Source organism: Dysgonomonas sp. 216 (assembly GCF_010501065.1).
GTDB lineage: Bacteria > Bacteroidota > Bacteroidia > Bacteroidales > Dysgonomonadaceae > QVMM01.
Window position 1 is genome coordinate 1 of the sequence record NZ_QVMM01000015.1, and the last position, 57,671, is coordinate 57,671.

Annotated in this window: 40 protein-coding genes and 2 pseudogenes (1 of these 42 running past the window's edge); 6 read left to right on the forward strand and 36 right to left on the reverse strand. The window is 37.9% G+C overall.

Annotation, left to right across the window (positions count from 1 at the left end):
- The first annotated feature begins 127 nt into the window (after positions 1–127).
- The 3 genes from D0T53_RS09445 (at position 128) to D0T53_RS09455 (ending at position 3,400) form a co-directional block, all read left to right on the forward strand.
- Positions 128–1,963 carry a phage tail tape measure protein gene (locus tag D0T53_RS09445; protein ID WP_163267215.1) on the forward strand — a complete coding sequence of 612 codons (1,836 nt, stop codon included), beginning with the start codon at positions 128–130 and terminating at the stop codon, positions 1,961–1,963.
- A gap of 22 nt (positions 1,964–1,985) precedes the next feature.
- Entirely contained in the window at positions 1,986–2,510 is a 525-nt protein-coding gene (locus D0T53_RS09450; RefSeq protein ID WP_163267217.1) for a phage virion morphogenesis protein, read from the forward strand.
- A gap of 158 nt (positions 2,511–2,668) precedes the next feature.
- Entirely contained in the window at positions 2,669–3,400 is a 732-nt protein-coding gene (locus D0T53_RS09455) for a hypothetical protein (RefSeq protein WP_163267219.1), read from the forward strand.
- 417 nt (positions 3,401–3,817) lie between these two features.
- On the opposite strand, the gene D0T53_RS09460 is transcribed toward D0T53_RS09455, so the two are convergent.
- From D0T53_RS09460 to D0T53_RS09480, 5 genes are all read right to left on the reverse strand, one after another.
- Positions 3,818–4,864, reverse strand: coding sequence for a hypothetical protein (locus D0T53_RS09460; RefSeq protein ID WP_163267221.1), 1,047 nt, complete (start codon positions 4,862–4,864; stop codon positions 3,818–3,820).
- The gene (locus D0T53_RS09465; RefSeq protein ID WP_163267223.1) at positions 4,861–5,346 is read right to left on the reverse strand and encodes a T9SS type A sorting domain-containing protein; all 486 of its coding nucleotides are present in this window, start codon (positions 5,344–5,346) and stop codon (positions 4,861–4,863) included. The genes D0T53_RS09460 and D0T53_RS09465 overlap by 4 nt, the downstream gene beginning before the upstream one ends.
- Before the next feature lie 149 nt (positions 5,347–5,495).
- Complete coding sequence (locus D0T53_RS09470; protein WP_163267225.1) at positions 5,496–7,577, reverse strand: DUF6055 domain-containing protein; 2,082 nt, start codon at positions 7,575–7,577, stop codon at positions 5,496–5,498.
- Between the two features lie 100 nt (positions 7,578–7,677).
- A complete protein-coding gene (locus tag D0T53_RS09475) occupies positions 7,678–10,164 on the reverse strand; it encodes a sugar-binding domain-containing protein (RefSeq protein ID WP_163267227.1) in 2,487 nt (828 codons plus the stop codon).
- 126 nt (positions 10,165–10,290) lie between these two features.
- A complete protein-coding gene (locus tag D0T53_RS09480; RefSeq protein WP_163267229.1) occupies positions 10,291–11,418 on the reverse strand; it encodes a glycoside hydrolase family 88 protein in 1,128 nt (375 codons plus the stop codon).
- A 259-nt stretch (positions 11,419–11,677) separates the two neighbouring features.
- On the opposite strand from D0T53_RS09480, the gene D0T53_RS09485 reads away from it, so the two are divergent.
- Positions 11,678–15,844, forward strand: coding sequence for a BNR-4 repeat-containing protein (locus D0T53_RS09485; RefSeq protein ID WP_163267231.1), 4,167 nt, complete (start codon positions 11,678–11,680; stop codon positions 15,842–15,844).
- Between the two features lie 52 nt (positions 15,845–15,896).
- Here the strand turns inward: D0T53_RS09485 and D0T53_RS09490 are convergent, their stop codons facing one another.
- The gene (locus D0T53_RS09490) at positions 15,897–19,988 is read right to left on the reverse strand and encodes a hybrid sensor histidine kinase/response regulator transcription factor (protein WP_163267233.1); all 4,092 of its coding nucleotides are present in this window, start codon (positions 19,986–19,988) and stop codon (positions 15,897–15,899) included.
- Positions 19,989–20,656: 668 nt separating this feature from the next.
- Between D0T53_RS09490 and rlmH the strand changes: the two genes are divergently transcribed.
- On the forward strand, positions 20,657–21,130 hold the full coding sequence (gene rlmH / locus D0T53_RS09495) for a 23S rRNA (pseudouridine(1915)-N(3))-methyltransferase RlmH (protein WP_163267235.1): 474 nt from the start codon (positions 20,657–20,659) through the stop codon (positions 21,128–21,130).
- 5 nt (positions 21,131–21,135) lie between these two features.
- Here rlmH and D0T53_RS09500 read toward each other — a convergent pair whose 3' ends face one another.
- The 22 genes and pseudogenes from D0T53_RS09500 to D0T53_RS09605 all read right to left on the reverse strand — a co-directional run bounded on the left by D0T53_RS09500 (position 21,136) and on the right by D0T53_RS09605 (position 43,250).
- Positions 21,136–22,311 (reverse strand): ABC transporter permease, encoded by a 1,176-nt coding sequence (locus D0T53_RS09500; protein ID WP_163267237.1) that lies wholly within the window; start codon positions 22,309–22,311, stop codon positions 21,136–21,138.
- A complete protein-coding gene (locus D0T53_RS09505) occupies positions 22,308–22,952 on the reverse strand; it encodes an ATP-binding cassette domain-containing protein (RefSeq protein WP_163267239.1) in 645 nt (214 codons plus the stop codon). Before D0T53_RS09505 ends, D0T53_RS09500 begins: the two co-directional genes overlap by 4 nt.
- A 10-nt stretch (positions 22,953–22,962) precedes the next feature.
- Positions 22,963–24,588: a DUF4836 family protein gene (locus D0T53_RS09510; protein WP_163267241.1), complete on the reverse strand. Its 1,626-nt coding sequence runs from the start codon at positions 24,586–24,588 to the stop codon at positions 22,963–22,965.
- 104 nt (positions 24,589–24,692) lie between these two features.
- Positions 24,693–25,865 (reverse strand): annotated as a pseudogene (locus D0T53_RS09515) (class I SAM-dependent RNA methyltransferase); the annotation flags it as partial.
- A 139-nt stretch (positions 25,866–26,004) separates the two neighbouring features.
- A complete protein-coding gene (locus D0T53_RS09520; RefSeq protein ID WP_163267245.1) occupies positions 26,005–26,550 on the reverse strand; it encodes a DUF3332 domain-containing protein in 546 nt (181 codons plus the stop codon).
- A gap of 91 nt (positions 26,551–26,641) precedes the next feature.
- Positions 26,642–27,325, reverse strand: a complete 684-nt coding sequence (locus tag D0T53_RS09525; protein ID WP_163267247.1) for a cytidylyltransferase domain-containing protein — start codon at positions 27,323–27,325, stop codon at positions 26,642–26,644.
- A 12-nt stretch (positions 27,326–27,337) separates the two neighbouring features.
- A complete protein-coding gene (locus D0T53_RS09530) occupies positions 27,338–28,897 on the reverse strand; it encodes a hypothetical protein (RefSeq protein ID WP_185152988.1) in 1,560 nt (519 codons plus the stop codon).
- Positions 28,894–30,150 carry a hypothetical protein gene (locus D0T53_RS09535; RefSeq protein ID WP_163267249.1) on the reverse strand — a complete coding sequence of 419 codons (1,257 nt, stop codon included), beginning with the start codon at positions 30,148–30,150 and terminating at the stop codon, positions 28,894–28,896. The genes D0T53_RS09530 and D0T53_RS09535 overlap by 4 nt, the downstream gene beginning before the upstream one ends.
- Before the next feature lie 49 nt (positions 30,151–30,199).
- A complete protein-coding gene (locus tag D0T53_RS09540; protein ID WP_163267251.1) occupies positions 30,200–31,465 on the reverse strand; it encodes a metallophosphoesterase in 1,266 nt (421 codons plus the stop codon).
- 4 nt (positions 31,466–31,469) lie between these two features.
- The gene (locus tag D0T53_RS09545; RefSeq protein ID WP_163267254.1) at positions 31,470–31,706 is read right to left on the reverse strand and encodes a PepSY domain-containing protein; all 237 of its coding nucleotides are present in this window, start codon (positions 31,704–31,706) and stop codon (positions 31,470–31,472) included.
- Positions 31,707–31,861: 155 nt separating this feature from the next.
- On the reverse strand, positions 31,862–32,272 hold the full coding sequence (locus D0T53_RS09550; RefSeq protein ID WP_163267261.1) for a biopolymer transporter ExbD: 411 nt from the start codon (positions 32,270–32,272) through the stop codon (positions 31,862–31,864).
- Between the two features lie 5 nt (positions 32,273–32,277).
- Positions 32,278–32,997: a MotA/TolQ/ExbB proton channel family protein gene (locus tag D0T53_RS09555; RefSeq protein WP_163267263.1), complete on the reverse strand. Its 720-nt coding sequence runs from the start codon at positions 32,995–32,997 to the stop codon at positions 32,278–32,280.
- A gap of 126 nt (positions 32,998–33,123) precedes the next feature.
- Positions 33,124–34,557 carry an NADH-quinone oxidoreductase subunit N gene (locus tag D0T53_RS09560; protein WP_163267265.1) on the reverse strand — a complete coding sequence of 478 codons (1,434 nt, stop codon included), beginning with the start codon at positions 34,555–34,557 and terminating at the stop codon, positions 33,124–33,126.
- Positions 34,558–34,600: 43 nt separating this feature from the next.
- Entirely contained in the window at positions 34,601–36,070 is a 1,470-nt protein-coding gene (locus D0T53_RS09565) for a NuoM family protein (protein WP_163267267.1), read from the reverse strand.
- 32 nt (positions 36,071–36,102) lie between these two features.
- Positions 36,103–38,037 (reverse strand): NADH-quinone oxidoreductase subunit L, encoded by a 1,935-nt coding sequence (gene nuoL / locus D0T53_RS09570; RefSeq protein WP_163267269.1) that lies wholly within the window; start codon positions 38,035–38,037, stop codon positions 36,103–36,105.
- A 27-nt stretch (positions 38,038–38,064) separates the two neighbouring features.
- Positions 38,065–38,382 carry an NADH-quinone oxidoreductase subunit NuoK gene (gene nuoK, locus D0T53_RS09575; protein WP_163267272.1) on the reverse strand — a complete coding sequence of 106 codons (318 nt, stop codon included), beginning with the start codon at positions 38,380–38,382 and terminating at the stop codon, positions 38,065–38,067.
- An 11-nt stretch (positions 38,383–38,393) separates the two neighbouring features.
- Positions 38,394–38,897, reverse strand: a complete 504-nt coding sequence (locus tag D0T53_RS09580) for an NADH-quinone oxidoreductase subunit J (protein ID WP_163267274.1) — start codon at positions 38,895–38,897, stop codon at positions 38,394–38,396.
- A 162-nt stretch (positions 38,898–39,059) separates the two neighbouring features.
- Positions 39,060–39,527, reverse strand: a pseudogene (locus D0T53_RS09585) (4Fe-4S dicluster domain-containing protein); the annotation flags it as partial.
- A gap of 18 nt (positions 39,528–39,545) precedes the next feature.
- Positions 39,546–40,652, reverse strand: a complete 1,107-nt coding sequence (gene nuoH / locus D0T53_RS09590) for an NADH-quinone oxidoreductase subunit NuoH (protein WP_163267278.1) — start codon at positions 40,650–40,652, stop codon at positions 39,546–39,548.
- 35 nt (positions 40,653–40,687) lie between these two features.
- Positions 40,688–42,316: an NADH-quinone oxidoreductase subunit D gene (locus D0T53_RS09595; protein ID WP_163267280.1), complete on the reverse strand. Its 1,629-nt coding sequence runs from the start codon at positions 42,314–42,316 to the stop codon at positions 40,688–40,690.
- Positions 42,317–42,345: 29 nt separating this feature from the next.
- Positions 42,346–42,909, reverse strand: coding sequence for an NADH-quinone oxidoreductase subunit B (locus D0T53_RS09600; protein ID WP_163267282.1), 564 nt, complete (start codon positions 42,907–42,909; stop codon positions 42,346–42,348).
- Positions 42,900–43,250: an NADH-quinone oxidoreductase subunit A gene (locus D0T53_RS09605; protein ID WP_163267284.1), complete on the reverse strand. Its 351-nt coding sequence runs from the start codon at positions 43,248–43,250 to the stop codon at positions 42,900–42,902. Before D0T53_RS09605 ends, D0T53_RS09600 begins: the two co-directional genes overlap by 10 nt.
- Positions 43,251–43,564: 314 nt before the next feature.
- Between D0T53_RS09605 and D0T53_RS09610 the strand changes: the two genes are divergently transcribed.
- Positions 43,565–44,563, forward strand: a complete 999-nt coding sequence (locus tag D0T53_RS09610) for a malate dehydrogenase (protein WP_163267286.1) — start codon at positions 43,565–43,567, stop codon at positions 44,561–44,563.
- A 75-nt stretch (positions 44,564–44,638) separates the two neighbouring features.
- Here the strand turns inward: D0T53_RS09610 and D0T53_RS09615 are convergent, their stop codons facing one another.
- The 8 genes from D0T53_RS09615 to D0T53_RS09650 form a co-directional block, all read right to left on the reverse strand.
- A complete protein-coding gene (locus D0T53_RS09615; RefSeq protein WP_163267288.1) occupies positions 44,639–45,607 on the reverse strand; it encodes a polysaccharide deacetylase family protein in 969 nt (322 codons plus the stop codon).
- A gap of 27 nt (positions 45,608–45,634) precedes the next feature.
- Positions 45,635–47,374 carry an alpha-L-rhamnosidase C-terminal domain-containing protein gene (locus D0T53_RS09620; RefSeq protein WP_370457814.1) on the reverse strand — a complete coding sequence of 580 codons (1,740 nt, stop codon included), beginning with the start codon at positions 47,372–47,374 and terminating at the stop codon, positions 45,635–45,637.
- 50 nt (positions 47,375–47,424) lie between these two features.
- A complete protein-coding gene (locus D0T53_RS09625; protein WP_163267292.1) occupies positions 47,425–49,839 on the reverse strand; it encodes a glycoside hydrolase family 2 TIM barrel-domain containing protein in 2,415 nt (804 codons plus the stop codon).
- 12 nt (positions 49,840–49,851) lie between these two features.
- Positions 49,852–52,035, reverse strand: a complete 2,184-nt coding sequence (locus D0T53_RS09630; protein WP_221411521.1) for a trehalase family glycosidase — start codon at positions 52,033–52,035, stop codon at positions 49,852–49,854.
- A 13-nt stretch (positions 52,036–52,048) separates the two neighbouring features.
- Positions 52,049–53,635, reverse strand: a complete 1,587-nt coding sequence (locus D0T53_RS09635; RefSeq protein ID WP_163267294.1) for a glycoside hydrolase family 31 protein — start codon at positions 53,633–53,635, stop codon at positions 52,049–52,051.
- Positions 53,636–53,797: 162 nt separating this feature from the next.
- Positions 53,798–55,846 carry an HD family phosphohydrolase gene (locus tag D0T53_RS09640; RefSeq protein WP_163267296.1) on the reverse strand — a complete coding sequence of 683 codons (2,049 nt, stop codon included), beginning with the start codon at positions 55,844–55,846 and terminating at the stop codon, positions 53,798–53,800.
- A gap of 63 nt (positions 55,847–55,909) precedes the next feature.
- A complete protein-coding gene (locus tag D0T53_RS09645; RefSeq protein WP_163267315.1) occupies positions 55,910–57,388 on the reverse strand; it encodes an O-antigen translocase in 1,479 nt (492 codons plus the stop codon).
- Between the two features lie 15 nt (positions 57,389–57,403).
- Positions 57,404–57,671, reverse strand: partial view of a glycosyltransferase gene (locus tag D0T53_RS09650; RefSeq protein ID WP_163267317.1) — the end only. 908 nt of this gene lie beyond the right edge of the window; 268 of the gene's 1,176 nt are visible here — the last part of the coding sequence; its start codon lies beyond the right edge, outside the window; it ends in the stop codon at positions 57,404–57,406.

Here is a 57,671-nt window from a genome sequence, read left to right on the forward strand (position 1 = left end):
GTAACACCGAAAGTTTTGTACCCGATGGTACAAATTGTGCCGAATTTGATACACAGGATGAATTAGAGGCGCATATCATCAAAAATAATCTGACTGAATGAAAACAAAGTAGTTCTAATTAGAGTTTATGGCTATCGGAAAAAGTAAAATAGAGCTAGTTCTCGAAATAAAGAACCGCATAAAATCGGGGCTTTCGTCGGCAAAAAAACAAATACGTTCCGATGTCGGCGAAATGCGTGCACGTATCGCGGAATTTAAAGCATCGGCAAAAAAAGATTTCAAAGAAATTGCCGGCAGTATTCCTGTAATTGGTGGTAATTTAAAATCATTGACGGGTGGCATCGGCTTGGTTCTTGCGGGGATAGGTTTGTTATCGGCGGGCATGATAAAAGCGACCGACCGAGCCGCCGAATTTAACGCGGAATTTCGAGGGCTTGCAAACCTGAATTTAACAAAAACGCAAAAAGAGATAAACGATTTGCGGACGTTGGTTTTAGATACGGCTTGGAAAAAAGGGTTCGATTCTATAAAAACAAGCGATGCATATAACGAAGTCCAATCGACCGTCGGTTTGTACGGTAACGACGCGCGGGCAATAGTTGAAAAACAGGGCGAATTTGCCAATATTATGCAAGCGGATATGACAAAGTGGGTTGCGGGTACATCTAAGGCAATGGCAAACTGGCGGTTTGGTATTGACCGCCTCGACGATTTCAATAAATCAGCCTATGCAGCCATGCAAGTCGGTGTTGTGTCGTTCGAACAATTGGCAAATGTTCAATCGGTGTATGCGGGGGCGGCGGCTTCTGTTAAACAGGATTTTGACACGGCAAATAAATTGTTCTCGCTGTTTACTATTAAAACTAAATCGCCGGAAGTTGCCGCAACATTAACAAAATCGTTATTTAACGACCTTACAAAGAAATCGACGGTTGATGCATTTAAAAAAATAGGCATTAATTTTTACGATACCAATAAGCAGTTAAAGCAAGCCGACGTTATCATGCTTGAATTAAATAAAAAATTCATGCAGATGAAAGACGATAAGTCGATAATAACCCTCAAAAACCAATTTGCAGGCTCGGAGGGGCTTATTGCAATGATTCAGGCAGCGACCGACAAATCAGGCGAATTAAAAAAGACTTTCGACGAGTTCACCGAATCGAAGTTCAATTTTGATTCAGCTAAAACGATGGCAGAAAATGATATTTTATACCGTCAGGAACAATTATCAAACCGTATAGATAATCTCATTATCCGTATGGGTCAAGTATTGTTACCCATTAAAGAAAAGCTTGTAGGGTTTGCGGAGGGTATTGTTACCGGTATTGATTGGATGGCGAAAGATCAGAAAGGAAAACGGCAAACAATAATTGACGATGAAGCAAACCATACCCGTCAACAAAATGCCGATTTGCTAAATATCGAAAACCTCACACAGGAACAATTCGATAAGCGCATGGCGTATTTCAACGATTTATCGAAGCAGTTCAAAACGAGGTACGATAATAAAACAAACGAATATGCTAATCCAAGCGGCGCATTTTATAACTATAATCCTTTCTATCTGGCAAAAAGTACTAAAGGACGGCTAGAGTATCGCGACGAACAAAATAACTATTTAAGGCATCGCGATTTTGCACGATGGAAAACATATAGCGGTTTGGCTGATGAACTCGACAAGAAATGGTACAACCGTAATACGATTCAGGATTCCAGCACCTCGACAACCGGTTCAACCGGCGAAACTATAACCGACGACGGTTCGGGCGGTAAGTCGGTTAACGGCATTGTAGGTTCGGCAAAACAGATTCGAAATATAACAGTGAATATTGAAGCGTTTAACAAGGGCGGTATAAATATCCAAAGTACAACCCTTCAAAATATGGATGCTTCACAAATTGAAAATTGGTTTATAGATACTTGCTTGCGCGCCGTTCGTCAATTAGAAACATCTTATTAAAGGGTATTTAAACGCTGTTTAAATGAATGAAGATTATAGCAAGATATTTGACCGGATAAGTACGGCGGTTAATAATATACCGACAAAGGTTGCTACCGTCGCCGTTAATTTCAGCAAAGAACGTTTCGTCGAAAAAAACTGGATAAATAAAAGGAAAATATCTTGGAAAAAGACGAAAAAGAAACGAGGGTCAACGCTTGTTGCTTCGGGGCGGCTGAAACGGAGTATTCGAAAAATAACTGTCACGCCTCAATATGTTTCTATCGGCACGGACGTACCATACGCCCGCGCGCACAATGAGGGTTTAGAGATTAGCGGAACGGAAAGCGTAAAGCAACATACCCGCAAACAACATCGCCGACGTTCGTATATTCGTAAGGATAAGCGAATCAAAGCGCAAATAGTGAAATCTCACACGGTTAAGCAACATTCGCGAAAGTATAAACGAAAGTTTGTAAAACGGCAATTTATCGGACAATCGCAGGAACTTGAAGATAGGATAACAAAACTTATCAACTCGGAAATAAGTAAGGCGATAAAGGGTTAAAAAAAGCCCCTGCCTTATAAAAGCGGCTCTCACCCCGCTAATATACAAAGATGCGTACACATCACGACAGAGGCTAAATGCCTTTGTGGGTTTGATGTGTACGCATCTGTTTTAAATGTGAGAGATAACAAAATTACTAATAATAATTATATAAGAAAATGGAAGTAAGAAAAGAAACAAAGAATTTAGGAACTGTTATTATTAAACCGGTTGACAGAAATACGGCAAAGGAATTGATAATCAAAAACCATTATTCGCATAAATGGAATAGTGCGAGTTTTGGCAAATATAACTTTGGCATATTTAAGGAAGAAAGCCCCGATTTATGTTTGGGCGTTGCCTCTTATGGCTATATGAAAAATTGTAAGGCAAAAATATTTTCACACCCAAATCCCGATGCATGGATGTGTGAATTGAACCGCATGTGGATTGATGATTGTTTCGGGCACAATGCCGAAACGTTGTTGATTGGTGCGTCGCTTCGTTTATTACGGAAATCAGACCCGAATATCGTTGCGGTGCAATCGTTCGCCGATGGTCGGTTAGGCTGTGGAACTATTTATAAAGCGGCAAATTTCAAGTATTACGGCTATCACTACACGCGCTTTGTGGAAAACACAAGAACCGGCGAGATTATCCACGAACAAATATTGACAAATACCACCTCAACAAGCGGTTATTTACGTGCGAACATAGCCTATTTAATAGGTGATACAAAGACATTCGAAGTAAAGACCTATCGTTATATATACCCATTCTGCAAGCATTTTAAGTTCAAAACACCCGAAAAGCCATATCCGGAATATGACAAAGGATTGAAGCCTGTCGAATGGGTGAGAGATTGCACCAAGATAAAAGAGAACATAGTATATCTGTTATCAAAAGTGTAGATTAACCCTAAGTTAACAGCAAAGATTAAAAGAAAGGGCGCAACTACCAAAAAAGGTTTTGCGCCCGAATTATGAAATTTACACGATTTGATTTATTTTTATGCACGATTTAAAAAAACGATTATATGTGGTTTTGAATCCTTCCTGATGACGTGCAGTAATAAAGCCTGATATGAACCAAAGCACAAGGCTTGCTACAAAAAGGATTAAACTAATATATAATATAACTAAACTCGAAGTCATAGCAACAGATACATTTACTATTAAACAAACTTATCTTATATCTTGTTTATTTTTTGATTGTAAAATGGAGTATAATGTGAAAAGTAAAGGGGCTTGCCCGATTTTCTGGACAGCCCCTTCAAGGAACACTTAAACAAATTTACGTTGTCAATTTTTATTATCTGGAATTAATTATTATTGTCGACGCCAACCACAGTCGATACGCATTGCTTCAACTATTTTAGCATGAATAATTAATGCTTCTTTTTGCTTTTGAGCGCTTCCAAGATTTGTGATTTCCGATCGCTGGTTGATTCCATAAGGCCAAAAATGCTGGCTATCCCCTTTCAAGGTTTCACCTGTGAGTTCTTTTAATAGTGTTGAGGCTGTTGTTCCTGTAAAAACACCATCAACAAACATATTTCTGTATTCGTTGGTAGTTCCCGATCCAAAATAGTGTGCCATCTCGTGCATGGCTGTTCCTACCCACATATACCATTCGTTAGCGCCAAAGCCTATGGAACCTCTGAATGATGCTTGTGCAGTAGGAATACCCTCGCTATAGTAAACCCAAACGTTACCTTCGAACGAAGTGTATCTGTTGTAATAATAACAGGCACTATCCATAGCTGTTTTAATAAGTTGGTACACTCTGGGTCTGTCTGTTTGATTTATCTCCCCCGACAGAGTGTAAGTAACATTACCCTTCATTGTTGTTACTTTTTGAGGTAAACTATAGGCTGTTCCCGAACTATTGGTTGAATATGAACGAATATAGTAATCGGTATTAAGCTCGAAATCCTCAATAGCTAATATAAAAATTCCCTTTTTTGCTTGGGCGTGAGCTAGTTTATTATCGTTAATTGTTGGATTAGGATTTGTTGACCAACAGACTCCTCTTTCTATAATATCGCTGTCTCCTATGTCGGCAACTTTACACGAACAGCTTATTTTTTGTGTTGCACGTTGAAAAGAAGCCGAGCTCATTTCCACTGTGGGAAGGATAAGTTCCGTTTCGGTGAAATTTAGGCTATCAATATCCGAAAGTAATATATCTGTTTTATCTTCAGGTTGATATATTTCGAGTATAGTTTGGTTAGCTCCTATCTTTAAACTATCAATATTTGATGTTGAGATGCTCAAAACTGAGAAATCTTTTTTGTGAACATTAAATGCTTTCTGGGCAAATGTCGAAGCAGAGACAAGAATGATGGCTAGTATGATAGAGTAATATTTTTTCATTGTTTAGTAAATTTATAGACTTCGTTATTTGCTTTTAGTATATACATTCCGTTTTGCAACTGACTTACATCAATTGTTTGTCCTTTGCTTTGAATGCTTGTTCTTGTTATGTGAACTCCACTTACAGTGTAAATGTCTATAATGCATTTTCCTTCCGGAATGTTTTTCAGAATTAAATAGTCTGTAGCCGGATTAGGATAAACACCAATATCGTTTTTTATAGTGTGTATATTCTCCAATCCTGTTCCCGATTGATTAAATAATATTGACCGCACTGAAGATAGTCCGATATTTTCTATCTGATTTGCAGTGTAGTGTAGTACCATGTCATCGCCCGAGAATGTTATCTTCGAGATGGAACTTAGCATGACCGATTTATTATCGTTTGTCCATGTTTTTATAACCATCGACGGACTTTGTGCATAAATCCAACCAGTTCCCAGAATAAGAGAGAATAGAATGGGCAGATAAATTTTTTTCATTATAATTATTGGTTAATTAAGACGGTATTAGCTTCTATAAACAAATTTAGATTAAAAGATAAAACTATAAGATTAAAATTGAATCAGAATAGTGGGTTAAAGAAACCAGAAACGTAGTGTGCAAACTTGTAGCAATAGTTTTCTTTATTCTAATTTATAATTATTTTTTTTTGCGTTATATCGTTCTTATTTTTTACAGTAACAATATATATGCCCTGGGGTAGCGTTGTATTAAATGTACTGCTTTTTATAGGTTCGTTTACAAAGCTAAGGCCTACTATATTATGAACATATATGTACCCGTCTGCCGGGAGCTGATCTATACATAACATATTGTTTGAACTGTAAATTTTTGTCGAATTATTAACAAATTCATTTTCAATGCCTGTAAAAGAGCTAATTGTAATATTGAAAACAAAAGTGATTCTAGCAGCCTCATTTACATCTGTTTTGTAAGTAAGAGCCTGACGTATAGTTATTTTATCTCCTTCTTTACATAGACCGGGATATTGCCCAATGTTGAATGTCAGACTATTGGTTTGTAATTCTGAGAATATATAGGAGCTGTTTCCCCAATTTGTAACATAACCGCTTTTACTAAACCAATGTCCCGGTGCATTTGCTGTGGAAGTTGAATTAAGGGTTCCGTTGGGGTTTATTGCTGCATAAGTTATTTTCCCGGATTTATATGCTTCTCTGATTTCAGACATCTGGAGGCAAAATGCACGGCAAACTTTACCCAAGTCGGGTTGCATAGGAGTACTCGGATATGTAGACGAACTTCCATTATACGGCGCTAATACCAAATCGTAGGTTAACGTATCGTTATATGGTTTGTCGTCAGGTCCGAAATTATACACTCCGTACAAATTAGTATTTTCAAACTTTACTTTATATGGCCATTGTTCGTCGTTCGAATCATCGTCGTCCCATGCATGTAACCAATGGGTGCGGGTTCCGCCACTTACAACAAACCATAGCTTTTCGCAATTTTCGGGAGTGGTAAACGAAACGGTATCTTTCGAATCTTTTGCTACGGCTTTTTGCATAGGAGAGTAAATGCGTTCTCCATTTTTAAGTAAAGCTACAAATCCGTATCGCCATTCTCCGAAGTTATAATTTTTCTTTCTGAATCCATTAGTGTTAACCAATCCTTCAAAATATGCTTCTATGGTTGTTGGCTCTTCCGGTATATTCAGCTTAAGAATGTTGTATCCGTAATTTTCAACACAGTTAGTCGAATCTATAACCCAATAATTGTCGTCAGACAAATTCATGGCTGGTTGAGGGCGTGTGTCTATTTTACTTTCGCCATACGAACGTAGTGCCGGAATATCCCAGCTTGCGAACCGGGCGGCACAATCGTACATCTCGTCACAAAATTCAGATTGGGATATATCTGTTATTCGTTTATATGCGTTGACTGGATCTTCGGGGTAAACCGATTCATTCCATAATCTTCCGATAAAATCCATTCCGTGAAGGAAAGTCCAATAGTCCTGTATGAAATAATTGTCGTAACGTGGAGTTTCGTGCAGAATATGTTTATGCGCGGTATTCATGTAGTTTACGAATCTGCCATCGGTAAATTGTAGTTCGGGATAAATTTTGAATGCTTGCCATTGGGCGCATTGTTCCCACCAACAGTTTCCGCCACTACCGTTTAGCCCGAATCCATACATCCAACCGTTTTTGTTGTTGTTATTATCGCAATGTACCTGATATTGAAAACAATGTCCCACTTCGTGAGCTAAGGTATGTCCTGCGGCTTTTGCCGACCATGCAGTAAGGGTTAGTAAACCAATCATGTCTTCAACTCCCGATCCGGTGGCTTCCCAATCCTGAGTATACCGAAGTTTTATAATCATTTTATAAAGATCGGTTTTGGATGATCCTCTTTTTATAAATTTAAGGGAATCGGCATAAAAATCGAAACTTTTTTCAGCTATATTTAATAGGTTATCTACATCTATTTGATAAGATCCGTTTGATGCCAAATTAGGATTTGTTCCATATCCAGCTTCCCAAAATATAATAAAATTATCCGATTGCTTACTACGCGAATAGCTCCATTGGTTATTGTCGTCATTTACATTGCCAAGAGATGAAGGTACATAGATGCTTTTTCCTGAATCGGTTGTGGCAGCCAGTATATTTGTATTATTAATTGTTATGGAAGATAACAGTAATAACGATATTATTTTGGTATAGATGTATATTTTAGATTTCATGGCGTGTACATTTTTTAAGGGGAAAAAATGATTTTAGTTTGATAAACACAAGAGAATGAAAAAGAAAGAGGTTCTTTCCAAACCTCTTTCTTCTCTAACCTTATTTAACCATAATTGTAGTTTCCAAGCTTTTTAACCATGGTGAAATGAATCGGATTTTGATGTCACCACTTTCGCTTGTCGATTTTATGTAAGCTAACATTTGTCCATGAAAAACACGATGAACATTGTCGGTATAATCACTCATATCTTGATTGTTACTAGCTTCTAGCCCTAATAATCTTCCGGGTCCTGATATCTGGCATGTTATTTCGTTATCCGATAACATGACAGGAATTCCCTTTTCATCTACTATTTGAATAACTACTTGTGCAATTCCGTTTTTGTCGATACTTTGGTCTGTCGATTTTAGAATTATAGCATAAGGCTGTGCAGACGATTGTATTGCATAACGTGAGATTTCGTTGTTTTTATTATCCATTCCGATAACTTCAAGCTTTCCTGTTTCGTAAGGAATATCCCAGTAAATAATGCCTGTATTATCGTCATAATCTTTAGTTTGTCCTACAACTTTTCCGTTTAGTTCGAGTTTTGCTTTAGCAGCATTTGTATAACATACAACCCGTATTAATTGTCCTTCGCTGTAATTCCATATTGGCCAGGCATCCATCGATGGTGTTTTTTCTTCGTAATTTCCTGCATTTTCAGCATCTAATTGCGACCATACATCTTGCATCTGACTTTTGGCCCCTTTACCCGGTGTGGGGTATGTGCCTAAGTATGCCATTGGTTTATCCGACCAAAGCGATTGACGATAATATCCACGAGGTTTAATAAATCCTCCGAAATCGAGTAGTCCCGAGTAAAATCCTCTTGAAGGCCAGCGTCCCGATTCGCCTAGGTAATCTATTCCGGTCCAAAGGAATTGTCCGAATATGTGTTCTTTATCCCTGACCGATTTCCATGCGCTTAGCTCGTGGCGGTTTTCACTACCATATATTACTCGATTTGGATATTTTTGATGATCGGAATCGTAACGATTTTCAGTGTAGTTATATCCGGCAATATCCAGAGCTCCCGGATATTCTGTTTCGTTCGACATCGCCACACCGGCAAGTCCGGCAGTTGTAGGACGAGATTTGTCGTATTGTTTTACAACAGCAACCAAACGTTTAGCTATTGCCCCTAAACGCATGGCATCCGGAGCGTCTTTTTTATATCCTCCAAATATAGGTTGGGTAAAACCGGTTTCGCTTCTTCCATCTAACACGGGGTGCGAATAAGGATCGTTCGGGTAGTCTACTTCATTTCCTATGCTCCATGCAAAAATAGAGGTGTGATTACGGTCGCGGCGTACCATATCGGCTAAATCTTTTTCTCCCCACTCTTCAAAGAAATCGAAAGCCCCCTGAAATCCGGGTGTCCCTACGTTCCATCCTTCTATCCATTTTCTTTTTGCATATTCCCATTCGTCAAAAGCTTCGTCTAGCACTAAAAGCCCTAATTCGTCGCACAGGTCATACAAGTCGGGCGATTGAGGGTTATGGCTTGTGCGTATAGCATTACAGCCGACCTCTTTTAGGGTAAGTAACCTTCTTTTCCAAACTTCTCGGGGAACAGCTGATCCTAAAACCCCTGCATCGTGGTGTAAACATACTCCTTTTACTTTCATCCATTCGCCATTTAAGGCAAATCCTTTGTTCGGATCAAATGTATATGAACGTATACCGGTTTTAGTAGTAGTCTGATCAATTATTTTTCCTCCATCTGTAACGGTTGTTTTCAGTTGGTATAAAAGAGGGGATTCTAAGCTCCAGAGCTGTGGATTGCTTACTTTTATCGAGGCATTTATTTTACCGCTTTCTCCTGCTTTAACAGCAAGCTTCTGTGTTTTTTTGGCTACAACCTTTCCTTCAGGCGAAATAAGTTCGTTATTAATGCTTAGGGTTGAGTTTGCGTTTGATGTGTTAGATATTTCAACTTCAAAATTAACTGTTGCCTGTTTTTTAGTTACATTGTTGGAATAAGCATACACGCCCCATTGCGCAATATGTATAGGATTTGCATATACTACCCAAACGTTACGATATATTCCTGACCCTGTATACCAACGCGAATCGGCGCTTTGACTATGATCAACACGTACAGCTATAACGTTATCTTTTCCATATTCAATATGTGGTGTTGCATCATACATAAACGAAATATATCCGTTGGGGCGTTTACCTAATGATTTTCCATTTACAAAAACTTCACTTTGGTTATATACGCCTTCGAAATATAAATATACTTTTTCTCCTTTTTTTGATTCTGGTATGTTCAGTGTTTTACGATACCAACCTATACCTCCGGGCAGGTATCCAGTACAACTTGCCAATGTTGGGCTAAGTTGCCCTTTTACACTCCAGTCGTGAGGAAGGTTTACTCTTCTCCATCGGTTATCTTTAAAGTCGGGCGATTCAGCATTTTGTTGGTCGTTTAAAGTGAACCTCCAGCCTTGATTTATTAATTCGGGTTGCCCGAATGATACTTGTGCCGATAGCTGTGCAGAGAAAAACAAAAGAGCTATAAGTACTAAATTTTTCATGTGGTATATATCTTTCATTAATAAATTAAATTATTTCACTAGTTAAGGCGATTAAAGGATGCCCATTATCCTAAAGAAGAAACAACGGCTTTTTAGCATCATGCCAAAATGCTTTATTTAATTGCTCTATTGTAAACACTTGGTCATTTCAGCAGCAGCAAGTAAAAATGCTCCAACGCCTACATCGGCAGTCGAGTCGGCATCAATCGTTTGTTTGTCATCAGATTGTTGTACATATCCAATTTTTCCGTCAGGTTGTAATGCCGTTTCTGTTAAATATTTCCAGGCTTTGTTTATAGTTGGTAAAAATATTTCTTCGTCAAGCAGATTATTGTTGATGCCCCAAAGCAATCCGTAAGTAAAAAAGGCCGTACCGCTGGTTTCCGGCCCGGGATTGTCTTTTGGGTCTAAAATGCTACACGTCCAATATCCTTCTTTTTGTTGCTCTTTAGCTAATGTTGTAGCCATTGTTTCATATATCCGGATATATCCTTCCCGTTTGGGATCGTTGATAGGTAGGTCTTCTAATGTTCTGACAATAGCCGCAAAAGCCCATGCATTACTGACTGATTCAAAATCCTTTAGTCCGTTAAGTGTTTTATGTTGCGGAAATTTGCTTTTCCTGTCACTGTAAAATAATCCAGATTCAGAATCGTATAGCAGATTTTTGGCGTAGTCGAAACCCGAATGGAGCCTGTCAAGATATTCTTTGTTTTGAGTTAATATGTACATCTTGGTCATTACCGGCATTGTTATGTACAAATTGCTGGTCGAATTCCAGTAATTGTCGTTTGAAGCATGGATCTGATTGCTAATTGTTTCTTTCATTTCTTCAATCTTCGCATCAAGAGAATCTAATTGGTAAAGCATTAGATAGGCTTGAAAACAAGCTTGCCAATCGTATGGCATGTTTTTATTCAATCCATTTTCTTTTGTTTCGGTTTCATTTTTACCTGCCCAAGTTTCTGTGTATAGGCGATAATCTTCTATTCCGGTTATTTTATAAGCAGCAAGGTTGCCAATGTGATAAACAGCACCATTCCACAATACATTCCCATGCTCGGTATGTGTTTGTTGCCAATGATTGTTTACCTTTTTTACAATTTCAATTATCTCCGAACTTGAAGATTTTGTAATTGTTGTATCATGCTTTTCTGTGCTTTGTTGTTCACTTGTATTCTTAATGCATGCGCTAAAAGAAGAAGTAAATATTAATGTCAGCAGTAGCAGGTATTGTATATTTTTATTTTTCATACTCTTAATCAAAACATCGCATATTATTTCATAATGCAAATATTGTAAAGACTTCCCAAACACAACGGGCTGAAATAATTCAAATAAAGGCGAAATTTGGTTCAGCCCAATTTTATGTGAAGATTTGTAGCTTTGCATGGAGTCGGGTTTCTTGTGAAAAATGAAAGATTTGTCCACTCTTACTGGTGGATTTGTAGCATATCAGATATATAAGAACTCCTATATTTGTGTTTGAATTAATTCTTATTATTAGATATCCATGAAAAAACTATTTATCTCATTATTTACCCTATTCTTAGGGTTTGCGAGTTATGTTTCTGGACAAGGTGTTGTTTCTTCTGTAAAGATTGGTGAGTTGTTTTTACCATCTAGCTCATTTACTATTTCGGGGGAGCAATTAACGGGACAGGCATTTCAGCAAGATGCGCTGATAACTTATAAAAATTATCAGTATACCGTTTATTACAACAGTACTCGTAATGTATGTATTGCACGGCGTAAAATGCCGTTAGGGCAGTGGGAAGAAATAGTTCTTCCGTACCAGAATAGCGAAAATGATGCCCATAATGTGATATCGATGGGTATTTGCGCTAACGATGGCAGTATTCATTTATCATACGATCATCATAATCATCCACTACATTATTGCTATTCTCTTGAGGGTTCGGCTAATGACCCAGAGAATATGCCATGGCAGGCCGGTAATTTCAGTCAGACTACTGATGTAATGGATACTCAGGTTAAAGATGTTACCTATCCGAGGTTTATAAATAAACCTGATGGTAATTTGTTGTTTGAGTGTCGTTACAAACTAAGCGGCGATGGAGATAGCTATCTGCGCGAATATGATGGAAATGCAAAGCAATGGACATATATAGGACGATATGTACAGGGCAGGGATGCCAATCCTGATGTGTGCGCTTATATTAACCGCATCGATTATGATAAAAATGGAAGATTACACGTTTCGTGGTGTTGGAGAGAGTATTATGGCGGCGAAACGAATAAAGACCTGAGTTATGCTTATAGCGATGATGATGGTAGAACGTGGAAAGATATTACAGGAATAAAAGTAGCCGAAAGTGAACCTGATTATGTGCCTGTACCGGGAGAGGACGCTCGTGACCGTGTTACAAGTAAGTGCCTTAGTATAAAAATTCCGTCTCTGAAGATAAAGGATATTCCTAAAAATAAGGGATATATCAATCAGGAGTCTCAAACCAGCGATAGCAAAGGGCGTCCTCATATGATTAACTCATATATGGACGAGGGTACAGATAGCAATTGGAGCACGTCTCGTACAAAAGCCGTTTTGCATCATCATTTTATCGACGAATCAGGGGTTTTACAACATCGTTATGTCAAGAATGGAAATGCAAAAGTAAATTCATACTGCCGTACCCAAATTGTGGCCGATGCTTTTGATAATGTATATGTAATAGCGAACCATGGAGAAGTATATGTAGCCACAGAGGCTGGAGATTATGATGACTGGCAGTTATTGGCTAAGCAAGATCAGGATATCTTTTTATCCGAGCCTCAGGTTGACCGAAAGTTGCTTTTAAAAGAAGGGGTTCTTTCTTTCGTATATCTTCGGTCTGATGCAAAAGTTGTAGTTGTTAATTATTTGTTAGACAACCCCAATACTCCTGCCGGTACAGGTGTTTTAGCTGAATATTTTTCTGATGATAATTTCTCTACTATTATATCCTCTTCTGATAATTCGAATATAAATGGGCAGGCTTTTCCGTTAGGAACTAAAAGCGTACGTTGGTCAGGAACTTTCGAAACACAATATGGCGAAAACTATACGATGTATTTGAGCACATCTGAAGCATCGGCAGTGTATGTTGATGGTAAAAAGGTTCTGCTTACTAAGAAAAGTAGTGTTGCTGAAGAGTATGAGTTTACATTCTCGCCTATAGCATCGCATAAACACAATATTGTTATTGAGTCTCAGGTAGAGTCTTCTAATCCTGTAACATTATCGTGGGCGAGCGGAAAGACTAATAAGGAAGTGATTCCTGTGGATGCATTGTATTCAGAAAAAGCAAACGATGATGATGTTGTTACAACAGAGCCCGATTTGAGGAAGAAAGCAGAGCTTGATAATATATTGTTGTCGGAAAAGAAATCAGTAAACACAACAGGAAAAGAAACGTTTGAAGTAACACCATTCAATCCTCTGAATGCATATAGTCTGGAAGTAAAGGCAAAGATTAATTCTGCTACGGGCAGGGGAATGGATATAGAGGCACGGTCGAAAACGGGCAAAGGTTTCCGTTTCTCTTTAGGCGAAACAAGCATAAGCGAATCGAGCGTATTAAACAATATCACAAAATTTGCGGTTGCCGATAATAGTGTAGAACAATCGTATCGTTTTGCAGTAGTAGATAATAATGTTTATGTATACTGTGGGCAAGAGTATTTGGGAGCAACAACCATTGAAGATATTAAGAATATACAAGCCGATGATACGGAAACTGAACCAACGGCTAGTTACGGAAATGATATTATGCCCGAATGGGCAGGTCCGAATGCTTTAGGATCGGCAAAGCCTACAGAATATGGCTGGAGTGCATCAGCTAGCGATATACCTTGGAATGCAGTTGGAGGAATGGGAGTAAGGTACGAAAATGTAACTCATAACTTGGAAAATGGAGGTAGCTTTACAGGTAGATTGATGACTATTCGTTGGGATGCCACGTCTTATGCATCTGCAACCTATTTTTACCCCGTAACGTTAGAAGCTAATACGGTTTATGAGTTGTCGTTTCTTTATGAATGTTGGGCAAATGCGACTTCGACAGCGTCAATAACAACCGGCATTAGTCAAGCGAAAGATGCAACCGGCATCTATAAGTCTGAAACTCATATAACTCCTACAGCCACACAAACGTTGAGGCGTGGAACTTTTACATTTACTACCAAAGATGCCGGAACTTATTATTTGACATTCAGTGGAGCTTGGGCGATGTATGGTATTGGCGATTTTAGATTGAAAGGTATTTCATACGAGAATCGTTTGTTGATAGGGAAAAACTATAACGAAGGCTCTGCCGATTTCGAGGTGTTTTCTGTAACTTATCAGGACGGTGCATATGCGCCGGGCGAAGGCTCTGGTGATACACCTAATCTTTCGGTAAAAGAAATTTTACCCACACGGTTAGCCGAAAATGTTACTATTACAGCTTTAACAGGATCGAAGAATGTAAAATTGTTAGATTTTAATCCTGCCGATGAATATACATTGGAGATAGCAGCAACAGTTACATCTGCGGATGGCAGGGGTATGGATTTTGAAGCTAGGGATGAAAATGGTTCAGGTTTACGCACATCATTAAGCAGCTCTTCTCTTACATGGATACTACCTTTTGCTCAACCATTAACAATAGCCTCGACAGGGACAACAGAGCAGGTTGTACGTTATGCTGTTCAAAGTGACAAAGTACATGTTTATCGGAATGGAGAATATGAAGAATCTTTCGATAAGGCATCTGTAGGAGATATGAATGCTGATGGAACTACTGAAACAGATATTATAAGTGGTATTAGTATTTACGACGAGTCGAATATTATTGCGAATCCTGATTTTAAAGCGACTGCAAATAATGAAGCTCCATCCGGATGGATTAGCGAAAAGACGTTAGGTGGAGGTACAAATCCGCGTGTACAGGTAAATAATAATGAAATACCGGGAACAGATCCTACAAGGGCAGCTTTTGTTTTCCGATTCGATAACGATAGTGATTACGGTACTTGGTATTCATACGGAGTTCAACTAAAACCATCTACTTGGTATGAGTATGCTTTCGATCTGATTACATGGGGAGAGAATCAGAGTAAAACTTTCAATATTATAGTTTCAACTTCGCAAGATGGAACTACAGGTAGCGTGGTAAACAAATCTGTTACTACACCATCGGTACGTGCAACAGCGGAAAGAAAAGTAGTCCGTTTTAAAACGTCTGAATCGGAGAATCCGACAGATCAATATTATCTTACTTTCTCTAAGTCAGCGGGAATGGGAACAACAGGGGTTACAAACCTTAGTTTGATCGAACACTCGGCTAATCGCATTTTATTCGGAAAGAATTATGCTTCAGGTTCTGCTGATATACAAGTTAATTATATTTCGTACGATCAATCGGGGGCATATGCTCCGGCTGCGTCAGTATCGATAGGAGATGAAGATCAGTTGAAGGATAGCTACGTGAAATTTGTTGTAGCAAACGGAACGGTAACAATCTGTAGCGATTCTAAGATATTGAATGTAGCGATATACGATGTGATGGGACGTTGTTGCCTGAATAGTAAATGCTATGAGAATGTTTACACTGCCGATATGGCACAACAAGGTCTTTATGTTGTGAAAGTAAAAACAATAAGAGGAGAATATGTAAAAAAAGTAGTCGTTAAATATTGATAGTTAGCACATTATGTAAATACAGGCTGCCTCATTAGGCAGCCTGTATTTGTTATAGTGATCTTTGATATTCTCTAGGGGTTACGTCGAACTCGTTTTTAAAACACAATGTAAAGTATTTAGGATCGGAGAATCCGACAGAATAAGCTACTTCTGAAATGGAAACAGATGGATTTCTAAGCATCTGACAAGCATGTTTAAGTCTGATATTCCGGATAAATTCGTTAGGAGATAAACCCGTCATAGTTTTTATTTTGCGATAAAGCGAAGATTTTGACATGTTTAATTCCTGTGCAAACAGGTTCACATCCAGATCTGTATCAGAAAGTTTTCTTTCTATAATAGATATCGCATTATTAAGAAATTGCTCATCGGACGATTGGTAGTCGAGTGTCGATATGTTTATCTCTACATTCGACTTAAATTCTTTCTGTTTGTCTTTTTTATTTACAATAAAATTGTGTATACGTGCCGCTAACACCTTGAGCTCGAACGGTTTAGATATATACGCGTCGGCTCCTGCGTTATAACAGGCTATACGGTCGTCGGCGCTATTTTTGGCCGTTAACAGAATAATCGGGATATGGCTCGTTTCCAGATTACTCTTTAATGTGCGACAGAGTTCCAAACCATCCATTTCGGGCATCATAACATCGCTGATAACAATATCAATACTATTTTCTTTGATAGATGATAATGCCTCAATACCATTAGTTGCTGTGAATATATTGTAACTTTTGATCAATATATTTTTCATCAATGTTAATAGCTCTTCATTATCCTCGACAAGCAATACTGTTGTTTGTTCTTTTTCGGTGTTTTCGGCTTCAGTATTTTCGGTAATAGCTTCAATTTCATCCAGTTTGTTAGTCTTGCCTTCTTCTTCAATAGCAGGCAATTCTTCTTTATCCAAGATAGTTATATTGTCTCCTTTTACAACTTCTGTTACATTGTATGCCTTTTCGTCTATAGGGAGCTCGACAGTAAATGTTGTTCCAACATTAACTTCGCTTTCGACGTTAATTGTTCCGTTATGCAGATCTATAAGATCTTTAGTTAGAGATAAGCCTATTCCATTGCTATCGTTAAACTGCCTGTCGGAACTATTGCTGTAAAACCTGACAAATATTTTATCAAGTTCGCTTTGGGAAATTCCTACTCCTGTGTCGCTTATTTTTATGACAATATAAGCTTGATTATCTTTCTTTGTCTCTTGTTTCAATTCAACCTTTATTTCTCCATCGTTAGGAGTATATTTAAATGCATTTGATAAAAGATTGAATATAACTTTGTCCACTTTGTCGGCATCGAAGTAGGCCTGAATTTGATTATTTTCAGAAACGAAAGAAAAGTTTATGTTCTTTTTCTTTACCAAAGGCATAAAGTGAGTATCGCAAACATCTTTTATAAAAGTGACAATATTGCCGTACGATATTTGTAATTTCATCCTGCCGCTTTCAACTTTTCTGAAATCAAGAACTTGTTGTAGCAAGCGTTTTAGCCGATTTACATTTGAACGCATTATCTCAAATTGCCCTATTTTGCCCTTATAAGTCATTTCTATATCATCTATTAAGCACGAAATGATAGTAAGAGGAGTTAGGAAGTCGTGAGAAATATTGGTAAAATAACGTAACTTGCTCTGAGTCAATTCTTCCGATTTGTCTTTTTCAATCTGTGCTATCTTCAGTTCATTTCGCAATTTTATCCTGTTTATTGCTGTCCGGTATGTAATATATATTAAGATTATTATTATTAGTGTATAAATCATGTAGGCCCACCATGTTTCGTAAAAAGCAGGGCGTTTGTATATCTTTAACAGGGTGATATTATCCGACCATAAACCGTTCTCATCTGTCGATCTGATATAAAACTTATGATTTCCTTTTTCCAGTTGGTTATATATTGCAAATTGTCGGTCGCTTTCGTTGTATACCCAGCCATCGTCAATGCCATCCATTTTGTATGCATACTGAATTTTGGTTGGATATATGTAGTCAAGAGATGAAAAGTTTATTTCTATATTTTTATCTCCGGGCTCCAATACTAGTGTTTGAGATATAACATCGAACCGATGATTATCATTATTTCGGAAAACAGACTTGTTATTAATTTTAACATCAATAACTAATGGTTTTGCATCTTTCGGGTGTTCCGATAGCTTCTCCGAAGCAGTAAATACTGATATGCCTTTGTTCCCTCCGAACAATATTTTTCCGGAAGCTGTTTTCAGATAAGAATTTTCCAAGAACGAATTAACTAAAACCCCATCGGTGCTAGAGTAACTGCGCAAAGCTTTGTTTACGGGGTTGTACTCTATTATACGCTTATTTGTAGATATCCATATGTGCCCGAAATCGTCAGAAATTATGTTAAGAATACCTTCGTTTAATATTTTGAACAAATCTGAATTATCGGTAAATCGTTGTTCCAGAATATCATATGTTATGATATTGCCTTCTTTTGTGCCTATCCAGACTTTGCCGTTTATATCGCCGCAAATGGAGGTAATATTGTTGCTTATAAGATTTCCATTAGTCTCGCTATAGTTTATAATCTTCGATCCGTCAATGTTAATGCTTCCTTGTATCGGAATGTGGTAAATTCCCGAATTTCGGCTGCTAACCCATACCGAACCTTTTGTGTCTTCGGTTATTCCTGTTATCGAATTTAAAGGAAGAGTTATAGCATTGTCTTTGTTGTATGGTAATACTATAAGTTTTGTTGATGTAACTATCCAAATGTTATTTTTTCTGTCTTCAAAAAAGCTCAGCGGCTGTCCGGGATCGTCAACAATATTATACAGATTAGTTTGGCTAAGCAGGGAAATATTGCCATTTTTCTTTTTCATCCGGTAAATCAATCCATCATATTGTGTTCCAACCCATACTTCTTCGGGTCTTGATCTGAAGCTTGAAATACAGTTAACAAGGTTTAAGCCCGGTAAGCTTCTTAGTTCCGGATTGTCTCGGAAAAAGCTTACTTTATTTTTTTGCGGATCAAATAAGCCTAATCCCCATCGGTTTTGAGCAATCCATAAATCGTTATCCTTGTCCTGATATATTGATGTTATATTAGGTGTGATACCTGTCATGTCTTTAATCGCTTGCAACGAATAGTTCTCTATTACAGGCTTGTTAAAACTAACAGTTAATACACCTTCGCTAAAAGTCCCAATCCATAGATTACCATTATGGTCTTTTATAACTTCGCTGAATATATTGTTCGATACGTTGAATAAGCTAGAGGCTTCAACGTCTTGCTCTATATCGCCATTATCGGTGTATTTCATGGCGTGCATACCTGCGGTAGATATAATCCAGATATACTCCTGAATATCGTCCTGCTCAATACTGAACGCATATAATTCAGGTGTGTTACGTCCTAAGGAATAAACCTCTATCGGTTTATACATTGCCTGACCATTTTCGCTTTCGTTCGGGTTGAATAAAAATATACCATCGCCCCATGTACAAATCCATAGCTGTTTTCTACTATCCTGAAATACTTTGAATGGGTTGTTAGAGTTTCCTATGCCCGGAAAATTCTTGAATGTGTCTTTTTCTTTGTCGTATTTATGAAGTCCGTTTCGCCACGTTGTAACCCATATATTGCCATCTAAGTCTTCGTATACCGAATTTATACTGCCTATAGGTAGCGAACTGTCGTATTTTTTACGCAGCGTCATATCGGGGTTAAACCTGAACATCTGTCGGTTTGTTCCAACCCATATACTACTATCCGATGTTGTTGTGATACACCTTATTTCCTGATTTGCTAATTCTTGCCCGTCGAAATGACTTATTTGGTAAGTACTTTTGTCCAAAATGTTCATTCCTTTTTTCGTCCCTATCCATAAGCGGTTGCTAGTGTCTTCACTTAAGCAGGTTATTTCGTTATTTGTAAGTAGTTGCGGACTATTCAGATTAGATCTGAATACAAGAGTTTGGTATCCATCGTAACGGCATAATCCGTCAAGAGTGGCCAGCCACATAAAGCCTTCCTTATCTTGATATAATCTTTGTACCGAATTAGATGGCAGTTGTTCTGTTAAGGTTATAGGTGTGACTGATATGCGACTCGAATATGTATTATTACAGTTTACAATAAATAACAGTAAAAATAAATATATAATCTTTTTCATAAATAAATTAAATGTCTTTTGCTATCCGGCTTCTGTTGAAGCTTTTTTAGCCCTAAAAAATGAGTTGAATAATTCTTATGCCCTAAATGAATGTTTTTTATCTTATTGTTCCATTTTGTGCGAGAACAAAGTCAGCAAGTTCTAAATTACGAATTTATTTTGTATAAACCAAAATAGATAATACTATAATGTTACTCGTTGTAATAAAATAAGGGTCGTTATTCGAATCCTGTTCTTTTTGCAATATTCTATCAGTGTAGAATTAGTGTGACGTTACAATGGTATACAAGCTGTATTTATTCAAAACCTGACAATCCTGACAGTTTTTTGCAAATTATGTTTTTGCTTATTGGGTGCCGCAAGTTGAATTGAGATTGGTAGCTGGTATATAGATAAATTTTAGCTGTCGATTTGCATGAAAAAGAAGAAACTTGCAGGGTTCTTTTTGTTAATAGTGGCTATTCTTTCTTTGTCTTTTTGTACAACATAATATATCTTTGTGTTTAACTATGAAGTGTATAAGAAATATATGGAACAAGATTTTGTCTGATGAAAATGGTAAAAAGAACCGCCATACAGTCGATATCTTCTTGTTTTGTATAGCTTTGGTTGCCTTCATCCTTTTAATTTATAGTTTCAACTGGTAATGATTCTCCCCAAATACTATCATGAAAATAACTTTATTGGTAATAGGTAAAACCGATGCCGGATATTTTAAGGAAGCGATTGAAGAATATCGTAAACGTCTCGAACATTATTTGCCGTTCGACATACAAGTTATTCCCGATATAAGAAATACAAAGAGCTTGAATAGCGAACAGCAAAAAGATAAGGAAGGCGAACTTATTCTCAAAAACTTACAATCGGGAGATTATATGGTTTTACTCGATGAACACGGAAAAGAATACACCTCGATGCAATTTGCAACTTACATTGAGAAGAAAACCCATTCTGTCCCTAAACGATTGGTGTTTGTTATTGGCGGGCCATATGGTTTTTCGAGCAGTGTTTATGATAAAGCTTCGGAAAAAATATCGTTGTCAAAAATGACTTTCTCGCACCAGATGATTCGTTTGGTTTTTGCCGAACAGTTGTACAGGGCAATGACTATATTGAATAACGAGCCTTATCATCACGAATAGGTAGTTTATTTTACTTTCCGACGTATAATGTAAATGTTGAAAGCCGAAAGCAGGCACGAAACAGAAACCCCTATAAGTATTGTAGGAACAATGCTTCGCGATTCGAAATTTGACCAAACTTTTGAAACTATTGCTGTATATTGGAGTTTAATTAATAACATGAAAATTACAGATAGTAATAGTATCGACGCATTCATTATAACAACAAGGCGTTCGTAAGGGGCTGTTACCCGAAGGCGTGCATAACCAAGCAGGCGAAGTTTTTGCAGTTTTTGCATATTTTTTTCGAGTAGCAGATAAATGCTTAATACCAATATGATGAACGATAGTATGCATATTATGGTACCTACTGTGATAACAATTCCAACAAGTATTTTCAAGAAAGAGGACATCCGGCTTATCGCCACATTTTCACCTTCCACTTCGTATCCTTTTTCTTTAAGAAATTCGGCTATGCGTGTATCTGTTATGTTATCTATTTCGAGTATTAGACGCGATGCATTCGCATTTTTTTCGTTTCCGTAATTTTGATTAGCCCATTCCATAAATGTTGATGGCACCAAAATTGTATTTATACGGTTAGACAGGCCTACTATGCGGCCTTTCATTTGTTTTCGTTGTCCTTGCCCGAATATTGTAACATCCAGAGGCACTACACCTATCATCCCCTCTGTTATTTTGGGCATTTCCTGCGATTCGGCAAACCCGAAGTTATATAGATCAAGATAGTTTTTGGGTAATATTATGGGGATAGTGTTATCGACAGGCGAGAAACGCCAATCGTTGCTTTTTACGTCGATAAATTTATCGGGAATCGATTCGAAAAACATTTCTGTTCCAAATCGTACACCTTTCTGGTTGATACCTGCATATACCCCGAATCGGGAAGGTACAAATATCCCCAGATCCTTAACAAATCCCGAATTGCGCAGTTCGTTTATTTCGTCAGGAGTAAAGCCCGATGCTCCCGACGCAAAAGTATTAAGGATACTTACTTTTTTAGTGATAGTAAAAAAATCGCGTTTAAATAAGTCGTCTTTTTGTGTAAATATAGGGTTTATGTCGGAATAAAACTGAATGGCTACCAAAACAATAGTCATTCCTATAAGGTTGGCTGCAAAAAAACCGATAAGTTGTGCTTTGCTTATATTTTCTTTTAATAGTTTCCAAACCAAATTCATAGCGCATAATCTTTATTATAGTTCAACGGAAGGTGTTTTCCTATCGAGGTTACAATTATGGCTGCCTCTTGTAATTTAGCCTCTTGTTCTACAAGTTCGGCAACTATATTTGCGTTTTTATCATCAAGGTGGCTGATAGGTTCGTCAAGTATAATAAAATTGAAAGGCTGGCAGAGGCAACGAATTATAGCAACCCGCTGTTGTTGTCCCCACGACATTTTAACTATCTTTTGGTTTAGTTTGTCTTTGATACCAAGTATACCGAACATTTCGGTAATCTGTTTTGAGGTTTTGTGGTTTGTAAGTGTGTTTTTTAGCAGAACGTTTTCTAGAGCTGTAAGTTCGGGGAATAGCGCTAAATCCTGAAACAGTAAGCTTAAATGATTGGTGCGTATCAAATCCCATTCTTTGCCGGAGATACTGTTCAAATTGCTTTTGTCAAAAAAAATGCTGCCCGAAAAGTCCTTTCTGTAGCCATATATAAAACTACAGAAAGAACTTTTCCCTTTTCCGGAGGCAGCTTCAATAAGATAAGAATTTCCTCTGTCGAAGTTTATGTCTTGTTTCCATATACCCGATTCTAAATTGTCCGTATCGGCAAATACATCAGGTAATACACTTCGGAGCAAAATTCTATCCATAAGTTTTTTATTATCTCATTTTGTCGTTCATTGCTGTAAGCAATTTATCAACATATTGGAATATAACAGCCAAACTGTTTTTGCTGCTGTCTGTTACAGCTAATTTTCCATTAGCATCTTCGTTTGAGCCTGCATATTCGTATTTATCGAATAAGTCGATAAATTCGCCAAGTAAAGTATTAGCTTCCTTGTCCGAAACTTCTTTCAATACAGGAGCTTTCAACGACTTGATGTTTCCGGCAAACATAACAGCTTTACCTTTAGCCAAAGCATCGTAACCTTTTGATATAGTTGAAGATGATTTGATAGCATTATAAGTGGCTTCGCTGTTAGTAAAGTATAACATGTTGTTGGTTAAACCTACATAAGCTGTAGTGCCTTCTATATCGCCGCTGTAAGTGTTTTCGTCAATTTGTTTTAGGTCTTCCGATTCAGCTTTACCGATAGCCATTTTCAACAAATCAAACAAAGACTTTCCATCCTTCATATCCATCATTAAAGAGAACTCAGGGAAAGTAGAATCGTATTCGCCCCATGAACGTTCTTTCTTAATAGAAAGAATATTTGTCAATCCTAAAGTAATATCGCCTTCAATATTGCTTACAATTGATTGAACATTGATGCCATTTTCTTCGTCGTTTACTTCATCTTCAATTTTCTCGATAACGCCAATTCTTTTCAAGAAATCGTATATACCTGCTCCTTTAAGATTTGCAGACATCACGAAAATTGGATTTTCTGCAATGTATTTTAATTGTTCGCCTTTTAGCTCGCCACATATCGAAGCTCCTAACTCTTTATATTTAGCTTCTATTTCGGCAGAATTGTAGAACATATCATTGCTTGCTGCGATCTCTCCTTTTTCAAACGAAATATACATTCCTTGCGAAACTCCGTCTAATTTATCAAGTTCGGCAGAAGCTCCTTCGGGCAACGTTATGCCCGACATAGCGAACATAGATTTGAACATGTCAGGAGAATATGCATAGAACACCGAAATGTCTTTTTTATTTCCTTCGAATTTAGCAAAAGCTTCTTTCGATCTGATACTTTGGTCTTTACCTTGTGTTAATTGTTTTTTAGCCATAGCCAACATGTCAACCGATTCGTTGTTCGAATTTCTGTAGTTATACATATTCATTGAGGCTATTATAAGAAATTTTTCTTTGTTCCAAGCAAAAACTCCATTGTTGCCCATCGATATATAATGTATGCCATCTTCTTCTTTAAGCATTTCCGACTCTTTCATGTTCGGGATGTTCAGAAGAGATTGTTTTAATTTGTCAGCGTTGTTTACTCCCAATATAACACCGAAAGTTTTGTAATCGGTATAGAAGTAAGCTTCATTTTTAAGGTTTAACCCCAAAGAGTTTACATCTTTAGTGAAAGCATCTATCATATCTACTACCGATTGCTCACTTCCGATCATGGCTTTAGCCATATTTATACCTCTTTGTACGGTTACATTTTTGAAAATGTCGTAGTTTGACTTTTCAATCATCGATTGTGTGTTGATATGTACTACATATCCCATGTCTGCAGGAATAGCATCTGCTAAATCCTGTGTCGTTTTTTTACACGAGGAAAAGGCAAAAACTGCAGTTGCTAGAACTAGAAAAAGTTTTGAAATTCTCATAATCAATAATATTTTAGAGTGTGAAAAAGTGTTTATGTTAAAGCTTGTGAATCTGGTAATAATCAGAATCAACGTCAAAAATAATGAATTTCTGTTTTTTTTTAACTGTTATTAGGCCTTTTTTTTCTGTTAAAATCATCTCTTTTGCCTGCGAATATATCATATTTACGAAATTCGCATTCAAGAGAACCATTAACTAAGGGTATTCTTTGCGAGTGTTTTAGTCCTATCATATTGAACAGTTCTTTTTTGTAGCTCAAAATCCATACTGTATATCCTGTAAAAACATGTTTCATGCGTTCGCCAATTATCTGGTAAAGCCCCAATAAATCGTCAGGTTTTAATCGTTCTCCATAGGGAGGATTGGTAACAAGCATGGCATTTGGAGCTGGAGCTTCTGTGTACTGTTGTATGGGTTTTACGCTTAACTCTATATATTTGCTGAGTCCTGCACTTTTTACATTTTTACGTGCTGTTTCTATTGCCGAGGGCAAAATATCCGAGCCGTATATTTTATAATTGAATTCTTGTTCGTTACTATCTTCGTTGTAAATGTATTCAAAGAGTTCTTTATCGAAGTCGGCCCATTTTTCGAAAGCAAATTTTTTACGATATATTCCGGGAGGGATATTCATGGCTATCATAGCAGCTTCAATAAGCAATGTTCCCGAGCCGCACATGGGATCGACAAATGCCGATTGTCCTTTCCATTTGGTTTTCAATATCATTCCGGCGGCTAATACCTCATTTAGCGGAGCCTCGGTTTGCTCTATGCGGTAGCCTCTTTTATGTAAGGATTCTCCCGAACTGTCTAACGATACAGAACAGGTATCTTGTGCGATGTGTATATTTATTAGTAAATCGGGATTAGCTGTGCTAACTGAGGGGCGTTTACCTGTGCGTTCTGTAAAATAGTCAACAATACCATCTTTTGCACGGTAGGCTACAAATTTGGAGTGACTGAATATTTGCGAGAAAACCACCGAATCGATCGCGAAGGTATTTTTCTCGTTCATGTATATACTCCAATCTATTTTTTTTATTTCAGCATATAGCTCATCGGCATTTTTTGCAGTAAATGAGTGGATAGGTTTCAATATTCTGAGAGCTGTACGGCAACATATATTTGCTTTATAAAGCAGTTCGGTATCACCATCGAACGATACCATTCGTCGGCCAATTTCAAGATTATCAGCACCTAAAGCAATGAGCTCTTCTGCCAAAACATCTTCGAGGCCTCCCATCGTTTTGGCAATCATATTGAATTTCTTTCTCATCTGTATTTCTTATATAGTTCAAAAATAGCACTTTTATAATTAAAATACAGTCTAAAGTTGCTTATTTTAAGTAATAAACTAAAAAAACAGGCTGTTCGGTATTTCCGAACAGCCTGTACAATATTTTGTATTTGTTTTATTATCTTGTAGCCAGATAAGTGCTATTTGCAATTTGACGGAAAGCCATCATTCCTGCATTTGACAGTTCTACTGTTTGTTCGCTACCATTAGGCATATATACAATAGCTTCGTTTTCGTCAACTATTTTGATAAGTTTAGTAGACTCTTCGTTTTGAACTACACTCCATGTATTATCTTCTTTGTTGTAAATAAGTTCAACAGCTTCTCCAGCTTCGTTCTGAATTTGATAGCCGTTTTCTAAAGTTTCAACAGTGTAAATTCCATTTTCACCTTTAACCTCTTTTACTATTCCTGCTTCGATAGGATTATCTCCGGTCCAGAATTCTATTGAGTTGATAACAAGCAAATCGGCTACCATCGATAGTGGATACACCGGAACAATATTAAGCGCAACAAACACCAGTTCGTTCACAAATTTGTTATCAACAGTTTTGTTCCAAGCCAAAATCTTGTTCGAAAGTGAAAAAGATCCAATACAGGACGAAAACATAATACTGCTGCTTAGTGCTACTACAGCAGACATAATTAATACATTTTTTCTCATAATTACTTTTTTTGAAGGTTTAGTTTTTATAACAATAATAGTCTTTTAAAGTTCAGAACAAGGATTGAAAATAAATTTTAAATTCAATATTCTATTTTTTTAGATTTTTATAGATTGCTTCGGCAATAAAAAAATCCTCTTCCCAGTCGATGTCGAAAGCATCTATTTCATTATTTTCGAACAGATATGGAGTTGCACCAATTCTGTCTTGCATGTTTTTATATATGTCGGTTCCTGCCAAAAATATACCACTGTCTACTTCGAACAAAGGTTCTATAGTTTGTGTACGTGGCCATTTCTCTTTGTTACGATCGTAATTAACCGCTCCGTTTTTGTCCCAGATAAATGTACGTAAAGACATGACCGACATAAGCGAATCGTTACTGCCCGACATTAAATTATCTTTGTAGATATTTATTGCCTTTTCGTATATTAGAGCATCTACAAAAGGAGATGTTACATGAGTCCACAAAACGGCTCCATCTGTGATAATAGTTGGGACATATTTCACTAAATCATCAGTTGAAGTCGACGACGTCGCTAAATGTTCGGGACGGCGATCTATTAATACCTTTCTGTTGTTCAGTTTTTTTGCTATATCTATTACTTCATCGTCGTTCGTCGATAAGACTATACTATCAATAGATTTACATTCTATTAATTGATTCAGTTTTATTTTAAGCAGCCCTCCTTCTATACCGGCAAAAGGGCGGGTGTTTTTTTTAGGCACCCTCTCGCTTCCGGCTCTACAAGGCAAAAATACTGTTATTTTCATCTATATGTATTTTTAGTCAGTTAATAATCCGAAAACGGACAGGTTTTTGATACCTTGGTATTTAGTAGCTGTTATAGTTGCGATATTAATTCCCGGATTTTTATCAACAAACCTTGATAGCAGGTATTCGTTTTCGTGTGTAAGCATGCGTTCATTATCATTTATTGTGCCATCGTATCCATCATATCCTGCTATATATATGGTGTTTACTCCTAGTTCAATAATAGTTTGAAGGGCTAAAGCCGTATGAGAATCCTGATACAACGACGAGAATGTGATGTTGTTCAGTTCGAAGCTTTTATCTATCAATCTGTTCGGAACGTAGGTTCCCATTTTGCGTGGGTAGGGGGGGAGCACGCATGACATGATATCTATATTGAATCCTGCGAAAACTTTCTCCAACCGATGTCCTTCATTACCTACAAGACAGAAAAATTGCGGTATATCAATATCTTTGTAATAATCGGCATTTTTACTGCTTGCATGTATTATACATATTTGTTTGTCTTTCAGTTTGTTTATAAATTGCTTTATAGGATTAGCTTTTGTTGCAGCCGAAGGTCCACCGCCTATAATGAAGGCGTAATCAAACTTTTTTCTGCCAGCGTTAAATACCGGTAATTTTAAGTTGTCCCCTTTTTTATCCCGCATATTGTGTAGCGCCTGCAGTATACTGTTTATCGAATAAAAACGGCGTGTAACCCAATCCATAACATCTTTTTGTGGTAATGAGTTGAAACCCGAAACCATATAGGGCAAGTTGGTGCCCCATCCGTATTTTTCTCTTAATTTTTCAAAATCTGATACTGTAAGTCCTAAGCTGTTAAAATCGGTGTTAACACCTTCTTTCGAAGAAAGATAGGACAAAAGTAATTCTGTGCGCAGATTGCCAGCTCCTCGTCCCATTCCGCAGATAGTTGCATCTATAATATCACAACCACTTTCTATTGCCGATAAGGTGTTTGCAAAAGCCAGTTCAGTATTATTGTGCCCGTGGAATCCAACTTTACAGTGTAATATCTGTTTCATTCTTTTTGTTAGTTTTTCAACACCATCTGGAAACATTGCTCCAAAGGAGTCGACCATCGAAAAAGAATCTACCAAACCATTTAATGCTTTTACTTTATCTTCGAAACCGGGGTATTCGTCCCATTTTGACATATACATAACATTGAACCCTACTTCGAAGCCCATTTCTTTTACTTCTTTGGCTATCAGGATAGCTTTATCCATATTTTTAGGGTCGACAGCCATTCGTATAATATCGACATGCCCGACACACGATGCCAAAAGCTTTGATGCATCGCCCGGATTTATTTCTTTCTCGTTAAGCATAATGCCTATCTTTTTCGATGGCATTTGTTTACGTGCTTCTTTAATAATGTAATCAGGGCAATAATTAAATTCACCTTTATATCCACCATCAATGACTAACGATCGATAGCCAATTTCGACATATGTTACAGGCAAATTCTCCATTGCCTGAAAATAATTGCTGACGAGAGGATAGTCGAAATCCCAATTAGTATAATAACCACCGTCTCTAAGCGTACAATCTAAAATCTCTATCATAATAATTGTGGATTAAAAACGTAACCTATAACTTTGGTTATGTCTTGCGTTATATCTTCTTTCGGAGCTTGTTTAAATATTTCAAGTTTTGTTTCGAACGATTCCATATCGTAAAACTTGTCATCCATACCATAAAATTCTTCATTCTCCATCTCTGTCCATCTCAAAGATATTTTTCCTAAAGCTAACGATTCGTAGTAAGCGGTTGTGTTTACAGCTATTGTGAAATCGACAAGGTCGGAATTTAATAGTTCTTGCACAGAATGTTCTTTTCCTAGAAATATCATACGATTTTTTACGTTTGCAAATTGCTTGTGGTCGGAGTCGAGCAGAAAAGGATGCTTTTTAAGGTAGAACAATATTTTATTGTCTTTTTGCTTTTCGTTATATTCGTTCAATAACTTCAACAATCTGTCATTCGTCTCGGTATATATACCTCTTCCTAGTAGTACAAGGCAGCGGGTAAACGATTGATTTATCTTATTTTCGGATATTCTGATGTCTTTATATTTAGGGTTCCCGAAAAGTATTAGTCGCTTGTGATCGATGCCTTTAGATGTAAGGTAGTCTATTGTAGATTGCCCCCAACACAAAAGTTTTTGAGAAATGAAATTATCAAAGTTTATATAGTCGAAAGGAAGAAAAAGTTTGAAATCGCAAAAAATACCATGTTGCAACGATATTGTTTCAATCTTCCGTTTATTGAAGTATTCGGTTAACAAGCTTTCGTCCTTGTATGCCGAATTAAAACATATATAATGTTTTATTTGGGGCGTTTTATACTTCTCAACAAATCTTATCTGGTTGAATAGTTTCGTAAGTAGAGCCACCAAAAAAAGTTTTGTCATAAGGGTTTCTCCGGCTGACCTGAAAACAACAACTCTAAATGCTTTTATCAGATGTTTTAGGTAGAAGAAATTGAGAACAAAGAATTTTGTTACAGGTAATTCCGAAAGATCAATTACTTCTACATCTGCGTAATCATTTTTTGCTGCTTCTGCAAGTTCTTTATAATCACTTCTATTTATAAGATAAGTAATAACCGTATCGTGCTCTGATTCAAATATTTTGTGAAAATCTGAAGATTGCGTACTTAAATAAAATTGTTTAAAAACATCCCGTGCCGATGGGTTTTCATCAGCAAATATATAATTGAGATAGCCGGGAACTAGTTTCTGCAAATTATACCCTTTGTAAGAGTAGTTTAATTTGTCTTTTAAAGTTTTATATCGTTTGTATAGTTTATTATCCATTTTCCTGTTATTACTTACAAAAGTAAAGAAATGTCTTCATAAGCTGATGTCATTTCCCGAAAAATAGCTTCACGTTATTGTCTGATGGCGGCATATCCAGTTGCATGTATTCGGGCGATAAATCAATAGGCAGATCGGCTTCTTGGGCTATTTCTTTTATTCTCAGGATGAGATCGTCATTTAGTTCTTCGTCGCCTTGCAGATGTAAGATTACGATTTCGCTACCAAGATCTGCAATTTTTTCAAGAATGGCATCCGATGCAATTTTTAAATTACGTTCTCTTATTTTTTGCTTCACTATTTCTTTAGCCCATTGTTTCACATGCTTGCGTCCATCTTCCCAAAAATCCGGATTAGCTTCTACATCGGTTACGCGAAAGGTTTTAATGTCTAGAGCATCGTTAGTCATCTCTGCGATTCTGTACGAGAACGGATAAACTGATAATGCTCCTGTTTCAATGTCGTATAGTTTATTGCCTTTATCAGATTCGAATTCTGAAATGTCATTAGAATGAAAATGCCCAGTGAATATAAATTTAACTCCGTTATCAGCAAATAAAGAGGCAAGCCTTCGCCAATCGTCTACAAGGTATTGTGGAAAAATAAGATCCTGAAATATTATATGTTCGATTAATCCGTGGTGCATCAGGCCAATAACCTTCTTGTTTTTTTGTTTTGCCTGAGATAAAACTTCTGTTATCCACTGCTCTGTCGAAGGTTGTATATGCCCTGCTGTAATTGTTTGGTTAGTATATTCTTTATGTTTGTTCGAGTCTATTGCTAGTAACCACGTGTCGACTGTTAATTCGGCAACGTAGCTTAACGAGGTTGTATCTTTATATATGGCATCATTATATCCACATTGCGAGTAAATGGTTTCGAATTCGGAAGCCGATATGTTTTCAACTTTGTAAGTTGTATTTTCTTTGAAGCCGATAGGGTTCGGCACATTTATATCATGATTGCCCGGAATAACGTATATTTTGACACCTGCGTCGATAAGAGGTTGCAATTTTAATATAAATTCTTCATGGCTTTGCTTTTCTCCATCCTTAGTCATATCGCCGGGAATGAGGAGTATATCGATTTTTCTATCATAAAAATCGGCTAAGGTTTTGTCTAATATAGCAGAGATGTCGGATATATTTCTTCCGGCAATTCGCTCATAGTTTTTATGTGCATTGCCTCCATCCGTTAGTTTCCCGGATAGATAATGCATATCGCTCATAATACCTATTGTAACGATTTCAGATTCTGTTACGGCACAGGACGACATACAAATAAAAAGGAATATGAGTTTGAGAAGATTTCTCACGATATTAGAAATTATTATAGTAAATCTCTTCTTCAATATGTTGTATTTTGTCGTTCGTTTTACGTATGACCAGATAACCACATATAAATAGTATTATTGCAGCTAACAGAATAAGTGCTCCTCTTTGGATTGTTTCGGCTTGTCTTTTATATATGCCGGCTATTAGCATAATAAGTCCCAATAAACCCATCGCTCCTATAATATATTTTCCAATATCAATAAGGTCTAAAAGTAAATCCATAATGTTATAAGTAAATATCGTACCTGTAAAGGTACTAATATTTTTTTATTCTTTTAGCAGGTCTGTCTTAAAGCTATTTTTAGATATAAAACCCGATTATCTGTTCTACAAATAACCGGGCTTCTGTGATATATAAATCAAGTTCAGATTGAGTACTATTTATCCTTCTCGGTAAATAACGCCATTTTAACCTGTAGCTTATTACCTATGTCAATAACATCAATAACATCTTGTATTGTTAAAGTCTTATCGGCTTGTAACAAAACGTTGAACTCTTCATTTTCTGCCTTACTAGCTAGTTTGGCAGCTAAAAGTGGTTCTATTTCGTCGAATGTTACTGCCTGATCGTCTATCGCATATTGACGGTCGGCTGTGATATAAACGATAATTGATTTTTTTATCAGGACATTTTCGGATGTTGCAGACTTGGGTAATACCACACGTATAGCCGCGGGAGTTACCATTGTTGATATGATGAGAAAGAACAGTAGCAGGAAGAACATAATATCATTCAGCGATGATGTATATACTTCTGCACTTCTGGTTTTCCGACGTTCTATTTTCATGTTTCTTACTCTTTTCCTGTTTGTTCTGATTTGCGGGCAGCTTTGATGGCTTTTAATGCATCATTTCCTGCTTTCTCCATATTAACAACAGCCCTGTCAATACGTCCGTTTAGTATATAGAATCCTGAATAAGCAACAATACCAACTAATAACCCTGCTCCCGAACAAATCATCTTTTGGTAAAGCCCATCTGATATGTTTGCTATATTCAGGTCGTTAGTCATCGATATATTATAAAATATCAATATTACTCCAAATATTGTACCAAGGAACCCGAGCATAGGTGCAATAGATGCTGTAATTCCTAAATAATTCATTCCTCTTTCAAGAAAAGATAATTGTTGGCGTGCTTCTATCTGCATTGCATCCTCAATATCTTTTTCGGTATTGTTTATTTCTTTTAGCCCTGCGGCTATAACTTTGCCCGATGCATAAGGGCGTTCGAGACAAAAGCGAAGGGCTTTGTCTGTTTTATTTTCTGATATGAGTTCGATAACCCGAGACATCCATATCGAATCGTTTTTACCCATGCGGCTGATAGCTAACCATCGCTCTATAATCAAGTATATAGCTAATAGCGACAATAAAAAGATAGGTAATAAAATCCATCCTCCTTTTAATACTAAGCTGAAATAAGAAGTACCTTCAGCGGGAACAGCTTCTGCTGTTTCTGTTAATTGAGCTGTAGCCGCTTGTGTGGCTTGAAGTAAAACAAATAGGTTCATAAGTTGAATTCAGGTGATACTTGTGAATTATTAAAATGCAAAAATCGACAAGATAGATGAATAAACATTACTACATTGTCGATTTTTAAAGAATATTGTTATTTTTTAAGTACGAACGTCATTTTCTTACATCCCGAAACTAACAGAACTGATAAATTCATATATGCAGCTAACCAAGCCGACAGCTCCGATGCCTATCATCGAAAATACAAGTGATGTTTTCAGATAGCTATCGGTTTTAAGAGTTTCGATAGGAGAATTGTTTTTATTAATAAACATAGCCTTCACTACCAATAGGTAATAATAAAGCGATATTATTGTGTTTAGGAATGCCAATATAACAATAACTATACTTGCTACGCTTCCATTCTCCATTGCTGCGATAAATACAAACATTTTGCTGAAGAATCCTGCAGTAAACGGAATACCTCCCAGCGAGAACATTGCTATCATCATTGCAAGCGACAGTTTAGGATTTGTATGGTATAGCCCGTTATAATCGTCCATGTTAACTTTGCCTGTTTTATCTTCGATGGCAGATATTACACCGAAAGCAGCCATGTTTGAAAATACATAAACAAGAATGTAGTATATCGAAGCAGACATTCCCAACGCTGTTCCTGTGTATACACTCAACATAATATAACCTGCCTGCGATATTGATGAGAATGCGAGGAAGCGTTTCATGTTTTTTTGGCGAAGGGCAAATAAATTACCTACAGTTATAGTAAGTAAGATAATAATCCAAAGGATTACATACCAAACTTCGGACAAAATAGGGAATACATGATATAGAATTGCCATCAGGGCAAAAACCGAAGCTCCTTTTGATATAGTTGACAAATAAAGAGTAACATTTGTAGGAGCTCCTTCGTAAACATCGGGTGCCCACATGTGGAACGGAACAAGCGATATTTTAAAGAATAATCCTGATAGGAAGAATATCATCGCCATTATTGTTAAAGGCCCGAATGTAAGGGTCGTCACAATGTCGCTAAAGTAAAGCGACCCACATGCCCCATATAGGAACGATATTCCGAACAACATTACAGCCGACGAGAATACTGCATTGAATATATATTTTGCCCCTGCTTCGGCAGAGTGATGTGTGTACTTGTCGAATGCGACTAGTGCTGCGATTGGTAAAGAAGCGGTTTCTAATCCGATGAAGAATAACAGGAAGTGTCCCGAAGAAATCATCAGATACATACCTAATAAAGTAAGGATTGTAAGCATAAAATATTCGCCCCGCTTATGTATCGATTCGGGTTTCGACAGCCACGAGTTAGCCTGCAAAAAGATGAGGAATACACCTACATTTAAAATGCATTTAACCGTTCCTCTAGCCATATCGGCAATATACATACCTGCAAATTTCTCACCTGTCTCTTTCAGTACTGTGAAACAAAATACCGTATGTGCTAGAAACAACAGGCATGCTACGGGGAAATAGTATTTTTTAGCGTTGTCTGAAGCAAACAAATCGTACAATATAAGTATTAGAAATACCACTATGAGCGATAATTCGGGCTTCATCAACAAATAATTACTTAAATCCATCTTATATTTTTATTTTATATTTTTCAAAAACAATAATCTAATCTTAATTCAGGCTTGAACTGATAAGGTCGGAAATCCATCCGGGGAATAACCCCATTCCGGCAACACATATAATAAGCCCTACAACGGCAACTTTTTCGTGCCAAACTGCATCGGTCAGTTCAAGATGATGCTCGTCCACTACTTTGCCATAAAGTATTTTACCTACAACTTTCAGAATGTAAACTGCTGTTATAACAATAGAAGCACATGCCATAATTGTAAGCACACGGTGGAATGTATCCTGATGTTGGAACGAACCTACGAAGATTGTCATTTCGGCAACAAAACCACTTAATCCGGGTAACCCCAACGATGCCAAACCGGCAATAACATATGCAACAGATAAGAAAGGCATAATTTTCATCAATCCTCCTAGCTCTCGGATATCACGGGTATGTGTTCTTCCGTAAATCATACCGATAAGGGCAAAGAAAAGAGCTGTCATTAATCCATGCGAAAGCATTTGCATTACCGCACCTGTGGTAGCAGTCTGATTCATCATTAAAATAGCAAACAATACCAGCCCGCAATGGCTAACAGAAGAGTAAGCATTTATATATTTCAAATCGTTTTGAGCAATGGCTCCAAAAGCTCCATACACTACACTTATGCCTGTAAGTATGAGGAATATCCACGAAAGTTCGTTTGCTGCCTCAGGCATAAGTTTCATGGCTATGCGGAAACATCCGTAGCCTCCTAATTTCATTAATACACCTGCGTGAAGCATCGAAACGGCAGTTGGCGCAGAAGCGTGACCGTCGGGCGACCAAGTGTGAAATGGAAATAATGCACCAAGAACACCAAAACCTACAAACGTAAGCGGAAATATCCAATACTGAGCCGACAATGGAATAGCTGCATTTTGTGCAACCTCAAGTATATTAAATGTATAATCGCCTGTTGTTGACGAATTGAAATAAATACCTAGCAAACCAACGAACAAGAATGCCGAACCACCCATCAACATCAGGGTAAGTTTCATGGCAGAGTATTCTTTACGTCCTGTTCCCCACAACCCGATAAGCAAGTACATTGGTATAAGTGCTATTTCGTAAAAGAAGAACATTGTAAACATGTCTATCGAAATGAAGAAGCCATAGACCCCTGTAGCTAGTAATGTTAACCACATGAAGAAGTCTTTGGTCAGCGGTTTCAAGTTCCACGATGCGAATGTCCCTGTAAACACAATTATCGAAGTCAGCAATAACATGATAACCGATATGCCGTCTACTCCTATAGCATAATGTATATTAAGCGACTTGAACCATACAACATCACGTATAAACAACATTTCGGCTGTGTTTCCTGCGCTACGTTCAGCATAGAACATGTATAGCAGAACCAATGTCAGAATTAACTCTATTGTTGCCCCGATAACGGCAACTGTCCTTACTTGTTTAATATTGCGGCAAGGTATAAATGCCAGCAGCATTAAAACGGGAACAAGAACTAACGATGATAGAATATCCATTTTATATAATATCTTATATTTTTACTATTCGGTTATTTACATATAAAGCACACGATGCAAATTGCAGCGAAAACAAATACAAAACACAATGCTCCTACAAGATAGGTAGTTGCATAACTTTGTATGCGCCCCGATTGCCATCCTTTTATTTTATTCGATGCACCGTTGGTTACAAATGCAAGCCCGTCCATAAATGCATCAACTATGTGACGGTCGAACCATGCAATAGGACGCGATATGCAATTGAATATAATTTTACGTGTGATGAACAACCAGATTTCGTCGAAATAGAATTTGCGGTATGCTGCACGATAAAAACCGTTGAATCCGTTTGCAACTTTGTCGGGCAATTCCGATTTTTTGAAATACATTGCTGTAGCAATGCTTATTCCTATTACTGCAATCAGAATACTTGGTCCTCCGATAGTCCAATCGATATGTGCTTCGAAAGGAAGACGGTCGGCTGTTATTAAGTCGGCAAATGGCACAAAACCGCCAATTACTGTAAATATAGCCAATATCATTAATGGTATAGTCATTACTAATCCGGCTTCGTGTGGCTCGTGATGATAGTGCTGGTCTTTTCCATTGTGGAATATACGGTAATACAAGCGGAACATATAAAATGCGGTTAAACCGGCTCCAAGGAATAGACAAGTGAACATAAACTTGTTTGTATGGAATGCTGCCGCTAAAATTTCGTCTTTACTGAAAAATCCTGAAAATGGAGGAATGCCCGCAATCGCTAAACAAGCAATAAGGAACGTTATGTGTGTGATAGGAAGTTTTTTCCAAAGTCCGCCCATATCTTTCATTTCGTTGCTGTGCACGGCATGTATAATTGCTCCTGCTCCCAAGAATAATAACGCCTTGAAGAATGCATGTGTAAATAAGTGGAACATTGATGCCATATAACCTAACCCATCGTGTCCGGCATATCCCGAAACACCTAGCGAAGTGATCATATATGCAATTTGCGATATGGTAGAGTAGGCAAGTACCCGTTTAATATCGGTTTGAGTACATGCTACAATTGCGGCGAAAAGCGATGTTATACAACCGATGTAGCCAATTATTTCTAAAACTTCGGGTGTCCCAAAAAGATAAACAGGGAACAGGCGCGCAACAAGAAATACACCTGCAACCACCATTGTGGCAGCATGAATAAGCGCCGAAGCCGGTGTAGGTCCTTCCATTGCGTCGGGCAACCAAATGTGGAACGGCATCATAGCCGATTTACCTGCACCTCCGATAAAGATAAACATCATAGCCCACGATAGTACCGAAAAACCAAGGAATGATACACCTAATGTTTCTTGCACAAACGAAGCATTCGGGTTAGTTAGTGTTGCAAAGTCGAACGTTTCGGAATAGAACGAAACAATAAGTATTCCGATAAGGAAAAACAGGTCGGCAAAACGTGTAACTATAAATGCCTTTTTTGAAGCTGCAACAGCCGAAGGTTTTGTATAATAAAAACTGATAAGGCAATACGACGATACTCCTACAAGTTCCCAGAAAATGTACATCTGAAAAATATTAGTGGCTACCACCAATCCCAGCATTGAGAACGAGAATAACGAAAGGAATGCGTAGTAGCGCTGAAATCCTCTTTCGCCCTTCATGTATCCCAAACTGTATATATGTACCATAAGCGATACGGTTGTGATAACAACAAGCATCATTACCGATATAGGATCGAGCATAATACCCAGATCAATATGCAATTTATCGGTGAATTTTAACCACTCGAAGTTAAGTGCTGTAATTGTTCCGAAAGCTCCTTCGGCAGAACGCCCTATTTTAAAGAAGTATTCGTATGCTGTCATGTACGACAAAACTGTAATGACAGATAACGACAGTGTTCCTAAAATTCCGGCAAAGGCTGGTTTCATCTTTTTACCTCCAAGTCCCAGTATGAGGAACATGATGGCCGGAAGCACTATTATTAACAATGTATATGACATATCTTATAATTTATCTTTTGTAGCTAATCAGTTTTTCAGATCTGTTATATTTTCGTCAATATATATCGATTTTACATTACGGTATATATTAATTATTATTGCTATTGCCACAGCTGTTTCGGCAGCTGCTATAGCTATCGCAAACAGTGCGAAAAAATAACCTTCGAACATTCCCGGATATAAATAACGGTTGAAAACAGCGAAGTTAATATCTACAGCATTTAGCATTAATTCTAACGACATAAGAACCATAAGAGAGTTTTTACGCGAAAGGAATCCGTATACTCCCGCAAAAAACATGATAGTACTTACTGCCAGACAAGCTTCTATTGGAATATTATTCATATCTTATATTTTTATCTTTTTCGAGCAATCATTATGCCACCTATAATACAAGCCAGTAGTAATAAACTGACAGCTTCGAATGGTAGCAGGTATTGAAACTTATCGGTACCCATCATTGTGATACCTAATGTTTTCATGTTTATTTCGCCATGAGTAAGATACTCATAAGCTTTAGTCATATTATTAAATATAATGTGACCGCATATAGCCAATCCTGCAAAAGCGGCAAGGAAAGCTATTATTATACGTTTTGGTTTTTCGGTTTTTACTTCCTTGCCCGGCTCGTGAGTAAGTAGTATCGAAAATATAAACAATACCATTACCCCTCCGGCATAAACAGCCACCTGAACAGCAGCAAGAAAATGGTAATCGATCAACAGGTAAAAACCTGCTGTTGCCAATAAAACAAACAAAAGGTATGTTGCCGATCTTATTATGCGTTTGGTTATAACCGTCATTATAGAAAAGAATACGATTACAAACGCCAGGATTGAAAATATAATTTGTTCTGCCATAATTATATGAACTTCTTTACTTTATTCTTTATTATCAACATTTGCATCAGCAGAAGCATCTGTCGACGCAGGTGTTGGTTTATCCACTTCGGCTTTAGGCTGAGCTTGTGTTTCTTCTGCAGGTTTTGCTTCTGTTTTCTCAGCAACAGGTTTTGGAGCTACTTTTTTCTCCCTCAATTTCGAGCCTTCTTTATTCAGGCGCATATCGAGTTTTCCACGCGTAAATACCGATGTTTCGAATTCGTTACTGAATTCAATTGCGCTAAACGGGCAAGTAATAACGCACAGATTACAGAATGTACACATCCCTAAATCGTAGTGATATTCGTCCAGTATTTTTTTCTTTTTACCGTCTTCGGTTTCTATCGTTTTTGTCGATATTTTTATTGTACCGTTCGGACAGTTTGTCTGACAAATGGTACAAGCAGTACAAGCATGTTCGTTGTTTTCGTCATGCGGCATAACCAATACGCCACGGAAACGGTCGGATATAACAAGTGTTTTCCTGTTTTCGGGATACTGCTGTGTTATTTTCTTAGTGAAAAGCTCTTTAAGGGTAACCCTCATTCCGGTAAGCAATGAGCCTATGCCACCAAAAAGACCTTTAAAATATTCTGAAAATGCACTCATTTTATTTAATCTCAGTAATTATTTAATATACAAACCTAAAAGAACAACTATTACCATCAGTAAAAGATTGAACATGTTGATTGGTAGCAAATATTTCCACTCAAGGTTCAATAATTGGTCTATTCTTAAACGAGGGAATGTCCAGCGTACCCATAAACTCAACATGATAAGGAAACCTACTTTCCCGAAGAACCATATATATGATGGAATAAAATTAGTTATCTGGTTAAATGTGTCCCATCCTTCAACCTGAATGGGTTGCCATCCGCCAAGAAATACGGTTGTTCCTATGGCAGCTATAATAAACATATTCAGGTACTCGGCAAGGTAGAAAAATCCAAATTGCAGACCCGAATATTCGGTATGGTATCCGGCTGTGAGCTCCGATTCAGCTTCAGGTAAGTCGAAAGGTCCACGGTTTGTTTCGGCGTGTCCCGAAATCAAGTAAATAATAAATGCTATTATAGCAGGTATATGCCCACGGAATATATTCCAGTGATAAACGTAGGTTTGTTGCTCTACAATTTCGGATAGTTGCATTGTTCCGCAAAGCACAACAACCGTCATAAGTGCAAACCCTGCCGAAAGCTCGTAGCTGATAAATTGTGCTCCGCTTCGGATCGCTCCAATCATCGAATATTTGTTATTACTAGACCATCCTGCAAGTAATACCCCGATAATGCCTAACGATGATACAGCTACAACATAAAATACCCCGATGTTAAAATCGATGGCATGCAGACCCCGTCCCCAGGGTATTGCTCCGAATGTAAGCATCGATGCTACAATCATAAAGAATGGTGCAGCATAGAATAAGACTTTATCTACGTTATTTATCTGGATAATTTCCTTAATCAGTATCTTAATCATGTCGGCTACACTTTGGAAAATACCAAATTTACCAACACGATTAGGACCTAAACGGCATTGAAAGAATCCTGTAACTTTACGTTCGACATAAATTAATGCTAATGCCAGAACGGCATACATAGTAAGTAAAACCAACCCGACAAGTACAAATTCGATTGCCAACGCACCCCATTCGGGTAAATACTCCCTCAAGGTACTGTCTAGCAAGGCTAAAGGTTTTACAAGTTCTAATGGTTGCGAAATTTCTAACAACATATATATTTTTATTTTCGTCAGATAATTATTCTTATTTAACGGTCGATATCAGGTATTACATAGTCCATCGATCCTCCGATACTGATAAAGTCTGAAAGCTTTTCACCTTTCGATATAAGCGGCATTGCCGAAACAAGAGCCATTGATGGCGAACGGAACTTTAAGCGGTAAGGAGTTTTATCTCCACGGCTTTCGATAAATACACCAAACTCTCCGCGTGCTGCTTCAACACGTTGGAAATATTCTCCTTCGGGTAGTTTTATGATTTTCGGAACTTTGCTTATAAAGTCTCCTTCAGGTATATTGTCTATCAGTTGTTCTAATATTTTCAACGATTCTTCAATCTCGTCCAATCGGTTCAGGTAACGGTCGTAAGCATCGCATCCGTGACGGATAATTTCAGTGAATTCAACCTTATCATATAGGGCATAAGGCTTATATTTGCGTAAGTCGCATACAAATCCCGATGCTCGCCCTGCCGGGCCTGTAACAGCATACGAAACAGCATCTTCAGGCGATAAAATACCCAGATTTTTCATACGCCCTACCGCAATTACATTTCCGCTGACAAGCTTGTGATATTCCTTCAAGCGCTCACGCATGTATGGAATAAAATCTTTTACGTCTTTTTGGAAGTTAGGGTATATGTCGAACATAACACCGCCAACAACATTGTAGTTAATAATCAGACGTCCTCCCGATGTTTGTTCAAATATGTCGAGTATTTTTTCACGTTCGCGCATACTGTATATGAACGCAGTAGTTGCCCCTAAGTCCATACACATAGTACCCCATGCAATAAGGTGGGAGTCGATACGGTTCAACTCATCCATAATTGTACGAATGTATTGTGCCCGTTCGGGAACTTCTATATTACCTGCTTTTTCGACACACATACAGAGAGCATGACGGTTGATATTAGCGGCAAGGTAATCTAAACGATCGGTAAAATGCAGTATTTGAGTGTAGGTGAGATTCTCACTTAGTTTTTCAATCCCCCTGTGTATATATCCACTATGGACATCTACTTTTTTTAGTATTTCGCCATCCAGAGCTATGCGGAAGTGCATAACACCATGTGTAGAAGGGTGCTGAGGGCCTATATTTATAATATAATCGTCTTCTTCGAAAATATTTACAGTTTCTTCCTTCAATCCTTGAGCTGTTTCAACTATACGCGGAGCAATGTCTACAATCTCCTTGCTTTCGGTTTTTACAGGGTTTAATACAGGATCGGCGTCGTAATCTTTACGAAGAGGGAATCCCACCCAGTCGCTATTAAGGAAAAAGCGACGCATATCGGGGTTGTTTATAAACCTTATACCAAGCAATGCAAACACTTCGCGCTCGTTATAATGTGCTGTTTCGTAAATATCGGTAACAGTGTATAACAACGGGTTTTCGCGGTTGGCGGTTCCTGTTTTAACCACTACTTCTTTCGAAACATCTTTTGACGACGACAGTAGATAGAATACGCCTAACTTTTCGCCCCAATCCATTCCTGTAAGCTGAACAAGGAAATCGAAAGGAAGATTTTCGTTGTTTCGCAATGCTAATATAAGCGTACGTAATTTATCGGGCTCTACCGTAACTGTCAGTATTTGTCTTTCCTCGATAACAGCTTCGGGGGTAGTAGCCAGTATTAAACTTTTAATATTTTCCATCAAACACTACTGTATATAAGTATTACGACTTACTTTTTTACTTTGAACAAAAAACGTTCTACTTTTATTTTTCGTTGCAATTGCATTAGTCCATAAAGCAACGATTCGGGGCGTGGCGGACATCCGGGCACATACACATCAACAGGTATAAATTCGTCGATGCCTTTTACTACGTGGTACGAATCTACAAACGGGCCTCCCGATATAGCACAACTACCCATTGCCACAACATATTTAGGCTCGGCCATCTGGTCGTAAACACGCTTTAAAAGGGGAGCCATTTTGTGTACAATTGTTCCGGCTACAACAATACAGTCGGCCTGACGGGGACTATTACGTGTAACCTCCATTCCGAAGCGTGCAATATCGTGTTTTGCTGCAGCCGTTGCCATAAACTCGATACCACAGCAGCTTGTTGCAAATGCTAAAGGCCATATAGAATTAGAACGTCCCCAATTTATGAGGTCGTCTAATTTTCCTACTACTATACCAACTCCGTTGGCTCGTAATTCTTCTACATAATTTTCGAGGTATTCGTTGTCTTTAAATTCCTCGTTAGGTATGCCTTTTATATATATGTTTTTTATTTCCATTTCAATGCTCCTTTCTTCCATGCATAAGCTAAACCTAAGCCTAGAATAATAATGAAAAATAATATACTATAGAGCCCCGGCATGCCCAAATCGCGGACAACAGTAGCCCACGGAAACAAAAATATTGCTTCCACATCGAACATAAGATACAGAATGGCGTACAGGTAATAACCAACCTTAAATTGCATCCACGATGTTCCGTGCGTTGGAATACCGCACTCGTAAGGTTCGCCTTTTTGCGGGTTGAACGATTTGGGAGATAACAGAAGAGCCATGCCTAAACCGGCACACACAAGAAAAGCCCCTGTGATAAATACTACCAAAAATAACGATGAATCCATACTTTTTACTTACGATTACACAAATCTTATAAAAAAGACATGTAAAATAATCAGATATTAGACTATATTGATTTCTCTAAATTACAATTTATACGAAATGGAGCAAAATTAAGGTTTATTTCAGAACATGCAAAAAAATACTCTACAAAATTTGGGATAAGATCAGTTTAAAAAAAATAAAATTATAAGTTTTATTTTTCCGACTCATTCTTTTACAATAAGTCATGCTTGGAATACATTGACAAAAGCTTTTAATTATTAAACTATATCATATTATAATTGTTCTACTTTTAAACATCATAATACATAAAAAAATGGAATATATTACATCAGAAAAGCTTACAATAATTGGAGCTGCAGGTATGATAGGGTCTAATATGGCTCAATCGGCTATATTAATGGGATTGTCATCAAACATTTGTTTATACGATCCTTATGCAAAAGGATTGGAAGGCGTTGCCGAAGAGTTGTTACAATGTGGTTTTAATGGAATTAATATTACTTATACCAGCGATATAAAAGAAGCTCTGAAAGGCAGTAAATACATTATTAATTCGGGAGGAGCGGCTCGTAAAGAAGGTATGACTCGCGAAGACCTGTTGAAAGGTAATGCCGAAATTGCCATCCGATTTGGAAAAGATGTACGCGAGTACTGCCCTGATGTTAAGCATATTGTAGTGATTTTTAATCCCGCCGACATAACAGGGTTGCTTGTCCTTTTATTTTCAGGGCTGAAGCCCTCGCAGATAACAACCCTTGCTGCTTTAGATAGTACAAGGTTGAGAAATGAGCTTTCAAAACATTTCGATATATCTCCCGATAAGGTAGAAAACTGCAGGACATATGGAGGCCACGGCGAACAGATGGCTGTATTTTCTTCTACTGCAAAAATAAATGGTAAATCTTTAAATGAATTGATAGGTACATCTTCTCTCAGCATTAAGCAATGGGAAGATATAAAACAACGAGTAATACAGGGGGGCAAGCAAATTATAGAACTCAGAGGGAGGTCTTCGTTTCAAAGCCCTTCGATTCTATCGTTAGAGATGATGCGTGCCGCAATGGGTGGCAAAAGTTTCAACTGGCCGGTAGGAACATATGTTTCGGATAATGAATTTGACCATATTATGATGGCTATGGAAACTACATTAGATAAGACAGGCGTGCATAATAAAGAGATAAAGGGCACAGCCGAGGAATATAAATTATTAAATCAGAGCTATAAGCATCTCTGCGATTTAAGAGATGGCTTAATTGAATCGGGTGTTATTCCTCCAATAAACGAGTGGAAAAACATTAATAATTATTTGTAGATAATTTATTCTTTTCGCGATGGATAAAAATAAAAGGTTGGCAAATCCCAACCTTTTATTTTTATATAACACCAATTACTTTAAATTTAGTTGAACGGTTCCGTCAAAAGGATCGAAATCGAATAATACTTTGTCAGGGTGTATTTGCACCTCCAGTTTCTTTTTGCCTTGTTTTGCTGTTGCCTTTTTAATGCCTTTTTTATCGATAACCATTGTTAGCGGTTGTACAAATAGGTCTTTATTTAAAGATAGTTTAGGAACGATAATAATGTCATTTTTCTTTTTCGTCACTTTTAGTTCTGTATTATCACGCTCTTCGATATAAGACACGATTTTTTCGAAAGTGTCAACCCATATTTTATCTTCCATCGCTTTAACTTTATCCAAGTGATTCCAAAATCGTTGAGGGTTCACAAATGCGTCATAACCGTAAGTAATGCCATGCGTCATGCCAACTCCCCAATCATTAGTCTCAATCAAAGTGTTTACCCATTTTTCCAAGTCTTCGGGTGTTGATTTGCTCCCAATCGATCTTTGCTTTGTTCTGGTTCCTACCCGGTTTTCCGAAGCTATTTTCATGCCTTCGGGTGTTTTTGTATTATGTGGATAACAAAAGGTACGCGGCATAATTCCTATATTTGAGAATATAGCACTATCGTTTTTATAAATATCTTCCTTTATTTCATCCAAAGTATGTCGTCCGAAGTTTTTATGAGCCCAGCCATGATTTGAAACTTCGTGACCATTTCCGGCCATTTCCTTTAATTGTCCCCATGTCATTCGGGTAGTATCTGCCGGTGCATTTTCGTTTTCATTTATCTTTATTCCGTTAATCCAGAAGGTGCCTCTAAAGCCTAATTCTTCGAATTTAGGAGCCACCAATGTATAGTGTTCTTTCAAACCATCGTCGAATGTGTAGCTAATAGCACAATTTTTATCTCCTTTATACTTTGCTATGCGTACGCTTATATCCTGTGACGACTGGGCAAATGCCAAATAAGAATTGAATAACATGCATACTATTATAAACCACCAGTTCTTCATCTTTTTAATAATTAAAATTTGATTCTTCTATTTTATAATCATTATATCTTTAGGAGCATTTATTTCGGAAGATATTTTACCGTCGTTGTTTTTTATATGCTTAATTTTTATAATTCCGTATGGGGTTGGAAAAGATCCTTCCACCCATTCCAGATCACCAAGGTGTGGTTCTATTTTGACCTTCTTACATCCGGGTTCTAAAATTTTTACACCTAATATATGTTCGCTCATCCATGCAGTTGGTCCCGATGCCCAGCCATGACAAAAGCTGTGACGATATCCCGGATAGCAAAAAGCGCCGAAATTACCATGTATATCTTTCTTTCCGGCAGGAGTTATTTCATCGAGTCGTGCGGCATTTTCGAGCCACTGCATATTGAAATCTTCCCAAAAAGTAGTTGCTCCCATATCTAGCATTGCACCCCAAAACTGACGGATTATATCTATTGCCTGTTTATACTGACCAGCTAATGCTTGTGTTTGCAGCATATAATAACCGTAAAATGTGGAAAATCCTTTGGTTCCGCCTACTGACACTACTTCATCGCATGCTTTTTTAGCATTAATTATTCCGGCAATTGCCATTAACGAAGCAGCTTGTTTCAGGTTATTATGATTTTTAATGTTACCGTTCATTCGTTCGGCACATAGTCTCGATTTTTTTGCGTATTCCGGCTCGTTTAAAAAATCACATAGTTTTGCGGCGTCTTTCATAGCCCATACTATTAGTGCACGATAGCCGGCTTCTACACCTTCTTTATTGGGTGAAGAAGGCCAGTCGAGAAAACGCTCTTTAGCTAAATTTTCTATTCCGTTGTTATCTATTTTCGCATCAATTTGATCGATCAATCCCAATATATAGCTTTTGTGTTTTTTCAGAAAGCTGATATCTCCACTATGCATATACCAATCTTTTTGAATTATTAAATACCATAACGAATAAGCGCTCATTCCATTCATCCAACCGGGTAGTGGAAACTGCTCGCATGCTAAATCCAGACTTATAGGAACCACCTCGTTTGCGCCGAATACCGAAGTTATTGTTGCTACCTCGGGATGCATATCTCCAAGCCAGATAACACGGTCGCGCTTTATTCCGTCCCACAAATACTCCTGCATATTCAAATGAACTGTATATGCTCCTGTAAGCCATATTTGATTTAAGCGTTCATCGCTCGACCTGAATGAACCTAAATAAGGAATATCGCGGAAGCGGAGTATTGCCCGTGCTTCGCGGAGGCGAATTGTTGTGTTCTTTTGTAATAAATCTATTCTAACAAAGCGGAATCCTGTATTGCCTATTTCGATAAGCCCATCTCGAGGAACTTCCATAATTATGTCTCGTTTAGCATGGTCGTCGGTTGAAAAGCCCACTTTCCAACCTTTTTCGGCTGTTTGGCTGTTGCACTCACCAACCGATTCTCCGAACCTTATACGTACCAATGATGGTTTGGAGCGGGACGAAGAGCCTAAAACCAATTGTAATCCTCCATGTAGTTCTTTTCCGTAATCGAGTAATATAGAGGCAGTATCTTCTTCGGTCGAAATGAGAGAGCATAAGTCTCTTTTGGTAAATTCGGGTTGACTATTTCCTGTATTTAATAAAACTTCTTCATTTCGTACCAAGTTTTTCCCTCCATCGTTTTTCCAAACAATACGTTGTGGAGTAATAAAGACTCTGGTTAGTTCATCTTTTTGGGTTTTACCTTTGTATTCAGAACCGAAGATAGGGGGTAACTCCGCTTTTGTAACAGAAGTTATTCCCATCAAGAAAAAAAGAAGAGGGATGATATATCTCGTATTTTTCATCGATATATTCAATTATAAGTTTTCAGTTTTACTTTTTCCTGCTTCAATCCGTTTATCTTTGCAGTCAGAGTTACTTCACCTGCCGTCTGATTAGACCGCAATATGGCCATTGCGAATCCGTTGTGTAACATTATCCGATTATTTTCCGAAAATACTTTGTCGGTATAGTGGTCACCGTTATCGACGGCTATTAGCCGCGCTACGCCGGAAACATCGAATACCACTTCACCTTCGATAATGGGCACAGTGCGTCCTTTGCCATCTACCACATACACTTTTACATACTGCAAGTCCATTCCGTCGGCTTTCCATTTTGTATTCTCAAATTCGATTCTCAGTGCTGTTGCCTTGCCTGTTGTTTCGAGTCGGTGGCGTGCTACTTCGCTACCGTTATTGCGGGCAATAGCTATAATGTTACCACCTTTTCCGTAAGGTACATTCTGCCAGTAAATAATATTCCTTTTCTGTATATCATCCCTAACATTCTTCTGTATGCCGAACGTTTTTCCGTTGACAAGCAATTCAACTTCATCGGCATTGGTGTATGTAAACAGGTTCTGATTCGAACCATCTGCACGATTCCAGTGCGAAGAAGTGGGAATACGCCCAACTATCACATCGTTCCATTCCATATTTTCCGCTACACTGTCCACGACGCCGATATGCACTAGCGGTTCCTCGGTAAATGCACTTTTGATTAAATATGCTTGCGAATACGGCTCCAAGGAGTGGTTAAAGAATGAATAATTCCAGCCTTTTTTAGGCCAGCCGTTCGATTCGCCCCAGTACTCTATGCCACCCCAATAGGCTATACCCACCATTTTATTATAATCCATCCCGAAAAACGGAGCAGTCAATTCGTTGGAAGTAGCTTCGCTCTGGTATATATTGAGGTTCGGTGCATGCTCCAGATACTTTTGATATGCTTGAAATTGGTAGTTAAAACTCGCTACTTCGGTAACTAGTGACAGCTCTGGCGGAGTAAAGTCTGTATTGAAACTAGCATCGCGTCTTGCTATTGCATTGGCACGCGAAGGGTACATAGCTACCGTTGTTTTGCGCGTAGGATCGTAGCGTTTAGTAAGCACATCAAGTATCTTGTAAGTAGTAACGCCCCAGTCGCCCGTCGGGAAACCAGCCAGATCTTCTCTCATCTGCAATTCATTTCCTAAGCTCCACATAATAACCGAAGGATGATTGCGGTCGCGCTTTATCCATTCGGGGATAGCTGTATGCCATAATTGAGAGAAAGGTTTCTTTGCCGGCCAATAGTCTTTTTCGCTCCATTTATCAAATATTTCGTCTACGACTAATATACCGTACTTATCTGCAAGTTTCAAAAAAGACTTTGAATATGGGTTGTGTGATGTTCTAACGTGGTTGTAACCAAAATTTTTAAGCAACTGAAATTGTCTTTCTATAGCTCTGTCGTATGCGGCAGCGCCCACCGCACCCAAATCGTGGTGATTGGCAATTCCTTTCAGAAATACTTTCCTGCCGTTCAGCTTAAACCCGAACTCCTTTGAGAATTCGAGCGTACGGATGCCGAATGTTTCCGTTACGTTGTCGATTATCTTTCCGTCGTGTATCAGCGTTATTTCGGCGGTATACAGGTCCGGCGTTTCGCATGACCAAAGTTGAGGATTGTTCACTATAACCACTGGAAGCGGTACTTCAACAGCTTTCAGCTTTATTCCTTTTGGAGCAGCTGTTTTTGTTTCTGTAATTTGTTGTCCATCAGGCGAGAATATCTTTGCACTTATTTCAATGTCTTGTCTTTTATTTCTGAAGCCATCAAGTTCTACCTGAATGCTTATTTCGGCACTTTGCTCTGTTATATTAGGGGTAGTAATAAACACACCATGCCGAGCGATTGAAATACTGTCTTTGACCACTAAATGCACGTCACGGAACAGTCCGCCACCAGTGTACCAACGCGAATTGCCTTTGGTGGACGAATATACGGCAATCACGTTATCCCTGTCATAATTAATCAGACTGGTAATGTCTGCTTCACAACCCAGATAACCATAATCAATAGCAGCAATTTTTTTACCGTTGAACCAGACTTCACCCCATAGCATCACACCTTCGAAATCGAGCAGTACCCGTCTGTTTTTCCATAGGGGGTCGGCTTTGAATGATTTGCGATACCAGCCTGTTGTTAACTCTTTAAAGCCACGCTGGCTATTTCCCGATTTTATCCAAGGTTGTTCTATCTGAAAATCGTGTGGCAAATCTAATGTACGCCAGCCGCTATCGTTATAATCAGTGGCAGCAGCGTTTTCCGTTTCGCCTAGTTGAAATTTCCAGTCGAAATTGAACAATTCTGTAATGCGTGCGTTCTGCTGGGCGTTACTGTTTATAGCTGTTACAAGTAAAATGCCCAATAACGCAAGTCTGAATGTAAAGTGTTTGTTCATTGCAGATTTATATTACAAATTATATATTCCTTTTTTTGTCAGTGTAGTTTTATTTCCGTTTTTATCAATAAAATCGACTTTACATCCTTTAGGGATCTCGATTTGATTACCGCCTGTTTTTGAAAGTTTAAGCTTTATCTTCCCTTCTTTAACAGGAAACTCTATATTTGCCCATTGCAAATCCATCATATCAGGCTGTAGGGTATAATGATTCAGTTTAGTATTTGATTGGCTGAACCCCGCTATACCATTCAATACGGCGACAATTCCCGGAACTCCGTTGGCTCCGTGGCAAAGGCTTAAACCATAAGGACGGCTATAAAACACAAGTTGTTCATTCTTCGTTCTTCTATACGAGAAATTTTCGGGGAAACGCGTATGTCCCTGATTGAGCCAATCGCCGAAAACAGTAAACAATAAATTCCACATTTGACCAACTTTGCGGGCTTTTGAATAAGCTATGAATTCGTATCCTTTTTCAAAACTTACATAATCTTTATAGTAAGGTATGGTAGGAAGCGTTACAAGGAGGTTATCATATCTGTCTTCGGGGAATATACCAGCCAGAATCGCCCAATATTGAGCATGGTGAGAAATTACTTTGTCCAATTCCCCTGCTTTAGTATATCCGTTGATAAATAAGCCTTGCTCGTTGTCCCAAAAATGTTGCATGATGCTTTTCCGCAACAATTCAGCTTTTTGGCGATAATGATTAGCTGATTTTTTATCGTCCCATTTTTCGCAAAAATCAGCACCGATTTTGTAATTGTAATAGAGCATTATCTGAGCATAGGCGGGCGTGCCTTTCTTATCGGGTCCGCGCCTTGTTGCCCATCCGGGAACGAATCCCCAGCTTACCCCGACATTGGCAGAAATAAATCCTCTTTCATCTTGTAGTGTTTCGTAGAACTGTAATAATTGCTCCATACGATCACGATAGGAGAGTATTGTATTGAAATCCCCGTACCTTTTATAATGTTGGTTGAACCCAATCAGTGCATGCAACGGATAATCGGGTATTCCCAGATCGTCTTTTGTAGGGTTAAACGGCATCAGTGCTACCGACAGGCTGTTGCGCGACACCTGTTCGTCACCGAAAACGTAATCGCCGCCAAACGTACTTAATACGGCATCCATCGACCAAGGAAGATAATCCCGCTTGATGCCGTCGAGATAAAATCCGTGTGTACTTGTATGTAATGAAGCAACCGAAGCTTTCCATATATTATTAATTCGTTCATCGTTGCACTCGAAAGACATCAGAAAATCGATGTCCCATACTTTTGCCGTGAATTTCACGGGCGACAATTCGCATCCCTCGTCGCTGAATATCTTTACGTAGCGAACTGCCCGTTCGGGTAATACTATGTCTTGTTGTTTGCCCGTGAGCGTAAATGGTTCTATAGGCTTCTGCTCAAATACCTTAGTGTCTTCACAAAGCGTTTCTTCGGGGCTTTCACCTATATACACGGTTATCTGTCCATTTCCCTTTGCCGTAAACGAAACCGTACCTACTTCAAGATGAAAGAAATCTATCAGCACATAACCGTTTTTATGCAGAATGATGTCATTGCCGTTTACCGTGGCATTTCGTATAGGTTGGATGTTTGCAGGCTGAATGTCAATCTGCATTTCGGGCTCTTCCAGCGGCATTCGCCCACCCGTGCCGAAAACGGGTGATGTTTCGGCTAAGTTCCAGTTTATCCCGTCGAGGCTTGCCGACCAGCCTTCGCAAACAACCTTCCCGTCAACGGAAACTTTCACAGACGGCAAATCGTTTTCGGTTGCTACTTCCAGCAACAAGGTAGATTTTCCCTTTGGTAGTTGTATGGAATTATTACTATTGACAGCTTCTTTTCCGTTTACTGTGGCTTTCACTACGCCTGTGGATTCCCATTGCACAACAGTTTTGGACAACACATTCATCTCTTTACGAAACCATGTGTTAAAAACGGGAGCATAAAATTTTCCCGGATAGCCCACATTCACGCAGCGTTCGGCAGATTCTTTCATCCTCTTCTGTTGCAGATGTGCGCTCAACTGTCCGGGATACCATACGTATTCTCCTTTTTCCGCCTTAACGGGCTTTTTCAGCACGGTTACCGAGGGGTCAAGCAGTGGGTCGTATTCCTGTGCCTGTGCTCGAAACGAGAACACCGCCAGAAGCAGGCATATAGTAAGAATTGTTGTTTTCATGGTTCTCAATATTTTATTTCATTTTTTCAAAATATGGTAATCTACTCAGTGGCACATCTACAGTGATTGTTTTGCCTCCTTTGTGGGTTTTGCCCAAGTCGTCTTTCCAACGTCCTTTCGGCAGCTTTATGGTTCGTATGTTTTCTTTGGTAACAACGGGTGCAACCATGTATTTGTCTCCTAGCATAAACTGATCTTTACACTCGGCAAATCCTTCGTTGGGAAATGCATATTCCATATGACGAACAATTGGTTCGCCAGTCTTTGCCGATTCTTTAGCGCATTGCATAATATATTCACCCATTTGTTCGTGAAGTTTTGCCATATTTCTAACCGTCTCTAGATTTTCGGCACTTAAAATTCGCCAGGGAGCAACCGAAAATTGCATCATTGGCATTAGAGCATGTACTTGTGCTGAACGAACAATAAGTGTTTGGTCAATTTTGCTTTGATCTACATTTAAGAATGATTTAAATTGCCCACCACCAATCATATCGGGGCATGTGTAGGAGTAACCCATCAAACCTGCTACCATCATTTCGGGTATTAACGATTGTACCGCTCTCCATGAGTAGTTTTTGTCTCCAAGACGTTGAACTAATGCTTCGCCTCCCATTTTCCAGCATGCGCGGTATTCGTTAACAGAAAATTCGAGACCTATTTTAGCCCAAGCTTCAGTATGATCGACCGATATTGCGTCTTTTTTATAGCTTACTAAATCTTTTTTTGTATAAAAACTATTATCTCCGGCATCAAATTTAAATCCGTCAATACCGTATTCTTGCTGCATCTTTTTCAGAATAGATATAAAATGAGTTGTTGCATCAGGATTCGTAAAGTCGTAGCAAGCACTTTGTCCGTTCCACCAGTTAAGGATAGCTGGTTTGCCGTTTTTATTTTTTATAAGGTAGCCTTTTGAGTTCAATTCTCTATATTCGGGGCTATCAGACGATACAAATGGGCATATCCATAACATGACCTTGAAACCCATATCATGTAACTCTTTTACCATACCTTTAGGATTAGAAAATTTTTCGGCTCTAAAATCAAAATTACCGTAATATCGTTGCCAGTTGTCGTCAATCATCAGTACTCCTGTAGGGAATCCATTATTAACAATTCCGTGTGCGTAGTTAAGAATATCTGTCTGATTCTGATCATACATCAATTCAATCCATGTATTGTATTGCGGCATAGTGAAGAACAGTTCATCAGGCAAAATTCCGCTAGGCTTGAAGTGCTTTTGACAAGCTGCCCTATATGCATCTTTTAGTGTGGTTCCGGCATTTGTTATAGAAATATTTTCAAAATCTGATTTTACAGTGATTTTATTGTTGGAAACAGAAAACTTAAAAGGTTTATCGCTCCATACGTATCTGCCTTTGTTAGATAAGAGCAATGGAACCACCTGATTGTTGTTGTTTTGTGTAGCTAAGTTGTATTCGTCTATGGGTTGTATATATGGCATGCGCGAACCATAAGCAATTGTTCCGCCCCACCAGTATTCGCCTTCCATTGGTGTAATAGTTGTTAGGTTTTGTGCGGAAATATTACCATATAAAAGTAATAGAATAAATGCGGCATGTAATATTTTCTTCATAGCAAAATGTTTATTATAGTTGTAAGAGTGCAAACATAGATAGAAATTTATTTTTGCAGTTTTTTTTGAACTATTTTCTATTATTTTGGAAATAGTTACAGGAAATAAGATAAAAGGTTATGATTTTCATAACCTTTTATCTTATATATATTTATAAGTGTATTATTCCCCTTTATTGTCTATCAGTTCGGGGTATTTTATTCGGGAGTGGTAGATAGTTGTAAGTTTTTCTTTAAAGATATTCTTAGCTGTATCTATTTCGCTGAAGGTTATAGGTGCATTTTTTAGTAATCCGTCTTCTAATTGGGCATCAATTAATTTTTCAACCAAATTAGATATCGTTTCCGGAGTATATTCACTTAAACTGCGCGATGCAGCTTCAACCGTATCAGCCATCATGAGTATAGCAGTTTCTTTACTGAAAGGATTTGGACCCGGATAAGAAAAATCGGATTCATCAATTTCTTCATCAGGATGTTCATTTTTATATGAATTGTAAAAGAACTTGGTTTTTCCTGTTCCGTGATGTGTTTCTATAAAATCGATAATCTGCTGAGGCAGATTGTACTTTTTAGCTAGTTTTACACCTTCCTCAACATGCCCTATTATTATTCTAGCACTGTCTTTGTACGACAGATTTGAATGCGGATTGTATCCGGGAGCCTGATTTTCGGTAAAGTATTCAGGATTGCTCATTTTCCCGATATCGTGGTATAGAGCTCCGGTTCGTACTAATGAAGCATTCGCCCCTATTTTTACTGCTACAGCAGCAGCAAGATTGGAAACCTGCATAGAGTGCTGAAAGGTTCCGGGAGCTAGTTCCGATAGTTTCTGGAGTAAAGGTTTGTTGGTGTTCGAAAGTTCGATCATGCTGACTCCGGATATAAATCCAAATGTTTTTTCGCTTATGTAAACCAGCAGGTAAGTAAACATAACAAACATAAAGTTTATTCCGAAATATAAGAACATCAGAGGATTTGCCTGAGTGATGTCGCCCTCCTGAGCCAGAATATATCCTACATAAATAATATTGTAAGCAAGTAATATAAAGAAAGAGCTTTTTATTAATTGTGAGCGCTCGGAAAGATCTTTTAAACTGAATATACACATAAATCCTACGGGTATCTGCAGTAACAGAAATTCGGCGGGAAATGGTACCATGACCGAACATATAAGCATGGTTGTCAGATGTGTAAATGTAGCCGTACGCGAGTCGATAAATGTACGGATCATAATTGTAGATATAGTATATGGTATAATATATACATTAAACAAGTTATAATCGACAGCAGCTCCTGTAAGAACACAGAATATAGTGACGCTTAACAGCATGAAGGTTACATTCCTTCGGTTATAATATTCTTTTGGCCTGTAAAAGTAAAGATAGGTCATGAATGACATCATGAAAGCGGCTATAAGTATTAAGTCGCCAAGTATTAACCAACTCTGTTGCGATTGAGTACCTCCCCGTTCTTCGGTAGTTCGTTTTAGCGAGTTTAAAATATTATAAGTTTGTGAAGTCACAATCTCACCTCTGTCTATAATCTTCTCGCCCGATTGTACCATCCCTTGTGCCGGCGATATTTTCTGAAGCAGTTCGTCTTTAGTTTTGCTCGACTTTTCGTTATCATACAATATGTTACTGTATAAATAGTTGTTTATCGACATTGATTGCATTATATGTTCGTCGAACGAAGCGGGAGCTTCGGCAATTATTTTTTCATATGCCGATTTGGATGTTAAAAAAGAGGACAAGCCCCGAAGCTTCGCGGTATTGTCTTTTTCTATTAGTCTTATCTGTTTTGTCCTTGATTGATCTATCTTGTCGTAGTCTTCGGCCGAAAGGACTCCTGAACGGTATACGTCCTTAAGTTTACGTTGTGCATATTTTATATATTCAATAGGTATACTTTGGGCATTAGCGTCTGCTTCCAGCTGAGCTAAAGCTTTTCCCAGCACCGATTCGTCTATTGTGTAATAAGACTGGTAGGTAGCCATCAGGCTATCCCGTTCTTTTTCCAACTGGCTTTCGGGTTTATATATCGGGAAGTCAAAAGAAGCTGTGACTAAGCCGTATTTCCATGGTTTACCTTCCGAATATGTGAATTTGAATTTTCCGTCTCTTGGGCAAAAATAGGCTATAATAAGAATAGCTACTACAAATAAAAAAGGAGTAGGGATTAGAGATTTATCGTTTTTTATTTCTTTCATAACAATGGAATTATATAGCAGTGTATACAAATATACTTGTATTTTAAAACAACTAAAGGGACGTTAGTGTTTTTTCTTTGTTTTCAATGAATTTAATAAAGATTTTATGTTAAACACTTTATTGAACTCGATAATTGCATAAATAGCAGCAACCAGAAAAAGAACACTTCCGGTAAGATACAAATAATCGGGGTATAATTTTGAAATAGCAATGCAAGCTCCCAAGAATCCCATTCCGATAAGGGCTATTTTAATATTAGAGGTATCCCATCTGAAATTACATAAACGGAAAACCAATAAAAACTCTACTATTAGATATGTAATGTAAGCAAGCAGATAGCTTACTCCTAAAGCCGATATGCCATAGGCCGGGAATAGCAGATAGCTAAGCCCTACATAAACAACAAAAAATATAATTTCGCCAAATAAATATCGCCGACCTTTACCTTTTGCTAAAAGGATGAAAGCCAATGGCCATGCCAATGCTTTAAAGAATCCGCCCAGTATTTGCCATTGTAGCAAAGATGTGCCTTCCACAAAATTGGAAGAATATAATAGGGCAAGAATAATTTTAGAAAACACAAACATACCGACAATAATGGGAATGACCAGAACGAGAACAATATGTGTTTGCTCGTTTACTAAGCGGGTAATATTATTGTTGTTGTCCGAAACAGAACAAAGACGGGGGTAAAAATCGGTACCCATTGCTTTTAAAACCATCATCAGGTACATGCTTGAAATTGACCATGCAGCATTGAAAACACCAACATATCCCATATCTAACTCGGTATTTAAAAACGACCTGATACAAAGCATGCTCACATGAGTTATAATGATTCCGAATGTGAAAAATAACCCTAGTTTAAGATTAAACAATCCTTTATTAAGAGCTTCTTTTGCAGTAATGTTTGTCGTTTTTATATTCAGCCTTTTCAGATAGGTATAGTTGCATAACAATAAAAAAAGACTACTTACAATAAATGAAGGTACAACCCCATCAAGTTTCAGAAAATAGTAAAACGAAACAGAGATAACCAATGTTCCGGTATATCCTATCAGATTTATTTTTGCCAGTATTGTAATCAACCGCAGTCCTTGAAATATAACAGATTGTCCGGCAGCAAGCGAAGTGAAAAATAATGGAATAGAAAGTAATGCTACGCTTATGCTGTATGATGGTGTGTTAAAAGCCCAAACGCTGATAGGATAACAGAATACGATACACAGAAAAGCTCCCAGAAAAGATGTAGCAATAACCCACTTCCTGAAAACAGAAATATGATATATTTGAGCATTCTTATCGTTTGAGCTGCTTGCTATATCGCGGATTCCTCCATTTTCGATACCTAAGCTACTTACCGATTTCACTAAATCGATGATGTTTTGGATAGTACCAACCAACCCGATACCCTCGGTGCCTAATAATAGAGCCGCAAGTTTCGAGCGTATTATCCCGATGATAACCTGCACAATCTGCACACCTCCGAATATACCGGTCGATTTTACAATTTGTTTATATGAAGAGCTTTCTTTTTCCAACGCAAGGCTACGATATTAAACACTCTTTATAACATCTATCATTCTTGTGGCTGTTTCTTTTACTGAAAAATATATCTGGAATGTTTCCTTTGCTTTCACACCCATCATGGTTTTTTCTAAGGTTGATAGATTTCCCCATTGTTCAAGCATTTTTGTTATGTCTTCCAGCGTGTCGCTTTCAACTATACCTCCTCCTCCTTTTTCTATTTCGCGCCAAATGTTTACTTTATTGCTTATTAGAACAGCTTTGGAGCATGCCATCGCTTCGACTATAGCAATGCCG

Bases quoted from the DNA above. Each gene is read 5' to 3' on its own strand.
- D0T53_RS09450 (WP_163267217.1), top strand. From the start codon at position 1,986: ATGAATGAAGATTATAGCAAGATATTTGACCGGATAAGTACGGCGGTT.
- D0T53_RS09630 (WP_221411521.1), bottom strand. From the start codon at position 52,035: ATGAAAACAACAATTCTTACTATATGCCTGCTTCTGGCGGTGTTCTCG.
- D0T53_RS09460 (WP_163267221.1), bottom strand. From the start codon at position 4,864: ATGAAAAAATATTACTCTATCATACTAGCCATCATTCTTGTCTCTGCT.
- D0T53_RS09635 (WP_163267294.1), bottom strand. From the start codon at position 53,635: ATGAAGAAAATATTACATGCCGCATTTATTCTATTACTTTTATATGGT.
- D0T53_RS09445 (WP_163267215.1), top strand. From the start codon at position 128: ATGGCTATCGGAAAAAGTAAAATAGAGCTAGTTCTCGAAATAAAGAAC.
- D0T53_RS09455 (WP_163267219.1), top strand. From the start codon at position 2,669: ATGGAAGTAAGAAAAGAAACAAAGAATTTAGGAACTGTTATTATTAAA.
- D0T53_RS09620 (WP_370457814.1), bottom strand. From the start codon at position 47,374: ATGGGAATAACTTCTGTTACAAAAGCGGAGTTACCCCCTATCTTCGGT.
- nuoK (WP_163267272.1), bottom strand. From the start codon at position 38,382: ATGAATAATATTCCAATAGAAGCTTGTCTGGCAGTAAGTACTATCATG.
- D0T53_RS09610 (WP_163267286.1), top strand. From the start codon at position 43,565: ATGGAATATATTACATCAGAAAAGCTTACAATAATTGGAGCTGCAGGT.
- D0T53_RS09550 (WP_163267261.1), bottom strand. From the start codon at position 32,272: ATGAAAATAGAACGTCGGAAAACCAGAAGTGCAGAAGTATATACATCA.
- D0T53_RS09520 (WP_163267245.1), bottom strand. From the start codon at position 26,550: ATGAGAAAAAATGTATTAATTATGTCTGCTGTAGTAGCACTAAGCAGC.
- D0T53_RS09605 (WP_163267284.1), bottom strand. From the start codon at position 43,250: ATGGATTCATCGTTATTTTTGGTAGTATTTATCACAGGGGCTTTTCTT.
- D0T53_RS09465 (WP_163267223.1), bottom strand. From the start codon at position 5,346: ATGAAAAAAATTTATCTGCCCATTCTATTCTCTCTTATTCTGGGAACT.
- nuoH (WP_163267278.1), bottom strand. From the start codon at position 40,652: ATGTTGTTAGAAATTTCGCAACCATTAGAACTTGTAAAACCTTTAGCC.
- D0T53_RS09510 (WP_163267241.1), bottom strand. From the start codon at position 24,588: ATGAGAATTTCAAAACTTTTTCTAGTTCTAGCAACTGCAGTTTTTGCC.
- D0T53_RS09615 (WP_163267288.1), bottom strand. From the start codon at position 45,607: ATGAAGAACTGGTGGTTTATAATAGTATGCATGTTATTCAATTCTTAT.
- D0T53_RS09500 (WP_163267237.1), bottom strand. From the start codon at position 22,311: ATGAATTTGGTTTGGAAACTATTAAAAGAAAATATAAGCAAAGCACAA.
- D0T53_RS09565 (WP_163267267.1), bottom strand. From the start codon at position 36,070: ATGGATATTCTATCATCGTTAGTTCTTGTTCCCGTTTTAATGCTGCTG.
- D0T53_RS09530 (WP_185152988.1), bottom strand. From the start codon at position 28,897: ATGATAGAGATTTTAGATTGTACGCTTAGAGACGGTGGTTATTATACT.
- nuoL (WP_163267269.1), bottom strand. From the start codon at position 38,037: ATGTCATATACATTGTTAATAATAGTGCTTCCGGCCATCATGTTCCTC.
- D0T53_RS09525 (WP_163267247.1), bottom strand. From the start codon at position 27,325: ATGAAAATAACAGTATTTTTGCCTTGTAGAGCCGGAAGCGAGAGGGTG.
- D0T53_RS09580 (WP_163267274.1), bottom strand. From the start codon at position 38,897: ATGGCAGAACAAATTATATTTTCAATCCTGGCGTTTGTAATCGTATTC.
- D0T53_RS09535 (WP_163267249.1), bottom strand. From the start codon at position 30,150: ATGGATAATAAACTATACAAACGATATAAAACTTTAAAAGACAAATTA.
- D0T53_RS09470 (WP_163267225.1), bottom strand. From the start codon at position 7,577: ATGAAATCTAAAATATACATCTATACCAAAATAATATCGTTATTACTG.
- D0T53_RS09485 (WP_163267231.1), top strand. From the start codon at position 11,678: ATGAAAAAACTATTTATCTCATTATTTACCCTATTCTTAGGGTTTGCG.
- D0T53_RS09640 (WP_163267296.1), bottom strand. From the start codon at position 55,846: ATGAAAGAAATAAAAAACGATAAATCTCTAATCCCTACTCCTTTTTTA.
- D0T53_RS09560 (WP_163267265.1), bottom strand. From the start codon at position 34,557: ATGGATTTAAGTAATTATTTGTTGATGAAGCCCGAATTATCGCTCATA.
- D0T53_RS09480 (WP_163267229.1), bottom strand. From the start codon at position 11,418: ATGAAAAATAAAAATATACAATACCTGCTACTGCTGACATTAATATTT.
- D0T53_RS09545 (WP_163267254.1), bottom strand. From the start codon at position 31,706: ATGGATTTACTTTTAGACCTTATTGATATTGGAAAATATATTATAGGA.
- D0T53_RS09475 (WP_163267227.1), bottom strand. From the start codon at position 10,164: ATGAAAAATTTAGTACTTATAGCTCTTTTGTTTTTCTCTGCACAGCTA.
- D0T53_RS09625 (WP_163267292.1), bottom strand. From the start codon at position 49,839: ATGAACAAACACTTTACATTCAGACTTGCGTTATTGGGCATTTTACTT.
- D0T53_RS09600 (WP_163267282.1), bottom strand. From the start codon at position 42,909: ATGGAAATAAAAAACATATATATAAAAGGCATACCTAACGAGGAATTT.
- D0T53_RS09555 (WP_163267263.1), bottom strand. From the start codon at position 32,997: ATGAACCTATTTGTTTTACTTCAAGCCACACAAGCGGCTACAGCTCAA.
- rlmH (WP_163267235.1), top strand. From the start codon at position 20,657: ATGAAAATAACTTTATTGGTAATAGGTAAAACCGATGCCGGATATTTT.
- D0T53_RS09490 (WP_163267233.1), bottom strand. From the start codon at position 19,988: ATGAAAAAGATTATATATTTATTTTTACTGTTATTTATTGTAAACTGT.
- D0T53_RS09595 (WP_163267280.1), bottom strand. From the start codon at position 42,316: ATGGAAAATATTAAAAGTTTAATACTGGCTACTACCCCCGAAGCTGTT.
- D0T53_RS09505 (WP_163267239.1), bottom strand. From the start codon at position 22,952: ATGGATAGAATTTTGCTCCGAAGTGTATTACCTGATGTATTTGCCGAT.